The following is a 43,334-nucleotide window of genomic DNA, read 5'->3' on the forward strand; positions in this document are numbered from 1 at the left end:
CTGACAACCAATTACGGCCTTTCAACGTTCAGGAGGTTCATCGATGAGTTTGACAACTTGTAACGTACATTTCTCACAGCAATCGAATAAAATTGTCTATTTATCCAGCCCACTGCTCAAACATCTCAAGCTCTCAGGCAAAAAATCGGTTCACCTCAAGCTGGGCAAAGAGGTAATCGTAGCTGAAATCAAGCCATTGAAGCGGCCGGGCAATCATCTGTATTTATCAACTGCCATCCGTCAATCGATTAAAGTGCCGAAGTCAGGCAACGTTTACGTGCTTAATTCAGGCGATAATGAGGTTCAGCTCGGACCGCTGGTCGGCATACTGAGCGACAATTCGACACGCTCTGAGAGCAATCCTTTTGGTCCGCGTACCGGATTTATCAAGCAAGTCATTAAAACAGGTGAACATAAAGCTTACCTTTTCGGCTTTACACCAAGCGACATCAACTGGCAGCAAGAAACGGTCAATGGCTATTTCCTTAACCCGCAGGGCGGCTGGTATCGCAAAATCGTTCCGCTCCCGGACGTCGTGTACAATCGTCTTCCGAGCCGCAAAGCGGAGACATCCGCATCCATTAATTCACTGCGCGAACGCTTCGTGCGCCGCAAAATCCCATTTTTTAATTGGAGCTTCTTCAACAAGGCCGATGTCTACAAGCTGCTTGATAATGATCCTGAAGCGCTGACTCATTTGCCTGAATCGGTCTCTGGTCCATCTTCCGAAAAAATTAAGGAAATGCTGGAGAAACATCAATTTCTATATTACAAACCTACGGCAGGCAGCCTTGGAGTAGGAATCTACCGATTGACCTATCACCCGAAGCGCGGGTATTTCGCCCGCTATCGCAAGGGCAGCCAAAATGTGCTGCTTCGATTCACGCAATTCAGCAGCTTAATGCGGATGCTTCAGGCGAAGCATGGCAGCAGCTTGAATCATTATGTCGTTCAGCAGGGCATTCGCTTAGTTGAGATCGACAGCTGCCCGCTCGATTTCCGCTTTCACATGCATAAGAACGGCAGCAACGAGTGGGTTCCTGCTGGAATCGGAGCCAAAAAAGCAGGCCGAGGAAGCGTAACGACACATGTGAAAAATGGCGGCTCGCTCATGACGCCTGAGCAAGCGCTTGGCAAAACATTCGGCACGCAAGCAGATGCCGTTCTTGAGAAGGCAAAGCTGGCTGCGATTAAACTATCAGAAGCGATCGAACGCAACTACCCTCATAGACTTGGTGAGCTGGGACTGGATCTCGGCATCGATAAGGATGGAGAAGTATGGATGTTCGAAGCGAACGCCAAGCCTGGACGATCCATCTTCAAGCATCCGGCGCTTCGCTCTGAGGGCCGCGCTTCGCTCACTTATATCTTAGAGCATTGCTTGTATCTCAGCCGCTTCAAAGAAGAGGGAGGTAACAGCTGATGGATAGCTTACTTCCCGATGAAGCAGACGTTAGAGAGCAGCGTGCCGGCCGAACCGTATTGGCGATTTTGACGATCGATGATGATATCCAGCTCTTTCGCGGCAATCGAAGCAATTTTGTCGATTTGATTAGAACGGGTCAATCGATGGGTTTCATCGTTTATGTCCTCACCGTAAAAAACCTGCTTCTGACCAGAAGCAGCTTAAAGGGATATGTCTTCAACGAAGCTGAGGACAGCTGGCAGCAAAGATTGCTGCCCTTTCCCGACGTGATTTACAACCGAATTCCGCTGCGCGAAGATGAGATCCAACCGGCTGTAAGGCAAAAGATCAACGCCTGCCGCAAGCATCCGCGAGTCACGCTGTTTAATCCGGCTTTTTTCAACAAATGGGATTTATTTGAATGGCTTCGTTTGTCCAAACTGACCAAACCTTATATCCCTTTAACACGAAAACTCGTTTCGGTTACGAGCCTGGAACGGATGATGCGAAAACATTCCTATCTTTATTTAAAGCCGGAAAGCGGAAAAGCAGGAAAAGGCATAATGACGATCAAGGTTCATGCTGAGAAGCAGCTTCCTTATCGATTAAGAATACAAGAAAACAAAAAGAGTACGACTTACAACTGCTCCACCCTTCATAAACTTTGGAGTCGTATTCAGAAACAAAGCGGCAATGAGGCTTATATCGCTCAACAAGGCATCAAGCTCGCCTCCTTCCAGGACCGAAGATTTGACCTGCGCGCGCTTGTTCAAAAAAACCAACGAGGGCAATGGGATATTACTGGAATAGGTGCCCGAATTGCAGGCGCATCCAGCATTACGACCCATGTTCCTCGCGGCGGTATGATTGAAGACCCTGAGAAGCTGCTCATAAATTCATTTAATGAAGAGCAGGCACGTAAACTGCTTATAAAAGCAAAAAATGCGGCCGTTCTTATCGCTAAGCAGATTGAACGCGCCTCAGGCCAGCAGCTCGGCGAAATGTCGTTGGATTTAGGCGTGGACAGCGTAGGGAATATGTGGTTTTTCGAAGCTAATTCTAAGCCTATGAAATTCGACGAGCCTCATATTCGTCAAAAATCGTTAGAGCGCGTATTTCATTATGGAGCTTATTTAGCTAGAACAAAATTAGAAAAAGCAGGAGGCGCATAACGTGGATCTAGAGCTGCTTACACCCGAAGCATGGTTAGCGGAACAAAAAAGACTCATTGGCTTTGCCATTCGCTTCGGAGATAAGCGGCTTGCAGTTTCGACTATTCATGCGCTCCGAAAGCTTGATCCTTCATTGCTAGAAGATGGAGTGAGCCGTCCATGCGGCGCGGTTGCTGCTGTCGCTAAGCAGGGCAACCGCGTCGTCGGCTTCGGTTTTGCAGAGGACGGCGGCGAGGCTGCGTGCATGGTCGTCGTCCATCCCGAAGCTCGAAGCCTCGGGATTGGCAGCTCACTCGTTCAAGCCATGATTCAACGTTTAGGGAAACTCACTTGCAATGTGGCAACGGACAATACGGCAAGCATGGCTTTATGTTTTCATTTAGGCATGACAGCCGTTTCCATGCATAGAGGTCCAACAGGCAAACCGACGCTTCGCTTTGAAAGGGGAACCACGAATGAAACAGCCCGTCCTAGGCATCCTGACTTTATATCTCAATGAAGCCGGACATCTGGAGGAACGTTCCATCTATCAGAAAATGACTTCCGCAGGACGAAAGCTGGGACTAAGCGTCTTCGTGTTTACGCCAAAGGACGTCAATTATATTAACAACAAAATTCACGCGCAGTTCTACAATCTTGACACACAAACATGGTCACGAAGGTGGACCTCGTTTCCAAATATGATTTATGATCGATGCCGAATCCAACGTACCTATCGCTTTGACCAGCTCAAAAAGTTTCGTGAACGCTATGGACATCTTACGTTCCTTAATCGCCCGCTTCGCAACAAATGGACCATCCATCGTATCCTCTCGAAAGATTCTCGATATAAAAGCTATCTGCCTGCCACGAAGTATGTCACCGATAATCAAGATATTACCGATATGATCCGAAAACATCAGCTTGTGTATCTCAAACCGATTAATGGAACCGGCGGCAGAGGAATTTTGCGAATCGAGCGGCGCAAGGATGGTCAGCTTCACATCCAAGGCCGGGATCAATCAAGGAAAATTATACGACCGCAATATATTTCCACTGCAGGTTTAAACAGCTATTTGGCTCCTTGGAATTTGAAAGGCAATCGCTACATCGCCCAGCAGGGCATTCAAATAAAGCTTGCTAGCGGACGTGTGCACGATTATCGGATGCTTGTTCAAAAAAACGGAGAAGGCAATTGGGAAGTTACCGGTTGCGCTGGAAGAATCGGGGCATCCGGCAGCATTACCTCTAACTTACACGGCGGCGGCAATGCAGCTACGATGAGCAGCTTGCTCAAGGAATGGCTTCGCGATGATGCGAAGGTCGCGCAGGTTAAGGAAGAGACAGAGAAGCTTGGGGTCGGCATTGCCGCTTACTTAGAGCAAAATTACGGCAGACTTTGTGAGCTTGCTCTTGATTTGGCAATTGATCGAAAAGGCGGGATCTGGCTGCTGGAGGTAAATCYGAAGCCAGCTAGGGAAGTATTTGCACAGGCCGGAGAGAAAGAGGTTTATCGCAATGCGATTATTAGACCTCTGGAATATGCCATCTGGCTTTATAACCAGAAGAAGCGAAGGAAAGGTAAAGAGAAGCAGGCTGCCGTATCAGATACCCGTGTGGATGAGAACTTCATTTCTGATAAGGAGCTGTGATGCGGCTGAGCATTTGAAATCCATAGCAGAAAAAACACCTGTTAGGGCGGCGCCATCTCCCGGCCTCCCTAACAGGTGTTTTTTTTGCAACGCACTATATTCAAGCTGCTTATTATTGTTCCAATAAAGGCAGGAGCTCGCGGAAATCGTTAATCAGCACATCCGCTCCCTCAATTTCTGAAGCTCGACCATATGTAGCATACGCACAGCCGATCGTTTGAAGACCGTTGCCTTTGCCCGCTTCCACATCCGAAGAGCGGTCTCCTACCATCCAAGCCGATTGGATATTGTGATCCTTAAGCAGGCGAGCAACTAAGTCGACTTTGGTTGAAGTCTCATATTCTCCCGCACTGTATAAGCCGTCAAATAGAGGCGCAATGCCTTTGAATTCAGCAACGCCCTTCACATATTCCTCAAGCCCATTGCTGGCTACAAACAGCTTAATCCCACGTGAATGCAGCTCACGCAGCGTTTTCTCGACAAATGGGTACAGCTCGCCTTCGCCTCTTTCCAAGCCTTCGCGCTCGTACTGAAGCAGCAAGACATCAGCCCGCTTCCGAGCAGCCTCTGTACTATCTGGCATAACCTTCCGCCAAATATCCTCCAGCAGCATGCCTAAGCAGCTTAGCAGCCGTTCTACAGGCGGCGTTTCATGCTCGTAAAGCCCTTCTTCCCTTAGCGTCTCAAAAACGCGGTGGTGAACAGGCACCAGCAATTTATCCGTTTCAAACAACGTTCCATCCATATCAAATATGACAGCCTCAGGCTTTCGCAGCTTATGTACGCTCATAGTTGAAACCTCCTTCAAAGTCTGCTCTTATCATAACGGAATATAGGAAATGATCGCAAGGCTTGATCAAGGTTAACCGTTCATCACTTGCTTCATCAACTACAGAGATTCTATTGTCAATTTCGCCTATGCATAGCGGAAGACTGCAGCGCTATTCTTGCCAGCGCATAAGGGCCAAGATAAGCGCCGCTTATTAAAAAAACGAAATTTTCGAGTACACGATGCACTTCCGTCATAAACACCGTATCATCCATGAGAGTCTGTGTTATGGCATCCGCTGCGGTTACAAAAAATAAAAAGATGGCCGTAACTGCAAGCCCATCCAAAACGCGACTGACTGTGGCACTCATTCGACTCAACCAGCCCATGAGAACGGCGCCAACAGCTAATGCCGCACCAATTAATATCATCATTTGCCATCACCTCTTGTGATAGGTTCGGTCATTTGCTGCACACTTAAACCTTACATTTTTGGATGGAATGTGAATATTGCGAATAAAAGCGACCAAGCTTGTTTACATATGATAAAGAAGTCCAATAAAAGCAACATTTTGGAGGAATGCTGTATGAAAAATCTTATTCCCTGGTTAAATGCTGCCGGTCTCGCCGCCGTGCTTGCAGTTAATGGACTTGCGCAGTGGCTTCCTATCAATGGGAAAACGACTGGAGAAATATCCGCCAAGTACCCTGTGCTTATCACTCCTGCGCCATATGCCTTCTCCATTTGGTCTATTATTTATTTGCTGCTGATTGGTTTCGTCATTTATCAGTTCAAGCCACGTGCTGTCAAAAGCAAAAATGTGCAGAACATCGGCCCATGGTTCATCATAAGCTGCCTGTTCAACGTCGCTTGGATTCTCCTGTGGCACTATGAGAAACTAACCAGCAGCGTATTCATTATGTTCGCTCTGCTGGTCTCGCTAATCGTTATTTATAGCGCAATTCGAAAGKATAAGCAGCCTCCTGCTCCTATGGAACAATGGCTTGTACGGCTGCCTTTCAGCATTTACTTAGGTTGGATCTGCGTAGCTTCTATTGTAAATGCAGCTGTCGTTTTGTACGCTGCCGAGTGGAATGGCTTTGGTTTATCTGATGCTGCTTGGACCATTATTTTATTGATTGCAGCCAGTTTGCTTGCTGTTGTCATCGGTTTTAGGTTTGTGGACTCTACCTTTGTTCTTGTGTTTGTTTGGTCGTTTATTGCTATTGCCGTAAAGCAGGATCAGCAGCCCGAGGTTAGTCTATCAGCCAGCATCGCTGCTGGTATCTTAATGATTACTGCCATTGTTATTTGGTTTCAGGCAAGGAAAGGAAAGCAGTTGCATATTGAAAAATAGAACCGGATATGTCACACTGTTTGATGTGTGTGAGGACGAAAGCCTCCTTGCAGGAAAGGACGTGACGGTTCACGTATGATAAAATGGCTGCTTCGTTCCATGACAGAATTAAGCTCGCGCAAATGGATATCTCGCATAACCGGAAAATTCGCTCAATCGGCTGCCAGCCGTCGATTTATTTCCCGTTTTGCTGCGACATATGGCATTAAAACTGAGGAAGCTGAGAAACCTCTAGCCCAATATAAAACGTTAAACGAGTTTTTTACACGGCGATTAAAACCCGGTCTGCGTGATGTGCATGCAGATGAGGACTCGCTTGTCAGTCCTGTTGATGCTCTCATAACCGGAGCTGGGCCAATAAGCAGCGGCACGATTGTTAACGTAAAGGGGCAGGACTATACGATTGAGGAGCTTCTTAATCGGTCTCCGCGAACTTCCAATTATATGAACGGCTATTATTTCGTTCTTTATTTGAGCCCAACCGATTACCATCGTATACATACGCCAGTCAGCGGTCGTGTTGTAGAGCGTGAGCATATTGAAGGAAAAGTTTATCCGGTTAATGACTTTGGTCTTCGCCATATGCGCAGAGTGCTTAGCCGCAACGAGCGGCTGATTACCTATATGCAGCATCATGCAGGGGAAACGGCCGTTGTCAAAGTTGGCGCAATGAACGTAAGCAGCATTCAGTACGTACAGCCCCTTAAGGAAGAAATGTTCAAGGGTGAAGAACTCGCCTACTTTGAATTCGGTTCTACTGTAGTGCTGCTGCTTGAAGATAGAACCTTTACTCCGCGTGACAACGACATGCTTGGATCTAAGGTGCGTATGGGTGAGAAGCTCGGATCGCTCCACGAAAACTAACTGAAGCAGACTTAGCTCAAAACGAAAAACCCCGAATTTCTCAGCGATGAGTGAATTCGGGGCTTTTCGTTTATTAGCCTATCTGATCTCCGAGGGGCTTCGCCCCGTATATTGCTTAAACTGCCTGCTGAAAAAAAAGATATCCCGATAGCCCAGTGCATCTGCTACCTCGGTCACATTCATCCCGGCGTGCATGAGCAAATGCTGCGCCCGTTCAATTCTCGTGCGAATCATGTAGGTTTGCACCGACATGCCGATCAGCTCTTTGAATTTCATTGAAAAATATCGGGGCGACAGCTGCGCCCGCATCGCTAGATCCTCTACACGGTGCGCAATGCTTGGATTTTGCCGAACAAAGTTTGCCACCTCATGAATGGCCTCCGTCAATTGATTGCTTGCCTTCTTCTCAACTGGCAGCTGCTTGTCCTCTCTAAGCAAATGAATCATCAGCTGCTTAAGAACAAGCTGCGCCTCCTCTTCCGCTGCATACGTTTTTACAAGAAAAAGCCTTACATAGCGTGAGAGCATATATTCAAAGTCGACCGTGTCATTCAATTGCCTATACCGACTCGGCACAGCATCTATCGTTTCATTAATGGCAAAGTGAATATAGGATAATACGAGCGGACGCTGCGGGTTATGAGTGGAGCTTGTGTAGTCGCCCGGACGAAACAAGAAGCAGCTTCCCGGACCAACCTCATAGTGAGTACCGTTGACTTCAACTTCCCCTTCTCCGCTCCAAACATAAAATAAATCAAAATTGGCCATCGGCTTCTCGCGTCTAGCCCATCTCCAACCCGGCTCACATACGATTTTGGCAAACGCAGGTAACAGGATGAACGAATTAGGCGAAATGTGCAGCATAAGGAAACCTCCTGTACAAATCTATGCCGTCATCATACAACAGGGAGAAACTATTGCGCAAGCCACATGAGTTACGAAAAAATTTGCTTTGTGAATGGTTTCCATCTCAAAAAAAATGTTATAATAGCACCCGACAAGAATAAACGGCTAACGCCTAATTATACTAAATTCAAATGAATGATTTCGGAAGGATGGAATAAAGTCCATGAACCCACTTGCTCAGCAATTAAACGAGACGTTACAAGCAGAAAGCCCTAACGTTTATGCGATGTTGTCAGACTTAGGCAAAGCGATTTATTTCCCGAAGGAGGGCATTCTCAGTCAGTCCGCCGAAGCGAAAACGAAAGCAACTAAATTTAATGCTACTATTGGAATTGCAACAGAAGGCGGACAACCGATGCACCTAAAGGTCATCCAAGATACCCTCTCTGCTTACAATCCGAAAGATATATATGAATATGCGCCTCCTGCAGGAAAGCCTGAGCTTCGTGCTGCTTGGCGTACAAAAATGATCAAAGACAACCCTTCCCTTGAAACAAAGGGCTTTGGTACGCCAGTCGTTACAAATGCATTGACCCACGGTCTTAGCATCGTAGCTGACCTATTCGCTAATGCGGGTGACGCTGTAATCATCCCTAATAAAAACTGGGAAAACTACGAATTGACATTCGGAATCCGCCGCGGTGCTGAAATTGTAGAATACCCGCTGTATAACGACCAAACTCGCTTCAACAGCGCTGGCCTTCGCGAAGCCTTGCTGGCTCAGAAGGACAAAGGGAAAGCCATCGTTGTGCTGAACTTTCCAAACAACCCTACTGGCTACACGCCTGGTCCACAGGAAGGCGATGAAATCATTGCTGCCATTCACGACGCAGCGGAAGCTGGCATCAATGTAGTTGTTGTAACAGACGATGCTTATTTTGGTTTATTTTTCGAAGATTCCATGCAAGAATCACTGTTCTCCAAGCTTGCTGATCTGCATCCGCGCGTGCTTGCCGTTAAAGTTGACGGTGCGACCAAAGAAGAGTACGTATGGGGCTTCCGCGTAGGCTTCATTACGTATGGTTCAACTTCTGCGGCTACTTTGAATGCGTTGGAGCAAAAAACAATTGGTATCATTCGTGCCACGATTTCCAGCGGCCCGCATCCATCACAAACATTCGTATTGCGCGCTTTGACTTCACCTGAATTCGAAGCTCAAAAAGCGGAGAAATACGATATTATGAAACGCCGCGCCAATCGCGTAAAATCGTTGCTCGACAGCGGCCGTTATGGCGATGTATGGGGCTATTACCCATTCAACTCCGGCTACTTTATGTGTCTAACACTAAGCGGCGTTACAGCTGAGTCCGTACGTGCACATCTGTTGAACCAATACGGAATCGGTACGATTGCTCTAGGTGAAACAGATCTTCGCGTTGCTTTCTCTTGCATCGAGGAAGAAAATCTTGAAGAGCTGTTCGATACGATTTTCAAAGCGGTTAACGATTTGATTGCTCAAAAAGTATAATAAACACTCGCACTTCATTCGCGAATAATTGCAAAGAACCCCTGAGTCAGCATTTCTTTATGAATACTTCTCTCAGGGGTTCTTTTTTGTATTCCGTCTGCCCTGCTTAGTCTTCATCCTCATCTTTCGCAAGCTTCTTGCGCAAACGCGCTGGACGAATGGCGATATACATGGCGGCAAGTACAATAGCTATGAGCGAAGGGACGTAAACGCCGCCCGCCAAAGCCAGCGGCAAAGCAACAAACAGCCACAGCAGCAGCGTGCACAGCACCATCGCCAAACGATCGATTTTCAAATATTGCTCTATTCGCTGTTTTTCCGGCAATGGGTACACATGCTTCCAAACCGAATAACGATGGATATGACGCAAGCCGCCTAATTGAACTGCAATGAGTCCCATAAAAATAAAAAATACGAGAACACTGCCATAACCAGATAGCGATACGGCCTCAGCAAACCAATAGGTGATGAGGCAGCCGAGAATAAGCAGCCTTAGTATAATTCCGCCCATCTCGGTTCTAAGCATGGATGCCGTATAGAGATAAACGAATGTATTGCGATTCGAATACGGTATCGTGCGCAGAATCCAGCTTAAATACGATCTTCTTGCGATACTTGATGGGAGTGTAGGCACATCGATAAACAATCCAAAAAAAACATAATACCGTTTGCGTGTCCTTGCTTCCTCTTCAATCAGCCTCTCCCAAGGAAAAGGATGTTTTATTGGAAGACGATAAAGCAGCATAGACAGTATAGCGATGAGCAGCGTAAACCCCGCAGCCTGCCAAGCGGTACAAGTAAGCCAAGCAGCCAGCGTCAATGCTGTCATTGCCCAGCGCAGCACACGCATGAGACGTCGCATGCCAGCCCAAGTCATTCGGCGCTCTTTCCATGCTCCCCATACATTGCCCGCCTTCAGAGCGGCAGCCACGAGTGCAAGCAGCAATGCGCCGTTAATGGCTGGGCCTTGGTTATAGATCGGCAAATAGAGAAGAAACACAATGGCAGCTAGTATCGAACAAGCAATTGAAGTATGACGGAACGATAAGCGTAAATAACCGGCCATCTCTGCCTCACGCGGCATCATAAAGACGACGTCTCCGGCCGCAAGCCACGTACGAAGCGGACTCCAACACAACACTAACGTTAATGCAATCACACCAACAGTCGCAAAGGGAAAGCTGGCTGGCATATGTCGAATTAAATTTATGTATCCAATCGTGGAGGAGATCAAGATTAAAGACATAAAAGCTGGGAAGCCGCTTTGCCCCATATACCGAAAATAAGGCAGCGTTTCCCCGCGGAATGCCTTTGCTCTTTGCTGCCACATCAGCTCCAGCTTGCTAATATTGCTCATCAAACATTGCCCCCAGTAACGAGCTTATAGAAGGCATCCTCCAGAGAACCGCTGCGCATGTCCATGCCTGCTGCTTGTCTAATATCATCGAGCTTGCCGATCGCAACGATTTTGCCGTGGTGCATGACGATAAAACGATCGCAATATGCTTCCACAGTTGAGAGGATATGCGAGCTCATAAGGATGGCTGCTCCCTTTTGTTTTACTTCAACCAGCCGCTCCAGCAAGGAACGAATGCCAAGCGGGTCAAGCCCTAGAAAAGGCTCATCGATGATGTACAGCGGCGGCTCAGCGAGCAGCGCGTTCATAATCATGACCTTTTGTTTCATGCCTTTGGATAAGTGGGCTGCAAAGGCTTTACGCTTTGGCGTCATCTGGAACTGYTTCAGCAGCTCGTCCTCACGATCACCATACTGCTTGTCCTTTACGCTATAGGCCATCCCCGTTAAGCGCAAGTGCTCTTCAACGGTCAGCTCATCAAATAGAACCGGCGTCTCCGGCACATAAGCAAATGCGCTTCTGTAACGCTCCGTTTCTTCCTCCAGCGTAACGCCATCAACCTTTACTTCCCCCGCCTGCGGCTTCATTAAACCTAAAATATGCTTAATGGTTGTGCTTTTTCCAGCGCCATTCAGACCGATTAATCCTACCATCTCGCCCGCTTTTACCTCAAAGGAGATATCATGCAGTACTGGTCTTCGTGGGCTGTAACCGCCGATTAAACCATTCACCTGTAAAATAGAATCCATCCTATCACCTTCAACTATGTAAATTAGTTTATCTAGTAAACAGCATACCGAATTATCGGACTAATATCARAGAAAGCAATGATTTGTGTACAAAAGCAAGGAGCATGCACGAAAACGAAAAAAAATGGGCAGCCATTGGCCGCCCATTCTTTAAACACTATGATTTGCCTTCATATCGTATTACTTTGAAAGCAGATTATAAAGCACTTGTGCCACTTGAGCTCTCGTAGAAACATCTTTAGGGCTCAGCTTTGAATTGTTCCCCGTAATGATGCCGCCCTCAACTAGCACCTTGAAAGCGTCGCTTGCATAGCTCGCAATTTGAGCGGAATCACTGAAGCTGGACACCGCAACATTTGTCTCTGCTTTAGGCAATTCACCAAACACTTCAAGTGCACGATACAAAAGCGTAAATAGATCTTGACGTGTAATTTTGCTATTAGGGTCAAACGTATTGCCTTCTACACCTTTCGTAATACCCAGGCGCTTAGCAGCTCCCAAGTAATTCGTATAGTAGGTATTCCCTGCATCATCAAAATTAGCTGTCTCTTTCTCATTAGGCTCGATGCCGTATGCTTTCAATAACAAGACGATGAATTGACCTCTCGTCACTGTCGCATTCGGGCTGTAATGGTCCTCGTCTGTACCTGTTGTAATGCTTCTTGCCGCAAGGAATAAAACGGCATCCTTATACCAAGCTGCATCCGATACATCTTTAAAGCTTACTTTATTGTATCCTACAATGTACTGGGAGAAATGTGCCGTAACAAAGTTTACCGTTCCTGTACCCGCGTTGTATTTCCCGCGGATCGTTTCCAAGCTGCCGGCATCCGTTACATAGTAGACCACTACAGCATTTGGATCTTCTCCGGCTTTTAAAGAATAAGGCACACTAACTTGCACATTGCTGCCGCCAAAGCTTGTAAGCTGGGTAGTTCCTGCGAATACGGAGAAATCATATACCGGTCTGTCACCCAAAGCCTCCTTGCCTTCGTCAGTTAGCTCTACTTTCGTAATAATAATGCTGATGTCACCCGCTTCAGCCGAATTGCTGATGCTTTCAATTGCTTTTGCGTTAAAAACGACAGTGCCAACGCCAAGATTGGCCTTCACACCCGCATTTGTGCTTGAAGCTACTTCATTAAACGATTTTCTAGGAATGCTCAGCTCTACAGATTTAGTTTGAGCTGTTGCTTCAACCTTAAGCTCGACGACAGAGGTTTTGCCTGCTGCTTCCGCTTTCTTAGCAAGCTCAACTAAGCTTGTAATAGAAGCTGCGGTTGCTTTCGCTACGGTTGCTCCTGTCGCAGCATCGGTTGTTGCTGTTATCGTTACTGTTGGTGCTGTACCATCATCGTCTCCACCTGCTGGAGGTGTAGGTGTAGGCGTTGGATTTGGGCCATTGTTTCCACCACTTGGAGGGGATACATAATTAGGTACAATGACATCTAGCACTGCGCCGGCATTATAGCCTTCCTTAGCCGCAAACCTCACGTTGTAAGTTCCAGATGATAAGCCAGTAATAGATGGCGCTGTTGCCGCTTGATAGGACTCAGCTCCTGACAGCTTGTATTCAAGTGCTGTCGTTGTTCCTGTAATTTGTCCATCATTATTAGCTGAAGAGGTAGGAGCTACACCCGTCAAGCCTGATGGTTCCGACTGCTCTTGTAGAGCAAACGCTTTGATAACGATATCAATTGCTGGGCTTGCACTGAATCCAGGTTTAGCTGCAAATCTGATATTATAAGTGCCTGCTGCGAGACCAGTGATCGCTGGTTCTGTTGCTGCTTGATAAACATCCGTTCCATCTAATCTGTATTCTAGAGCTGCAGTCGTTCCTGTAATTTGTCCATCGTTATTAGCAATCGTTGTCGGTGATACGCCTGTTAAGCCAGTCGGCGCTTCTTGCGCTTCCTCGCCGTAAGCCGGAATAACAACCTCTACTTTAGGGCTTGGGCGATATCCTTCTTTTGCCGCGTAACGAACATCATAAGTACCGTAAACAAGATCTGTAACAGACGGTTCTGTTGCACGAATATAATCGGATAACGAATTAGACAGCTTGTATTCAAGCGCTGTCGTCGTTCCAGTAATTTTACCGTCATTGTTAGCTGATGTCGTTGGTGCAACACCTGCCAGCCCTGTTGGTGCAGCTTGGTCTTGAATAAAGGATGGCACCACTACGTTTACAGCTTCGCCCGCTTTGTACGAAACAGCTGCGGGAATTCCTGCTGTATGAGGACCATTGTATCCAAGCTTGGATGCATATCTAACATTGTAAGTACCTGGCACTAAGTTAGTTATTGCATCACCAGTTACAGCCTTGTAATCCGTTTCATTTTCAAGCTTGTATTCAAGCGCTTTGCCTTTCGTTCCTGTAATTTGACCATCATTTTCATCGGATGAGGTTGGTTTAACCGCTGTCAGCCCTGTAGGTTTGGCCTCAACTCTTGCAAATAGGCTGTTCAAAGCATTTGTATAATTTTTGTAATTCACACCAAGTCCGCCGCTGCTTACATAATCAGGTTGAATATTGGTCCAAGAATACATCAATTCAATATGCCCAAGAATTGGAGCTCTGTTGCCATCAACATCCTTGTTGTCTTTGTTATATTGAAAGAGGTATGGAACTTGCGCTTTGCTTGCGATTACTTCAACGCCGTTCTCATTCGTATACTTTACATTGTCTTTTGTTTTTACGTATTGTGTTTTAATATCAGGCAAATATTTGTTAATCAAATCTACATACAGATTGGCGTAAGGATGATTCGTATCTCTTGTTTGAAAGAATGTTCCGTTATGGGGGTCAGCGTTCGGGTCTTTATAAAGATCCAGGATCGAAATTCCCGAATCCAGCTTGGTGTCCCAAAAATAAACTTTATCAATGTTATTTTTTTTCGCATATTCGTTAACAAACTTAATGGCTGCTTGTGTATTCGGGCACCAAGAGCCGCCGAACAAGATCGTATAATTCCCTTCGCTCTCGAGAATCTTCGTCAATTGGTGATAGGTTACATGTTCAAATACGAGCTCTCCGTCCGATTCGTCAAAAATAACCGTTTCTTTTTTGTTAATGATTGATCCGTTTCTATTGAAAGCTGCTTTGATAGAATTCGAACGGTTAATCGTATCAAATGAAGTGATTCCTTCAAATACTTGACTCACTTTTGCTTTGTAAGCATCTACTTTGCTCGCGTCCAAAACGCCATTAGTTAAGTAATCGCTCCACACATTTGTTGAAGCCAAAGAGGAAACAATTTTCTTTTTGTTATACACAAACAGGAATGGTGCTTCAATTTTTTTCGCTGAGCCTTCTGAAATTACTGCGCCCTTGCTGTCTTTTTTCGTATAACTAACGATATCTCCTGCTGGAAGTACTTCATCGAGGTTCGTTAAATATTTTTTGACCAGCTCGACATACGCTTCTGCAAAATCAAAAGTGTTGTTGCCAACTTTGATTTCTTTCGTTTGCGTTTCAGCAATCTCTAGTGATTTGCCATCTAACCTTGTATCAAAGTTATAGATGGTTTTTACACCATATTGCTTTGCCACCTGATTAATAAAGCCAATATTCGCTTGTGTTTTATCGCTCCAAGCTCCGCCAAACAACACAACATATGTGCCTTCGCTGTCAAAGAGATTAATAATATCTTCATACGTTACCGTTTGAAGAATATGGTTCTCATCATCCAAATGATCATACACATTATTAAAATAGTTATAATGGCTGGCGCCGCTATTTACTAGAGTTTCCGAAGCTGGATTGGCATTAACGATATTGGCAGCTGGCAAAATTAATAATGCAGCCAATATAAGAGCTAACCATCTTTTGGATGTATTAAATTGTAATTTCATGTTCATTCCTCGTTTTCATCAAATTTTGTCGATGTGCCAAGTGTGAAATATGTATTCTCCACTAGTCGCTTCAAGATTTCGTGCAGGGAGCCGGTCATAAGAGGCTGATCTGCCTCTTATGGCCACCCCATTTCATAACTCATGAATACGTATTTCTTGTTTCTAGCAGATTTCTTCTTCCGTCGTCGATGGTGCTGGCTGTTGACCTTCGGAAGACGAAGATGATGATGAAGAGGAGGAAGAAGGAGCCTCTGAGGATGATGGTGCTTTCGGCTGTACCGTATCTTTTTTCACAAATGAGACCGATTTAGATGGCTTCTTTTCTTCTTTTGCAGCTGGCTCTGCTGGTTTCGATTGTGTTTCTTCTTTCGCAGCAGGTGCTGCTGCTTTTGGCTCTTCTTTTACAACGGCTGCAGCTTTAGGCTGGCTTTCTTCTTTCACCGTCGTTGCTGCTTTAGGCTGGGCAGTCTCTTTCGGCTGAGTCGCTGTTTTTTCAACCGATGTATTTGCTTTAGCCGCAGGCTCCTCCTTTGCTGCTGCCGCTTTAGCTGCAGGCGCCTCTTCCTTCTTATCTACAGCAAGAGTAACTTTGGATTTATCTTCTTGTTTCGCATCTGCTTTTTCTGCTTCAGGTTTATTAGCCTCTATCGTGTCCGCCGTTTTTGCTTGCGGTTGTTTTTCGCCTTCTGCTGCAGCTGTGTTTACTTCTGATTTTTTCTCTGTGTCAGAAACGGTAATGATTTTGGATTGATTCTCTTCCTTTGCTTCGGTAACAATTGCAGCGTTGTCCTTCACTGCAGGCGCACCTTGTGCCTGTTTGGCAGATACGACAACATAGGTTAGGGCTGAGAAGGCTACTGTTGCAGAAATTAATGTTAGTGTTAGTTTTTTCATGATTGTAAACATCCCTTTCGCTTCGCTCTTTGAGCTTTTTTGTTTTTTTGGATAAAAAAAGGAGACCCAACAAGGCGCAGAACTGCGCTCCTATTGAATCTCTGGTGGTCCAGTAGATTATCTTCTTTTGTCATCCTACAAAATGGTTTTTTAACTCACTTTGAATATATTCCTATATTATTCCTCAAAAACGACCCTGTCAACGATTATTTAAATTTTTCCCATCGTTTTTGTCGGAATTAATTATAGAGACACTAAAACGTCTGATTTTTATTTATTATTTTAAATTCCACCTTACGATCATCGGTATGAATAAACTTCACAAGCAATGAAATTTTATGATCTGCGTTTATGCTGCTCCAGTAAAATTGAGCCGTTTCATCCATTGAATCAAATAAAGGAACCTCCAGCGGTTCACCTTCAAAAGATCTCAAAATACCATTTTCTTCACCTTTATAAGTGTGAATGCAATGACCTATCCCTTTTGTAAAAGAGTCGTAATGAAAGAAATGACGGATGCAAAATGACGGATCGTTTTGCCTTGTTTTCAAAATGGACAAGCTGTACAAAGCTGATTCAGTATCAATAATACCGGAAATACGCGGTGTATAATGGGGAGCATCCGGTTCAAACTTTCTGCTTTTTAATGCATCTTCAAACGTTGCACTTTTGCCATAAGCTTCATAGATGGTTTCAGTCTGATCTCCATTGGAAATGATATGCATCCCATTCATACTCTTTATCGGATCATAAATAATCAATGAAGGGTCTTCCATTTTTGCCGCATCATATGCTATGTTTCTTACAAACTGCTCATTGCGCTCAAAGATTCGGTTGCGACTGTTCGCGCTTCTGCCCATTATCCAATACRCTTGAACAAAATGTTTTCCTGACGGGCTCATCCCCACGATTATTGTTCTACCAGGATACGGATTATTAAATAACTGATCTTCATAGGACTGCAACATACTCACCTCAACCTTTTTATTTTATCTGAAAATAAAAAAAGCATTTGATCATCGATCAAATACTTTGCCCAGGCGCACGACATATGAAATAGGTGCTCCCTCGTGGTCATCCACGTTTACGCCAGTTGCACCTACCTGAAATTTACATTTATTATAGTTCGATATCGCAATTGAAATCAAGCTCTATTTCTAACGAACTGTTTCGTGCTTATTATGCAGAAAACTAAGCGCTGCTGGATTCGCAAGCTATTATTTTGATTGCTGAACAATGGAAAAAGGGCTGTTCCAAAAGTAGAAAAACCTACTTTCAGGACAGCCCTTCTCTTATTTAAACCTTATTTCACTTCAATTGATTTAACTGTGCCATTGTCGCCTTTTACTTGTACATATTGACCAGCCTTCAGCTGCGAGGAGTCACCTGTAATGACTACGCTTGGATCAATGCTGAATGTAGTGACAACTGCCTGTGAGTTTTCATATCGAGTAATGAGAGAAACCGTCGTCAATTTCGCCTGATTGTTGAACGTTAATGTATTAATAATTCCGTTCTCCGAGAAAGCTGTACTAACAGGAGCCGACTTCGTTACTTCAATAAATACGATACGATTGAGATACGTACGAACGAGTACCTCATCACCTGCTCGGAGTGAGCTCACTGGCGATTTTTTATCATCTCTGAAAATAAACACATTCGAATCTAATGCTAGTGAAACCTCCGTGTTATCTCCTTTAACAACCGTCAGCTTGCCATCAGCAGGAGCTGCTTTTAGCTTGCCTATAATGGCTTGTGCATCATGATTAGGCATTTCCGTATCTGTACGATCGAGAAGCGCTGCCAGCTCTGCACGGGTTACTGGTTGATTAGGACGGAACGTTTTTCCATTCTTATCATTGTAGCCGGTAATAATGCCTTTCTTCAAAGCAAGAGCTACATAACCTACTGATCCAGCAGGGATCTCTTTTGCATCCTTAAAGTCAAGCTTTGTATTATTGAGCGCCTTCGCTTCGTCTTCCAGTTTAAGCGCTTTTACGAGAAGAATCGTAGACCATAGCCTTGTCGCGTTTGCTTCCGGTTTCACTTCCGATTCAGTCTCAGAGAATAGATCGTTCTCCAGCGCTACTGCAACGTAACCAACAGCCCAAGGGTATTTTTTTGCGATTTTATCCCCGTCATTAAATTGCAAATCCGTTTTCATTTTATCTGCTGATTCCGCTTGTGAGCGAAGACCCATCAATCTGACAGCAGCAGTCAACGTTTCAATACGGTTGATTTTCTGATTAGGCTTAAATGTACCATCCTCGTAGCCAGTAAATACGCCCTTTGACGCTAACCGCATAATGTATTCCATAGCCCACTTCAGATCGTCCTCATCTTGGAATTGCCATGTTACTTTATGTTTATCGTCCTTGTCATACTTGTCATCCTTGTCCTCATGACGGCCTTTATCATCATTACGATCGCCATCATGCCCTTTGCCTTTACCGCCATCTGCAAAAGCTGACGTTGCACCGCCTGCAAGCATCAGCAGCGCAAGCGAAGAAATTGCTGTCTTTTTCCACATTGTTTGTTTTATCAAGAAAGCCACACTCCTTTTTCGATTGCGGGTTTTGCCGCATTTTTTACCTTCGCCCATACGTTTCGGGAGAGGCAGATCGATTTAAGAGGGTGGCTTTCAAAATAAATTTTTATGATTGTTCCTTATCGGCCTCGCGTTTAGCTTTCAGCCACTTAGGAGCACCTTTGTTTTTACCTTCGCGCTTTCGCTCCACTTTCTTAGGAGCAGGCTTCGCTGCTGGCTTTGGTTTCGGCGGAGCAGTTACTGCTTTCGTCTCTACAAGCTTCGTTTGTTTCGGAGCAGCAGCTGCACTTTTATTCTCTGCAGCTCGCTTCGTTTGCAACGCTTCTGAGCGATCTGCAAGCTTTGCTTCATGACGAGCCGCAAACGGTTTTGTTGCTTCTCGCAGCTCTTCCTCGCTAAGAAGCTTTCCTCTGAACATTGTCCGTTCTGTCAATTCGATGCCCAGCTGCTTGCGGAATTTCTCCATAATAAACAGCTCCTGCGGCGTAACAATGGAAACGACTGTACCAGGACGTCCCATACGGCCCGTGCGTCCTGCACGATGCACATAGTGATCCGCATCCGATGCAGGATCAAGCTGAATGACGAGCGGCAGACCTTCAATATCAAGGCCTCTAGCCGCAACATCCGTCGCTAGCAGCAGCTGGCAGCGACCCTCGCGAAAACGTGTCAATGTTGCTGCACGGCGCTGTTTATCCGCATCCCCATACAAAGCCTCAACAGTAAAGCCTTCATAGCTTAGTTTCGATTCCCAGTTGGAAATGTTGTCGGTATCATTTAGGAAAAGCAGCGCAGAGGCCGGGTTCAGCAAGCGAACAAGTCTTCTTGCCGTATCGGTTTTATCACGCTTATCGCTAACGATAAAGTAATTATCGATCGTTTGTGATACGGTATGCTCCGGCGTAACCTGAATGCGTTCCGGGTTTTTCATCCAGCGTCCTTCAAAACGAGCCATTTGATCTGGATATGTCGCGGAGAAAAAAGCAATTTGGTGTTCTTTACCGACACTATGCAAAATGATCTCGACCTCTTTTGTCGAGCCGAGCTGAAATACTTGATCCGCTTCATCAACTACAACATTTTTCACATCATTCAGCTTGAGCTTGCGCAGCTTAAGCAATTCGTGAATTCGCCCTGGTGTACCAATAACCAGCTGCGGGCGCAGCTTCAATTTCTCTACCTGCCGCTTTAATGCAGCTCCGCCAATCAATTGCTGAACGCGAATGTTCAGCGGCTCCGCGTACACTTCTRCTACACGAACAATTTGCATCGCAAGCTCCTGTGTTGGAGCCAAAATAATCGCTTGAATCGCGCTTGAATGCGAATTAAGCTTCTGAAGAAGCGGCAACAAATACGCAAGCGTTTTACCTGTGCCCGTCTGCGACCTCGCTGAAACGTCGCTTCCTCCAAGCAGTATTGGAATCGTATTTGCCTGTACATCGGTTGGTTCAATAATTCCATTTGCTGTGAGCTTATCCGACAGCAGTTCATTAATTCCTATTTCATACCATGTGTGCTTACTCATTTTTAATCCTCTCTCATTTAAACCTTTATTTTCGATTTAACATACCGCCGAATAGCCGATCAATGGTTCGCGGCAGCATTTGATATAGTTTAATACCAAAAGCTGCGGTTTTCGGCAGGTCAAGCTCGGCTTTTCTCCGCTCGATTAAACGAATGATTTTTTTGACTACATATTCTGGCTTCATCATAAACCAATTGACATTTTTAACGTAAGAGCCGGAAGGATCAGCCAGCGAGAAAAAAGGCGTATCTATTGGACCTGGATTAACCGCAGATACCTGAATTCCCTGCTCCCGAAGCTCCATGCGAAGCGCATTAGTAAAGCCAAGCACAGCATGCTTTGTGGCTGTATAGCTGGTTGATTTGGCAGTGCCTATTTTGCCTGCTAAAGATGCTATGTTTACAATATGTCCGCTTCCTTGCTTTACCATATGAGGAACAACTGCCTTCGTGCAGCGTACGATGCCTAGGTAGTTCGTGTCCATCATTTGCTCAAAGCTTTCCACATTCATGCTCATAAAATTCTCGAATTTGCCGTAGCCAGCGTTGTTCAGCAATACATCTATTTTACCATATTCCGCAATGACAGCTTCTACTGTTCGCTTCACCTGTTCATTATCGGTCACGTCCATCTGATAGAACGAGCTTTTCCCCTTTATTGCAGCGGAAATCTCCTTTAGCTTCGAGATGTTGCGTCCAGTCAAAACTGGGATCGCCCCCCGCTCAGCCAGCATTCTAGCCATTAACGCTCCGATTCCGCTTGATGCACCGGAGATGAAAATCACTTTGCCTCTTAACATCCATCATCACCCATTTACAATTTTACTTGATTGGTATTGCAGACGCAAAAAAAGCTCCCTAAGGAGCCATTTCTATGCTAAGATGCGATTAAAACTTGGATGTCGAGTTCTCCAATGCCTTCCATTATCAGTGGAATCGTCAACGCTTTTTGTGCGGTGAAGCCAGCTGATTGAGCAGACTGGATAACCTTCGGCGGTGTAATATCTACTCTCACCCCTTGATTAAACAGCATCGTACTCGCATTTCCGCTAATCATATTGCCAAGCTCAGAAATAGCACTCTTCACGATTTCGTCGATTTCAGAAATTACGTATCCGCCCATCATCGCAGAAACCATTTTCATAGCTACCTCTTCGCTAAGCCCGAATACAATGTCACCGTTCATCTGTCCGTTGAGCCCAATTTGAATCCAAATATAGTTCTCTACAAACTTGATATCCTTGAGACCTAGTTCTCCAGTCGCTGGACGTATTTGAACGACTTGCTCAATCACGATTTTTGCAGATTCAAGAAACGGGTTAATGTACTCTGCCTTCATAATGAAGATACGCTCCTTTTCGACAAAATTCGCGCTTTGTCTTGTTTAATTTATATTATACTTAATTCACTAGGACAAGTATACTATAAATAAAATATATGTATCTTTAGAACTATATTTTAAAACGAAATCTGTAGAATATTGATAGGAATGGAGGTCCTCTTCTATGCCTAACGTATGGGCTCACTTCATTTTTGGACAACTTGTATTCGAGCGGCTTAGCGAATGCGCACTAATTGAATCAGATGAGAAAAAAAATATATTTAACATGGGATGCCAAGGACCTGACTTTTTGTTCTATCATCGTTTTTTCCCTTGGCAGCGCAGCATAGCCTTAAATCGTTTAGGAACGGAAATGCATAACCGCAATTGCGGACCGGTACTTGTCGAAATGCTGGATAGTGTCGTCGGCAGACCCGCCTGCCCTAAACGTCCTGATTCTTCTATCCTATACACGCTAGGATTCGTATTGCATCACATTCTTGATCGTAATCTTCATCCTTATGTATTTAGCAAATCAGGCTTTCGCAAATGGGATCATCAACGTTTTGAAATTATGATGGATACGATAATAGCGCGTGAGCTTTGGGGAATTGAAACGTGGAAAACTCCAGTCTGGAAGCATATCGATACGAAGGGAGCATTTCCAACAACCGTAGTGGACGCTTTCGAGTCGATAGCTGCCCTTTATTATGAAGAGCTGGCCCCGCTCATTAAACGTGAGGATTGGAACCAAGCGAATCGTGATTTCACTGCCGCGCAGCGTTTATTTCATGATCCGACAGGCATGCGAAAAATACTAACATTTGGGCAAATCGAGCCTTTTACTTATAAAAGAGGGGTTATGCCCTTTGACGTATTAAATGTAGAGGAGCAGCCTTGGCTTGATCCTGTGGACGGCGCCACCTATCACAATGAGAGCGTTTGGCAGCTATGGAATCAAGCGTTAGATGATGCGGCCGAGGTTGTAAGCGCTATCCTCATTTGGCTAAGAGCCTATGAGCAGCCGCAGTTTACAAAAGAGGAGCGTTATCATGTACGTCTCCTGCGAGAAGATGCCATCGCCCTTATAGACAATCGTTCCTATGAAACTGGACTTCATTGCGACTTTAATACTACAATCCGTTTTGCAGACACGGTTTGGACTGACCAAATCGGAATTATGAAGGCTCCTTGAGTAATGAAGGAGCCTTCTCCTATCTTTCTTTTTCTAAAAAAACTATACAGCCTTACTTGTCAGGCTTCTTCTAAAACGCAGCCTTATGAGCCTCAAGCGCTCATAAAGGACATCAACAGGCTTATTCAATTGCGAAGCTTCCAAAGTGCCATATACTTGCTGCAATACCGGCTTCAAATATTTATCGCCGACCAGCGAGAGAGCATCCCATACCAGCTGCTGCTCATCATCTGGCATCTCAACGAGCTCCCGCGTAATCAGTGATTCCATATCGTAACCCTCTTGTTCTAATTGCTCGATTCGATCCATTAATTCGCGCCTTGACAGCTCTAGCTCCACACCAAGCTGTTCAAGCGATCCACCCTGCTGTACCGCCGTCAAAATATGTTTTTTTGCCTGCTGGCGATCCATCTGAGATTTATATTTTGTTTCCTTTTGTTTATAAAGCCACTGCGTATAGGCGATTGAATCTAATTTGTCACTTACCCATTGCAGCGGAAACTCCGTTTCACGGTCAGCCTCACTTGTAATCTCCAGCACTTCTAATCCATAGGATGCATGCTTGGCGCTTCCCCAACCGGGAATTTGTGCTAATTCATCTGCCGTCTTCGGAACAAAGGCGCTGATCATCCACAACATGCGATTAGTAGCGACAAGATAAGCCGAACGCTTCTCAGCAATTGCTTTCGTACGCCGCCATTCACGAAGCTTCTGAAAAAGTTCTTGATTGGCATGAAGCTCGCCATAGCATTGAAGCATAGTTACGAAGCTGCCAGTTGTAGAACGGCGATCGTCCAGCATGCCATCGATAATAGGCGCGTACCCTTCCCCCATGACCCTTGCAATGCCATGACGGAATGCCACAATCATTTCCTCCCATGACGTTCCTTCAAACCAAGTGATCGGATCTTCGCTCTCCTCATTCAGCTCCACCCACAGCACTGCCCAAATGCCTTGTTTCTCACAGATAGATAGCTGCGCGCTATCAATGCGCTGGCCTTCTCCAAGCTTCTCGAACGTGTTCAAAAATACGATTTGCATGTTTCTCATTCCTCCAATAAATAGATGTGGTCGCGAATCGGTTGAAGGCAAGGAAAGCGTCCGAACAATTAGGGAGAATGTCGGAAAACAACAAAAAGCACCTCCTCTGCCTGCGGCAAAGGAGGTGCTTCCTCACGTTTAATGATTCGATTGCTTTCATGCTATCATATTGATTTCTTTATTACAAGCATTTTGTTGCTGCAAAATCATGCTCTCAAACTTCCTTCATAAGACCAAACCTTTAATAATTACAGTACTCTATAAACTTTATAGGGTAGGAACTCTGAACGATACAAGGTAAAGTTTTGGTGAAGTCAATTTCTCAGACATTTCCATGCAGTGAAAATTTAATATAAGGGGAGTAATACAGGCGACCGACGCTATTACGACAACTGCCTCTATCTGTTTGCCATGCTTGCGCTTAGCGGCAGCTTTAAAATTTATATGCCAGCTGTATAGCGTTTTTTCTCATCGTAATTGAAAAAGAACGGCCACCACTCCTTAATGGAGGGTAGCCGTTCTTTTTTCTCCTTACGGATTCTCAGCTTTAAACGCTGCTCGCTTCTCTTCCATTACTTCCTTGCCGCCAATTTTCATATAATCCGCTACTTCCTTATCGTAAACCTTGTCAAAATCCGCTGGTTTCGCGGTTAACACTTTAACAAATATTTCGTCGTCCTTTTCCTTCAGCGTTGTAGCGTACTTGATCTCCGCTTGAATCGGCGTCACCACACGAGGTTTAATGATTCCATCCTTCGATCCAGTCGCGATGCTTTCCACCGTAAAATCCTTGAAATTCGGATCGGACGCATTTGCCGTAATGTTCAGCAGCTCATCAGTTGTACTGACATATTTTCCGTTAAGAATGATACAGTAATCAAAATAGTTATATAAAGTCTGCTTCGCCTGATCGTTATCAAGCGTGATTGGCACGCCATCCTTCATCTCATAAGTTACGCCTTCCGTACCGTTCTGAAGGGCAATTATATTGTCCGTTTCAGCCATCCAATTCAAATATTTAATGGCCGCTTCAGCATTTTTACTTGCTTTTGGTACCATGATGTATATGCCATTAGGCGAATAAATAGGCTTTGGTGTCTTGCCGTCCGCGCTTGTGAACGGGTCGATTAACGCCAGCTTTGCATTCGGATCATTCTTTTGCAGCTCGGCATAATAGCCCATATAAACCGGCTCGTTGGTATTTGTTGTTGCTGAACCAATATACCCGTTCAGCAGGTTCTTCTGAAACTGCTGCGTATCCTTGCCCATATGGAGCGGAAAATCCGGATCCATAAGTCCCTCGTTGTACATCTTATTCAAGAAGCGGTACGCTTCCTTATTGCCCGGAATGAGCCACTCCGCTGATGCATAGAGATCCTCATCTGTGATTTTGTCCCATTCCCAGAACGAATATTGAATCGGATGCATATGGAAATAGTCGATCTGACCATACGGAATCGCTTTATCACCGGATTTGCCAGGCTTTTTCTCTTTAAAAGCCTTCATCGTCTCATAGAACTGCTCCGTTGTTTTCGGCAGCGGCAACCCGAGCTCATCCAACCAATCCTGCCGGATAAAAGTCGAGCTCTGAGGCTGAAGAACGCGCTTAGCAGGAATCGTATACTGCTTGCCATCGAATACACCGTAGCTGAGCAGCTCCTCACCCAATACTTCCTTCAACTTTTGTCCATGCGCATCCAGCAGCGGACCAAGATCTGTCAGACCGCCGTTTTTTACGTATTGCTGTACCGTCGGCTGATCATAAGTAAATACGATGTCAGGAGCCTGATTCGCAGCCATAAGCACGTTCAGCTTGTCTACCTCCTCTGAGCGAGGAACCGTAACGAATTCGACAGTAATATTATTCGGTTCACCAAAATTTTTCTGAATGTATTTTGTCATATCGTTGTCGGTAATTTTCGGAGCGCCTGCCGGTGTATTGTTTCGGTCAAACAGCTCGATTCGAAGCTTAATTGGATCTCCCTTCGGCTTCTCGGTTGCTTCAGAGCCTGAATTGCTCGGTTTATTGCTTGCAGCTTCCTTTTCTTTGACAGGCTCCTTATTTCCGTTTCCGCTGCTGCACGCAGACAGCATGGATGTGATCAACAGCACTGCCATAAAGATTATCGTGAATTTACGCCTTGCTCTCCTCAACGCATTCAACTCCCTTTAATCATTTTTTAAATCTATAGCAACTCCATGAAACGGGAGCTTTCGGCTCCAGCCTGTCCGGGAGTGACTATCAGCCTTTGACGGCACCGATCATCATACCCGAAATAAAGTAACGCTGAAGCGCCGGGTATACKAGCAAAATGGGAATGGTTGCGAACATGATCGAGGCAGCTTTAAGGCTTTCCGGTATCGGTACCGAGGCATTAAGTCCCTCTGCTATCGCCATATCGTTAACCTGGCTGTTGATGACCATTTCGTACAGCTTCAATTGAAGTGGATAAAGCTCCGATTTGGTAATGTACAATAAGGCATCCATAAATCCGTTCCACCTTCCCACTGCGTAAAACAAGCTAAGCGTGGCCATGACCGGAAGCGACAGCGGCAGGACGACATGCCACAATATTTTAAAATGGTTGGCTCCGTCCATCCGCGCCGACTCTTCCAGCTCTACTGGAATGGAGGAGAAAAAGGTCTTTATGATGAGCAAATAAAAGGCATTAACCATCCCCGGCAAAATGAGCGCCCAGATCGAATCAAGCAAATGCAAATTTTTTACGAGCAAATATTCCGGTATCATGCCTCCGCTGAAAAACATCGTCAGGACGATAAGGAGAAGAAAAAAGTTTCTTCCCTTTAGGTTAGGCTTCGTCAAGGGATAGGCTGCCATAATGGTCATCAGCATCGCTATAGCCGTGAACAAAACAACTAGTCCAATTGTAAAAAGCAAGGAATGGATCATCGCTGCATTGCCGAAAACAGCCTTGTAAGCAGAAAAATCGATTTCTACGGGGAGTATCGTAACTTTTCCTGATAAAATCGGCCCGTTGGCGCTTAAAGATAAGGCAAAAATATGAAGCAGCGGCAGCAGGCAGAAGAGCCCCGCCGTTATGATTACGACCATGATCATTGCATCTACGATTTTGTCATTTCCATACGCTCTCATATCTGCCCTCCTACCAAATGCCTTGATCGTTAACTTTTCTGGAAATATAATCGGCCGACAGCAGGAAAATAAGACCTACAACCGCTTGGAACAGACCGATAGCCGTTGCTATTGTATACCGTGCGGACTGAATTCCGATTTTGTATACATACGTGCTTATAACCTCAGACACATCGGTGACGAGAGGATTGCTAAGTACAAACGGTCTATCAAATCCAATGCTGGCCATATGTCCAATATTAATAATGAGTAGAATGATAATTGTCGGCTTGATGCCCGGCAGCGTGATGTGCCAGATTTTACGCATTCGGCTTGCACCATCTACATCTGCAGCTTCGTAAAGATCCTTGTTAATTCCCGTTAAAGCAGCGAGATAAATGATCGTTCCCCACCCGGCACTCTGCCAAATACCTATGCCTAAATATGTAAGCACCCAGTAAACAGGCTCCGTAAGGAAAGGAATGACCTTCATTCCTAACGACTTCAGCAGATTGTTGACAATACCGTTATTGGTCGCCAGCAGCTGAATGGCCATCCCGCCGATGATGACCCATGATATAAAATGAGGCAAATAAAGAATCGTCTGTACGCCTTTTTTGAACCATTTTATACGAAGCTCATTTAACAGTATCGCTAGTGCGATTGGAATCGGAAAACTTACGACAAGATCCAAGAAATTGAGTAGAAAGGTGTTGCGGAGCGCATTGTAAAAACCATCCATCTGAAATACTTCCCGGAACGTTTCGAAACCGACCCAGGGGCTTGCTAAAATGCCTTGAAACATGTTGTAGTCCTTAAATGCAATGACGACGCCCAGCATTGGTGTGTACTTAAAAATAATAAAATACGCCAAGGGCAGAATCAGCAGCAGGTATAACTGCCAATCCCTGTACAGCGCTTTCATACGAACGCGCGGCACGGTTTTGACCTTCCTCTGACGTTCCGTTGCAATCTGCATGGATGACCTCCTGACTCTTATTGGAAGCAAATATTTCGGCTTGGTTCCAAATGTAACACGCGATTAAGAAATCGGATATTAACAAGAATCAGAGGCTTAGCATAATCGGAAATCCCGCTATTCACGCGGACTTTACCATTTTCCGACGATTAACCTTTACGGAAGTAAAAAGAAAATCTGCCGATTAATTCGGCAGATTTGTTGCCATTCATTCGTTTAACCGATAAATGGTTCGATATTCACCTGGCGGTAGATTAAACAATTTTTTGAAAGCGCGGTGGAAGGAAATGACGTGTGTATAGCCCACCTGTTCTGCAATCCATTGGATAGGCTCATCTGTTTCAAGCAGCATGTTTTTCGCATGTGCGAATCTTACCTTAAGCAAATAATCGATAAAATTTTCACCATGCTCCTCTTTAAACAAATGACTAACGCTTCTCGCGCTTAAACCAAGCTTCTCGCTGACTTGAACGAGAGACAAGCTCGGATCAGTGTAATGCTGGTCGATGTATTCCTTCGTTTGGAGGGCGATCGTATGATTTTTGCCATTCAGCCTTTTCTTATCCCTATCGCCCGCAAGTTCAGTCAAAACAGCCGCAAGCTGAATCTCAAGCTCGTCGATCGTTTCAGCATGCTCGGCGATTTGCCTGAACCTGCTTCGGTATTCGCTGCTCCATATCGTCTCGATATCACTTGGCAATGCTTCCATATCTTTCTCTAGCTGGCGGATTAGATTATGAATGAACGCTTCAATATCCGCGCGAGAGATTAACATTCCTTTCAACTTAAGAAAAATTCGGCCCAGCTTAATCTCCCACTGCCCGTCGTCCATCCGGCAAGAGCGTGACAGCTCCAATATGGATTGAAAGCAAAGGAGTGTCTCACCTGTTTGTTTTGTACATCTTAACCGGTTGTCAATTACGCTGTTTGTCCCAAAAACAGCTTTGTAGGATACATTCTCAGCAGCGCTGCGGTAAGCGGCAGCAATATCATGAATCGAATGGACGAAGTCCCCAATTCCGCAAGATACGGTTAACTCCAAATGCTCGTTCATCCACTTGCGGAAATCCTCGCATACCTGTACCAGCCTATCTTGAATAGACTCTGAGCTTTGCTGTAGAAGGACAACAAAAGCCATTCGCTGAGGCTCTGTCCATACGTGTTGGATCTGCAATTCCTTCTGCTGCATAAGCTCTCGAAAAGCGGACTCAATAAGGAATTTCAGCAGGCTTTGATCACTGGCTTTATATTTATGGGTAAATGCGGCAAAATGGTCAATTTCTATAGCAATGACGCCAAGCCATTCATAGGAATGCGGCAAGCCTAGTGCCGATGCCTGCTTTTTCCATTCCTGATCGGTCAGCATGGATCGTCCAACAAGCAGCTCCTGAAGGAGGTTCCGTTGACGGAGCAGCAAATCCTCTTTATGCAGATGCTCATAATCAATTGATTTTTTTAATAAATGATCAATGGCGGTTTCGATGAATTTGAACTCGTTTCGGGGCATCTTAATGCCAAGCTCTTGGCTTTTGCGAGCCGCATATCCGTCGATTTTACCCATGATGGTCTGGATCGGCTTGTAAGAGACATGCGTAATAAAGGTAAACCATACTAAGGCAAGTATGATGATGATAAATACGATAATAAACCAAATGTTGGAAAACAAAGAGAGGGCGGAAAATTCGTTGGCATGCACGCTGCCTGCATAGAATTGCCAACCGGTGTATGGGGAGCTGGCATAAATACCGCCTTCCTTGGCAGAAGGCAGAGTGGACTCAAACGGCTTCTTCTCCCAATCTAGAAGTTGAATCGTGCCGCCGTATCCATTGAATTGATTCATAAAATCGATGATGGAGCTTACATTAAGATTGACGACCACCGCTCCCTGCTTATCAGACGCGAATGGGTAAGCCTTTACCAGTGAAACAACCTTGCGAGTGGAATCGTCAAGGATAGATTCACTATACTCTCTTGGGCTCGTCCAGCCCATTGCAGCCGATCTTGATTGATGCGAATCGAAAAAAGGTTTGTCCTTAAACGCCTCGAGCTTGACCATCCCTGCTTCGGATAATACTTTTCCAGTATGATCACTGTAAATATAAATGGAATTAACGAACGGCAAAGATGAGGATATTTCAACTAACTTTTTTTGAATTACGAAGTAATCATACAATGACTTGGGCTTTTCATTAAAAAAAGCTTGCAGCGTTTTGTCCGTCTGCATTTCCCTAACAACATTGCGCTCAATCAGTTGCAAGCTCGCGTCCACATTTTGCATCGTCTGCTCCACGATCGCTTGATTCGTTTCCAAATACTTTTTCTCAGACGAATTATTTAACGTTGAAAAAAACAAAAAGATAACTGATGAAATAACAAAGAAAAATATCGGTGTATACGACAGCATCATCCGGTAATACCAGTTCATCTTCAAATGAACCAACCTCCCGTCCATTTATGAAGCGCTTACAATTAGAAAGATGTTTCTAGTTTCTGCTTCTAGCCAACCTCTTCCTGCAAAGGAAAGAAACCGCGAATACGCGGCCTCCTCCGTGCAGTTGTTGATTATGCCTTCGTCCATGAAGTGCGTATAGGTTACAATTTCCAGACCATTCCAAAAGCCGCTTAAACGTCGTTTCTTCCATTTCTACTCGAACAACGGCTGGGAGCGGAGTACCTGCATGAATGGAAAGCTGCAGCGATTCGTCGAACGTCATATCGGATCCCCTCCTATTTGCTTTCTCCGCTTACCGTAATTTGATTGCTGCTGAACGCTGCAACGGAGTTTTTCTTCTCATAGAAGTGGGTCGCTGATGCCATAATCCCTTCCCGTGTATAAAAAGGGCTGTCTGGTCGAATAGGCAGCTCAACAGTTGTCCCTGTGCTGGAAGCTTGATAAATAGCAGTAATAAGCTCAAGCGTTTTTCTTCCTTCCACTCCCGTTACGAGTACTTCACTGCTGCCGTTTTCAATCGCGGTTATAACATTATCCAGCTGACCTTTGTGCCCTACATAGGTTAAGGAAGCTGTACCATCTGCAACAGCTGCAATTTGCCGCTCCAATTCCGGGTTTTCTATAGGAAAACCGTTCTCCTGTGCAGATGAAGCGGTTACCTGCCATGGCATCGATACTCGCGCTTTCTCACCTTGGAAAATAAGCTTTTGCTCTTGTCCGTGATGAACGACGGAGCTTGTGATTTGAGCAATCGCACGCGGATAGGACAAAATCGCTACCGACAAATCCTCAACTTCTGCATTATCATGGGAAGTATTAGCCATAATGGCCGTCACTTTATCCGGCATACCCATCATCCATTGGAACATATCGATATGATGAACAGCATGATTTAGCGTGCAGCCTCCGCCTTCCTTCTCCCAAGTTCCGCGCCACCACAAATCGTAATATGTATACCCTCGCCACCAAAAGGAATCAACCTGCGCATGCACGATTCGTCCTGCAAGCCCAGAATCAAGCACGCTCTTAAGTTTCATGACCGCATCGCCAAATCGATTCTGGCTTATGACAGAAAGAATTTTTCCTGATGCTACCGCGGCTTCGTTCATTCTATCGCATTCAGCCAACGAAGATGCCATTGGCTTCTCGACAATGACATGTTTTCCTGCTTGCAGGAAGTCTACGGAAAAATCAGCGTGTGTATAGGGCGGTGTGCAAATCGAAACCAAATCGATATCATCACGCGACAGCAAATTATTGTAATCGTTTACAATTTCACAATTCAATTGATACTTCTTTTTTTTGTCCTGCGCGCTTGCATCATGAATATCGTATAAAGCAACAATACTGCAGCGGTTCCCAAGTGCCAGATAAGCTTCGATATGAGCAGACGATATAGAGCCGGTTCCAATAATCGCAACACGAATCATATAATTCCATCTCCTTAGTCATTTTTCTTAACTGATAATACTAGTATACAATTAATTCAGACAAGTGCATATGCTTTTTTATATGAATATATACAGCAAAATCAAAAAAACAGCCGACACCTCCTATGAGGCTGCCTGCCGTTTCGTTGTACATGATTACTTAAAATACGCGGGATGTTTCTCTTTCAGCTCATCCTTCTCCAGTTGAAATCGATTCAAATGCTCATGCATCACTTTTTCCGCTGCATCTGTGTCCTTGTCCTTAATTGCCGCTACGATTGCACGGTGCTGGCTCAAAATGATATGCCAATCATCGTTTGCAGCAAGGCGCAGCATCCTCACCCTCTGGTAATGGGCGCTAAGCTCCTGAAGCAGCTTCCATGTGCGGAGCTTCCCACATCCAATAATAATCGTTTTGTGAAACTCGTCGTCGAGCTCAAACAATCGCTTATAGTTTTTTTCTTCGATACAGAGCTCTTGCAGGGCAATCAAATTTAGCAGCTGCAGCACTTGTTCAGCTTTAAGCTGCTCGCATGCCAGCCTGACGATCGTACTTTCCAGCGTTTCCCGCACGAAGCGTGACTCTTCCACCATATCCAGATCAATGAGAGAAATAAATGAACCTCGCTGGGGTATCGTTTCAATAAGCCCCTCTTGCGAAAGCTTAACGAATGCCTCTCTAATGGGTGTTCTGCTAACCTTCAGCATTTCAATTATATCTTTTTCTGAAATAAAACGGCCCGGCTCCAGTTTCAAATCCAATATATCTGATTTCAGCTTATCATATACATAGTCACGAATAGATCCTTTTGCATCACGCGTCGATTCGGAATTGTAGTTCATATCATTGTATCCCTCCTGATGGCACTGCTATTACTAATGTACCATAGCTTGTATAAACTGCAATAAGCCAAAGCAGAACATAATATTGTATAATGATTGTATTAATGAATTGGAGGCTATACTTTATGCTGTTGCCTGATTTTGATTTTATGTCCGATTCCACGGAAGAAACGTCAACAAGATACGTCACTTTTATTGGACCTAGCTTGAAGCGATTCGACCTTGCTATTACTTCCACTAGCCGTTTTTACGGCAAAAAACTAATTACTGACCTTCAATTTGGCAAAACAGCGATTATCGGTCCTGATGACCTTGAAGAGGAAGGTTATCTTGAACATACGTTTAAGCTGACAGAAGAAGAAGCGGCTGAGCTCGCTCAATTCTTATACTTTGTTGTTGGAACGGTGCATTTTACCGATTAATCAGGGTACACTGAAATGGTAAACTAATACCATTTGAGAGGAGTCTGCTGATGGATCGATTTGTTCCTGAAAATCGCCAGCCCTATACAGATGTATCAACAGTAGAATCGCAGCGCAACGATCTCATTCCGGAGGAGTTTCCGGATGGACCGTATGGCTCTGATCTGCTGATGGAATCGCTAGGAAAAAGTACGCCTTGGAGAGTGGATCAGCGACCATCCAATCGCTTCGCTTATGAGAATCGAGCGCTTCATGCAGGATTGCCTCGTGACTATCCGGGTGAAGATGAATACGACCATGATTTTCCTGAAGTACATGATGAACCTTAAACCAAGCAAAAACGCCTTAGGCGTCCTTAGACGCTGAAGTAGTTTTGACGGTGAAATATAAGATAAGTATGAGAAAATTATATACTTTCTTATATTTAAACAAAGCCCTTGGATAACACGTCATATCACGTGTTTCCAAGGGCTTTTTTCCAAGCTTATTTATAGGTTGATTTATGCAGGATTAAGCTCTAGGTCATCTTCGTCACCGCGGTTGAATGCTTCACGATCGAATTCGCCTTCGGAATCTGCTACAAGCAATGCAGTAACCGTAGTACCCGTAGCATTAACAGCCGTACGACCCATATCAATTAAAGATTCAACAGCAACAACGAGTGCAATACCTTCTAGCGGTAGTCCAACTGCTGTCAATACAACTGTTGTCGAAATGGAAGCTGGACCTGGTACGCCCGCTACACCGATTGATGAGATTACGCTAACAAGTACGATAAGCACATAATCTGTTGCAGTAAGCGATACACCGTAAACTTGTGAGATGAATACCGCTACAACAGCCGGCCAAACCCCGCCGCAGCCGTTAAAGTTCATTGTAGCGCCAAGCGGTGCTACAAAGCTCGCGATTTTTGGTGAAATGCGAAGGCGCTTCGTAATAACTTCAAGATTGACCGGAAGCGTTGCAAAGCTGCTGCGTGTTGTGAACGCTACGGCTACCGTAGGATATGCTTTTTTGAAAAACTTCAAAGGATTAACCTTAGCGACAAAAGATACAAGGCCGCCAAAGACAAATACAAAATGCAAGAGCAATGCGATATAAGTTACAAGAATTAACATAGCAAGCGGTTCGAGTGTTTCCCAACCATATCTAGCAGCCATAACTGCAATCAAGGCATACACACCATACGGTGTAAAGCGAAGAACGAACTTAACAACCTGGTGCATAATTACGGTTGCCGATTGAATGAACGCTTTGAACGGTTGAACAGAATCTGGATTTTTTGCTCCTACCTTAACGATTGCGATAGCAATGAATAGTGCGAAAATAAGAATAGGCACTACTTTACCCTCTGCAGCATCGTTAATCGGATTCGACGGCACTTGATCCAATATCACTTTGAAAAAGCTTGGAACTTCACGCGCTTCAAAATTTTCAGGTGTTTTAAGCTCAAAGCCTGCACCCGGATTAATAGCAGATGCTACTAGAAGTCCGATAATTGCGGCTACACCTGTCGTTGCAAGAAACCAACTGATTGTCTTAACGCTAAGCTTGCGTAGAAACTCAAGATTCGTAATCGAGATAATACTGTTAATAACGAGAACAAATACGAGCGGAATAACGATCATCTTAATTAAATTAATGTAGATGGAGCCAATCGTACCTACGCCCTCAGTATCTAGTTTAAAGTTGTTAAAAATGATTCCTGCCACAAGGCCAAGGCCAAGTGCGACCAATACCCTCGTTCCGAAGCTTACACGTTTTTTGGCCATAAAATAAAGACCGCCAAGTATTATTGCTGATACAACTAAACTGATCCAGTTTGTTTCAATCGCTGTCAATAAATTATTTTCCATAATACAACAATCATCCTTTCTGTCCACACATTATGATTAATAGCAAAAATTAACTCTTAAAATCATATTCATTTTAATTCCGATAAGAATACTCTACTTTGCAGAAACAAATATATCATCGTTCTCAAACTTATGTCAATATGATTTTCCCACAGTTTCCAGAGAAATATTCGTTTAGTTTTTTTGAGTTTCGATACTATAAATATATAGGGCTCTTTCAAGTATTGCTTCGCACAAAAAAGAGACGTACAACAACCTTTTGAATCTGGTTGTATACGTCTCTTTGTGGCGTAACTTCAGTATAATAAGTTACTCCGTAATTTCAAATTTTGGTTTAACATTGTTGAAATCAAGATTTTCTCCGCTAACCATAAGGCCCATGCCCCAATCAAAATGAGTATTTACAGAAGGCTTGTCGGCTGCATCACGATATTGGAACAAAACGTTTCTTCTCGTTCTGTCACTGCGGTTAACATCCGATCCATGAATCGTCAAATAGTTGAAGAACAGCACATCCCCTGCTTTCGCCGGGCAAAGCGTACCAGATGAAATTGGATATTCCTTATGGTTGAGATAATGTCTTCCCACATGATTCAGCGGTCCTTCCAAATGAGAACCAGGGATAACCGCTAAGCAGCCATTTTCTGAATCGGCATCATCAAGATGAACGCTTGCAGCAAGCATCGAATGGTCGTTATGAGGGAAATACGGATAATCCTGATGCATAGGAAATGCTGCTCCATTCGCAGGCGGCTTCACAAGCATTTTGGAGTGATGAAGCTGTACATTGGGACCGATGATTCCATTCAGTACGGATACCATATTCGGATGAATGACTGCCTTAGTAAAGGAGGCATCATGATAATGCACATCATGGAAGCCTTTTAGAACGAGCTTCTTAAGCTGCTCTGGCGGGAGAAAATCTCCTTGCCATGCGTGGTTATGATCTGCCTGAGCAAGCGCCGCTCGTTGAATAACCCGCTCAACAGCCGCTCTCATCTCTACTACTTCCTCATTGTTAAACACGCCTCTAACAAGCAAGTAACCATTTTCTTTATAAAATTGCACATCTTCATTAGTAATCATGTTCATTCCCCTTATCGTATAATTAATGTGAATATGGTTTAATTATAGATAGGATATAGTGCAATCGTATTTACCTGTTAACGACATAATTTTGCATTATTACGCCATAGGAGCTGATCGTTCATATGTACGTTTGGTCAAAAAGCGAAGAACGCTTAAATCGATATGCAAGATTGCTGCAAGGTGAGAGCTTGACCATCCATGTTTATTATTGGGGAGCGGTACCAAAGCTAGTTGCAAATGCTGTTCATAAGCATTCTTTTTTTGAGGTTTGTTACGTGGCTGGAGGTACGGGAATTTATGAGGAGGGCGGAACGGCTTATCCTCTGCATGAAGGCGTGCTTTTTTGCTCGCGGCCAAATATCCGTCATCAAATTAGAGATGTAGATCAATTGGATTTATTATATGTTGCCTACGAGCTCGATGAGAAGCTTTCTAAGCCGGATGAATTCGAATATTACAATCAGTCTTTAAACAGCGGCCCGATTTGGATGGAAAACCAGCAGCATTCTCCAACAGCTCAAATTTGGAAATCGCTGCTCATTCCAAGCGAAGAAATGTTCGCTGTGCCAATCGCCTTGCTGAATCAGCTGGCACATGCCTTGATCCTAACGTTTCCTACAATTGTAGGCGGGAGGAACAAAAGTACAGAAATCATTTTGCCCGCTTCCAATGCAGCTATCCTCATTAGCCGCGCAAAGCTGTACATACGCGATAATTTAGGCGCTAATTTGAGCTTATCGGAGGTTGCCCGCTACATTAATGTGTCGGAGCGCCATCTATCTAGACTTTTTTCGCAAAGCGTTCATGAATCGTTCTCCATGCTTGTTAGACATGAGCGAGTCCGCGTGGCGGAGCAGCTGCTATCACAAACAGCAACGCCGATTAAAACCATCGCTGAGCGCTGCGGCTTCTCATCCGTACATTATTTCTCCCGAACGTTTGCCGAAGCCAAAGGCATTCCTCCAGCTGCCTTTCGCGAGGCCAGCCGCAGAAATACCGATGATGACTAGATGCATCTCTGGTTCATTGATTATAGGTCATGAATCGTAATCTCGCTTCTGACCATAAACCTTGCGTTAACGCCTGCTTGACCGATGCCTTTGGAAATGTAAAAGGAGCCATCTTTATTATGATGAAGGCCTTTGTAGATTCCTTTCACGGACAACGGGCCCTTTGGCTTTAATGCAAAAAAGAACGGCACGTTCAGCTGCTTCCCATGCAGATGACCGGCCATTAAATATTGAAAAGGGCGATTAATTTTTAGAACGACATTAGGATCATGCGTCATAATGACGACAGGCTTGCTATCATCAATACCTCTAAATGAAGGTAAGATTCGGCTATGATGAGAGCAGTCATCGTCAATTCCGACAAGCTGAAAATCATCGAGCATAACATTCTCGTTACGCAGCACCTGAATGCCATAAACGCCAAATAGATCGAGCAATTTCTTTAAACGAGGAAGCTCATAATCATGGTTTCCGAGCACTGCATAGACAGGTATTCCGCTGTCTGCAATAGCTTTAAGGTAATAGCCTACCCGCGTCAAATAGTGTTCTTTATACGTATAATCGCCGGTCAGAAAAATGTAGTCAGGCTGCACGGAGGCAATGACATGCTGAATTCGCTTTGCGCTTATGCGCAGCCTGTCTACATGCAAATCGCTAATTTGCAATATGCGTTTGTTAATGCCAATGGGATGTGTAATTTTTTCGATTTTCAACCACTGGGTTGGGAAGATAAAGAGCAGGTACAAGAGAAGCACGGTTATTCCGAGCGTTAGTATAATAGCCAAATGTGTCCTCCTAATCATTGAAACCAATTCTGAGTTAATCTATCCCAAGGAGTAAATGCCTGTCCCTGTCATGAACTTTACTACTCTAATTAGTATAGTAAAGTTACGACTATAAAGCTACTTGCAGCTGGTTGCCTAACAAACGGCTGAACAGTCCTTTTTTATCCTCAGCGAGCATGATGAAATGGCCGGTTTGCACGATTTTCCCATTTTCCAACACAATAACCTGATCTGCATTCCGAATGGTCGATAGGCGATGAGCAACGACGATAACGGTCATTTTTCCCTTAAGCCGCTCTATAGCTTCTTGAATTTTTGTCTCGTTCAAGCTGTCTAGTGCACTTGTAGCCTCATCCAAAATAAGGATAGATGGCTTTCTTAATATGGCTCTAGCCAAAACGAGTCTCTGACGCTCCCCGCCTGATAAACGTATTCCACGATCACCAATAATCGTATCGATGCCATCCGGAAGCTTGCGAACAAATTCAGCTGCAGAAGAGAACTCCATCGCTTCCCATATTTGATCTTCCGTCGCATTCGGATCGATTAATATCAAGTTATCTCTAATCGTCCCATGGAACAGAAACGGCTCCTGCGGGACATAACTGATTGATCTTCTTAACGACAACAGATCCTCATCTGTAAGCGTCTTGCCGTCAATAAGCACATGACCAAGTTCTGGCTTCATGAGTCCCATCATTAGATCGATTAAAGTGCTTTTCCCTGCACCTGACTGTCCAACAATGGCGGTCATGCCATTAGCAGGGATGCTCAAATTAATAGCTTCCAGCGTGTAATCCAGCTGCTCCTCGTCATACCGAAAATAGACATGGCGGCATTCGAGCTGGTGTTTGAGTCTAACGCTCTCATCCTTATCTTTTTCGTATAACATGACATCTGCTACTTCCTGCGCTTTCAAACATTCTTCCTGTAGATCCATTAACGTTTTGAAAGCAGGCATGGATGAAGCAATTAATTCTACATTAGATTGAATGCCAGTGAATCTCGGCCACAGTCGCGCAAACATGGCGATAATTAGCAATAAATAAGCGCCTTCTTGCTGGAACATCGTTACCGAGAACAAAATAAATACAGCAATCATAAGTGAAGAGGTCAGTTTATAAACAAGCTGAGAATTATTTCTTATTTTACTGCTGCTAATTCGCTCATCCGCTTGTTTTCGAGTCCAGTCCTGCATCCAGCGATAACGCGAAATCTCCAGTGAATTGCTTTTAATATCTTTCATCCCATTGAAGTGATCCGTGATACCGGCCATATAACCTTGATAAAGATCGATCGCCGTACTTCCAAGCTGCTGTGACTGTTTAATGAATCGACGAGATAGAAAAATGACAATGAGCCCAAAGCCAAGGACAAATAAGGTCATCTTAACTGAAATTACAAACGCAATTCCAATCTGAATCATCGTAAAAATTAATGATGCCATAAATTGAAGAACAAGGTAAGCGCCATTAGTCACACGCCCTAATTGATCCGTTAAAGCGGCGATTAGATCCGTTTTTCGTTTTCGTATAAAGAAGGTCCAATGTGTCTGCAGTAATGTTCGATATATTTCTAACCTTACACTGTTAATATAACCAGTCAAAATTCGTGTTTCACGAATGCTAAGCATACGGCTGACAACACTTTGACCGATAACTAACGTTAAATATACTGAAAGGATGATCATTAAGGCTTGCAGCTTTGGCATATTTTGCAAAAATTCGAAAAATCCCAATCCAGGTATGGAGTGAATTTGGAAATCAATAATTCCGATAACGGATAATAACGGGACTAATAACAGCATTCCGGCGCCATCTAACAAACCAATGATCATCATTCCAAATAAGTTGAAATAAAGCATCTTTCCCGCATAGCTATGTAGTTTTTTTGTGAAATATATGATGTGATTCATTGCCTCATCACTTTCCATTCCTATTCATTGAATGAACTTAGCGAACTTACCCGTTACGGTAAATCGGCTCATCTCTTCTTCACCTGTAACGTACAAGGAACCGCTCCGCAGCCAAGCATGGGCAATCAGCTTTCCAGACTCGTCCTTCGCTGTTCCTAAATACAAGGTGCTCTCAATTTGGCGTCTTTCCAGCATTTTCATAGCGGTAATCGCTCGAACCAAACACTTTGTCTCCCAAAACGTATTTCTGCCCATGACTTCAATCGCGTTGTTTACTCTCGAAAGTATGGCATGATTATTTAATATGTAGGTAGAGTCCGTTTCTTTCATAGAGCTTCCTAATGTTGGTGCTAGTTTTGAAAAAGGAAAATACAACAGCTGAAATCTAATCAAACCCATATAAAAAGCAGCTTCTATAAAAAAGAATAACGTCTTCCGATCCAGGGATAGGAACGTTTTGCATTTACTTATCATTCCCATAGGTGCACCTTGACCTTATACTCGGATGTGAATTAATTTTTCTTCTGACAAATGCAGCAAAAATGGAAGCACTTGCTCTTCACAAACGTTATGCTCAACGTCATACTGCTCAGTTAATTGTTCAATTAGCTGTTCAACAAGAATAGGCTCTTGAATAAACTCCCATATTTGACTGCCCATAATGCCGAGATTGTAATACTTACCATTCTTTACGCTTAAAATCACTTTTTCCTCGCCCATATCGCTAACGATATTATCATTATCTCGAACGATATTTGCTCCTAATAATGCTAATCGACTCGGTTGTTCCGATGAATGGCTTTTCGTATCTGCTTTCATCATTTATTCCTCCATAACTATGGTTTTTAATATTAGATCAACAAGTTGTGGTGCCGAGAACTCATTAGACGAGCGCTTAAGTCTATAAATTGGCAGCCGCTCTCCGAGCTTCGAGGAAAAACTGAAATGCCAATTCGTCTTTGATAGTTTTGGAATCAAAAATTGTCTGTACGTGTGCTGAAAAAGCAATTGCAAACTGGCAAGCTTACTTGCCTTTTGAATACTTATTCCATCTTCCTCAGTCTTCTCTAGTTCAAATATGCCTGCAAGCCGCATCGGAACGGAACAATATTTATCCTCCATACCTACGCAATACTYCGTCTCCCGGCCATATATAGAACGTAAATCCGTATGATTGATTCCCAAAGCATCCAGGCTCTGCTGCCACAACTTTTGCTGCGGATAAGAAGGCGTTACAAGCGGATAATGTTCCGACTCTGTGAAAGAAAGGGCTACAATATCATCAGTGAGCAGTGTATGACCACGCTCGGCGAAAGCAGAAGCAAGAGTGGATTTACCAGCTCCAGATTCACCAACAAAGGCATATGCTTTCCCATTAACGACTACGGCGCTGCCATGCAGCGGATATAACGACCTTTGCATCAGCACAATCCCCATACACGTACCAAGAATGTACAATCGAATGATATCTTCGTATGCACTCGCATAAGGTGAGACAATGATTTGGTTTCCGTTGCTTACTCGAAATACTCCTGCATCGGGCATCTGGAACGTTACAGTTCCATGATCAACGATAAATTCTACAGAGCCAGTGCTGAAACCATGCTTTAAGTAGGGATCAACTACAATTTCAAGTTCAGGTTCTATTGAATCAAGACCCTCATTAATAGACATGAGCTCATGGAATGGAATTTCACTGGATATAGCTAATCCAAAAGCAGTATAGATTGTTTTGCTTTTTACACCTGTGTTCAGCACCCTATCCACTCCAATATTGTTTCAATTAAAAATGAAAGCCCTTATACCACTTCCGTATAGGGGCTTTCATATGTTGCTATTATTACTAGATTAGCTTTTCCAAAAAATATCTGGTTTAGGAGTATTCGCAGGATATGTAGCATCCGTATAATACCCGTCACGCAAATGCAATTCTGTCATGCTTACTTCAAGAACTTCCAATTCAGGCTTAACCCATTGTTTTAAAGTCATTCATTTCACCTCCTCTCAAAAATTTTGTTTTAGAAACCGATAAACGATTACGCTCCACATCAAGTCACGCAGTCCAGCTTCCCCAGCCAGCTCTGGCTGGATCACATCCTTGAACCTGGCTAGCGCCGTCTTAATAACACCGACATCAATAAATTCTGAAATCTTTGAATCATTGCTCATCTCTTCTGCTTCCCTCATAAATGACTGCCATTCAGGTCGCATTCGATGAATCCAATCCGCTCCTTGCACGCCGCGTATATGCTGATTAAGCCTTACTTTATCAGGCAGGATATTAGCTGTTGCTCGGCGTATAAGCGCCCGGTCATAGCCTTTATAAACAAACTGTTCCTCCGGCACTGATAAGCAGAAACGGATGACTCTAATGTCATTTGTGGGATCGCGGCTCAACAAGCCGTACGGTAACGAAAATTTCGAACTTACTGTGTTCGATGAGACCCAGTGCATCGGATCTTCAAAATGCTGTTTTCTTAATTTGTAAATGTTTCCGCTAGAAAACCAGCCCGATTCATCCATACCATGTTCTCTGAGCTCTTCAAATACTTTTGTCCTATTAGCAAACGCTGGATTAATGATAGGTTTATAAGGATTTTCGACTTGAGCCTTATTTCTATTAAGCATAGGCATAGCCTGTTTGGTCATTAGCGACAACAGGTGAGCACGTCCAGTCCCCATATTGTAACTGTAGGCTTTCAACTCATTTTGCAGCCGAATCCATCTTAATTGTTTAAAGAGCAGCAAATAGTTTGTTAATGCATCTCCCCAAGAGATCGTCAGATTGCCGCGAGCACCCGTTAGCAGTACGCCTACATCCTGCTTGGCAGCCTTCTCAAATATGCCTCTAATCCAGAAGGAATTCGCAAAATATTTATAAGGCATCTCAAGTACATCTAGACAAGAATCAATTTCTGAATAAGAGCTTCTATCTGCAAAATCAAGGTAATTCGGTGAAATCCCCCCGACATATTGAACCGTTGAGTTTATATACGGCGTTTCATTAGCAATTAAATTACGTGCCGTATAATCGTCAAACTCATTTGGAGGTATATAGCTATAGGTATGTATCTGCTTGTTTAAGGGTCGAAGAGTTTTTGCGGCAAAGCCGACTACCGCCCCTGAATCCAAACCTCCGCTTAGCTGCGACCCCACCTGTCGATGCGTTCGAAGTCTAGCATTTACAGCCTCTTGAAATACGTTTTGGAAGGCTTCAACATATTGCTCATCCTTTTTGAATCGAAGCTTCTTGCCTACTGTAAGTGAAAAATACTTCGTTACCTTCAATCGACCGTTTTCAACGATTATGTAATGTGAAGGCGGCAGCTGCCAGATATCCTTATACACGCTTTGGGTAATATCAACAGCATCAACGACTGTACTAATGGCCAAGTACTGTGC

40 protein-coding genes and 1 riboswitch are annotated in these 43,334 nt (G+C 44.3%); of the genes, 11 read left to right on the forward strand and 29 right to left on the reverse strand.

Annotation, left to right across the window (positions count from 1 at the left end; genetic code table 11):
- Window positions 1–43: 43 nt before the first annotated feature.
- Genes AB4Z17_RS10665 through AB4Z17_RS10680 form a run of 4 tightly spaced genes read left to right on the forward strand, consistent with a single transcriptional unit; the run spans window position 44 to window position 4,208 of the window.
- Window positions 44–1,423, forward strand: coding sequence for a YheC/YheD family endospore coat-associated protein (locus AB4Z17_RS10665; protein ID WP_441959709.1), 1,380 nt, complete (start codon window positions 44–46; stop codon window positions 1,421–1,423).
- A complete protein-coding gene (locus AB4Z17_RS10670) occupies window positions 1,423–2,577 on the forward strand; it encodes a YheC/YheD family endospore coat-associated protein (protein WP_441959711.1) in 1,155 nt (384 codons plus the stop codon). Before AB4Z17_RS10665 ends, AB4Z17_RS10670 begins: the two co-directional genes overlap by 1 nt.
- Before the next feature lies 1 nt (window position 2,578).
- A complete protein-coding gene (locus AB4Z17_RS10675; protein ID WP_441959713.1) occupies window positions 2,579–3,076 on the forward strand; it encodes a GNAT family N-acetyltransferase in 498 nt (165 codons plus the stop codon).
- Window positions 3,033–4,208, forward strand: coding sequence for a YheC/YheD family endospore coat-associated protein (locus AB4Z17_RS10680; RefSeq protein WP_441959715.1), 1,176 nt, complete (start codon window positions 3,033–3,035; stop codon window positions 4,206–4,208). The genes AB4Z17_RS10675 and AB4Z17_RS10680 overlap by 44 nt, the downstream gene beginning before the upstream one ends.
- A 112-nt stretch (window positions 4,209–4,320) precedes the next feature.
- On the opposite strand, the gene AB4Z17_RS10685 is transcribed toward AB4Z17_RS10680, so the two are convergent.
- On the reverse strand, window positions 4,321–4,998 hold the full coding sequence (locus AB4Z17_RS10685) for an HAD family hydrolase (protein WP_441909036.1): 678 nt from the start codon (window positions 4,996–4,998) through the stop codon (window positions 4,321–4,323).
- A gap of 116 nt (window positions 4,999–5,114) precedes the next feature.
- Window positions 5,115–5,411, reverse strand: coding sequence for a transposase (locus AB4Z17_RS10690; protein WP_441909034.1), 297 nt, complete (start codon window positions 5,409–5,411; stop codon window positions 5,115–5,117).
- 153 nt (window positions 5,412–5,564) lie between these two features.
- Here AB4Z17_RS10690 and AB4Z17_RS10695 point away from each other — a divergent pair, with 153 nt between their 5' ends.
- Both AB4Z17_RS10695 and asd read left to right on the forward strand, forming a co-directional pair.
- Window positions 5,565–6,335, forward strand: coding sequence for a tryptophan-rich sensory protein (locus tag AB4Z17_RS10695; RefSeq protein ID WP_441959716.1), 771 nt, complete (start codon window positions 5,565–5,567; stop codon window positions 6,333–6,335).
- A 75-nt stretch (window positions 6,336–6,410) separates the two neighbouring features.
- On the forward strand, window positions 6,411–7,199 hold the full coding sequence (gene asd, locus AB4Z17_RS10700; protein ID WP_441959718.1) for an archaetidylserine decarboxylase: 789 nt from the start codon (window positions 6,411–6,413) through the stop codon (window positions 7,197–7,199).
- Between the two features lie 78 nt (window positions 7,200–7,277).
- On the opposite strand, the gene AB4Z17_RS10705 is transcribed toward asd, so the two are convergent.
- On the reverse strand, window positions 7,278–8,063 hold the full coding sequence (locus tag AB4Z17_RS10705; protein WP_076267819.1) for a helix-turn-helix domain-containing protein: 786 nt from the start codon (window positions 8,061–8,063) through the stop codon (window positions 7,278–7,280).
- 205 nt (window positions 8,064–8,268) lie between these two features.
- On the opposite strand from AB4Z17_RS10705, the gene AB4Z17_RS10710 reads away from it, so the two are divergent.
- Window positions 8,269–9,573 (forward strand): aminotransferase class I/II-fold pyridoxal phosphate-dependent enzyme, encoded by a 1,305-nt coding sequence (locus AB4Z17_RS10710; RefSeq protein ID WP_441909032.1) that lies wholly within the window; start codon window positions 8,269–8,271, stop codon window positions 9,571–9,573.
- Between the two features lie 106 nt (window positions 9,574–9,679).
- Here the strand turns inward: AB4Z17_RS10710 and AB4Z17_RS10715 are convergent, their stop codons facing one another.
- The 9 genes from AB4Z17_RS10715 to AB4Z17_RS10755 form a co-directional block, all read right to left on the reverse strand.
- On the reverse strand, window positions 9,680–10,930 hold the full coding sequence (locus tag AB4Z17_RS10715) for an ABC transporter permease (protein WP_441959720.1): 1,251 nt from the start codon (window positions 10,928–10,930) through the stop codon (window positions 9,680–9,682).
- Window positions 10,930–11,679, reverse strand: a complete 750-nt coding sequence (locus tag AB4Z17_RS10720) for an ABC transporter ATP-binding protein (RefSeq protein WP_441909028.1) — start codon at window positions 11,677–11,679, stop codon at window positions 10,930–10,932. The genes AB4Z17_RS10715 and AB4Z17_RS10720 overlap by 1 nt, the downstream gene beginning before the upstream one ends.
- A gap of 180 nt (window positions 11,680–11,859) precedes the next feature.
- Window positions 11,860–15,534 carry an S-layer homology domain-containing protein gene (locus tag AB4Z17_RS10725; RefSeq protein WP_441959722.1) on the reverse strand — a complete coding sequence of 1,225 codons (3,675 nt, stop codon included), beginning with the start codon at window positions 15,532–15,534 and terminating at the stop codon, window positions 11,860–11,862.
- 162 nt (window positions 15,535–15,696) lie between these two features.
- Entirely contained in the window at window positions 15,697–16,428 is a 732-nt protein-coding gene (locus tag AB4Z17_RS10730; RefSeq protein WP_441959724.1) for a hypothetical protein, read from the reverse strand.
- Window positions 16,429–16,682: 254 nt separating this feature from the next.
- The gene (locus AB4Z17_RS10735) at window positions 16,683–17,396 is read right to left on the reverse strand and encodes an IMP cyclohydrolase (protein WP_441959725.1); all 714 of its coding nucleotides are present in this window, start codon (window positions 17,394–17,396) and stop codon (window positions 16,683–16,685) included.
- A gap of 59 nt (window positions 17,397–17,455) precedes the next feature.
- A riboswitch (ZMP/ZTP riboswitch) is annotated at window positions 17,456–17,535 on the reverse strand.
- 196 nt (window positions 17,536–17,731) lie between these two features.
- Window positions 17,732–18,973 carry an S-layer homology domain-containing protein gene (locus AB4Z17_RS10740; protein WP_441959726.1) on the reverse strand — a complete coding sequence of 414 codons (1,242 nt, stop codon included), beginning with the start codon at window positions 18,971–18,973 and terminating at the stop codon, window positions 17,732–17,734.
- A gap of 109 nt (window positions 18,974–19,082) precedes the next feature.
- Window positions 19,083–20,501, reverse strand: coding sequence for a DEAD/DEAH box helicase (locus AB4Z17_RS10745; protein WP_441959727.1), 1,419 nt, complete (start codon window positions 20,499–20,501; stop codon window positions 19,083–19,085).
- A 25-nt stretch (window positions 20,502–20,526) separates the two neighbouring features.
- On the reverse strand, window positions 20,527–21,300 hold the full coding sequence (locus AB4Z17_RS10750) for an SDR family NAD(P)-dependent oxidoreductase (RefSeq protein ID WP_441959728.1): 774 nt from the start codon (window positions 21,298–21,300) through the stop codon (window positions 20,527–20,529).
- 77 nt (window positions 21,301–21,377) lie between these two features.
- Window positions 21,378–21,839, reverse strand: a complete 462-nt coding sequence (locus AB4Z17_RS10755; protein WP_054028542.1) for a chemotaxis protein CheX — start codon at window positions 21,837–21,839, stop codon at window positions 21,378–21,380.
- 166 nt (window positions 21,840–22,005) lie between these two features.
- Between AB4Z17_RS10755 and AB4Z17_RS10760 the strand changes: the two genes are divergently transcribed.
- Window positions 22,006–23,016, forward strand: coding sequence for a zinc dependent phospholipase C family protein (locus AB4Z17_RS10760; RefSeq protein WP_441959729.1), 1,011 nt, complete (start codon window positions 22,006–22,008; stop codon window positions 23,014–23,016).
- A gap of 42 nt (window positions 23,017–23,058) precedes the next feature.
- Here the strand turns inward: AB4Z17_RS10760 and AB4Z17_RS10765 are convergent, their stop codons facing one another.
- The 8 genes from AB4Z17_RS10765 to AB4Z17_RS10800 all read right to left on the reverse strand — a co-directional run bounded on the left by AB4Z17_RS10765 (window position 23,059) and on the right by AB4Z17_RS10800 (window position 32,855).
- Window positions 23,059–24,057 (reverse strand): HRDC domain-containing protein, encoded by a 999-nt coding sequence (locus AB4Z17_RS10765; RefSeq protein WP_441959730.1) that lies wholly within the window; start codon window positions 24,055–24,057, stop codon window positions 23,059–23,061.
- 531 nt (window positions 24,058–24,588) lie between these two features.
- Window positions 24,589–26,175, reverse strand: a complete 1,587-nt coding sequence (locus AB4Z17_RS10770; RefSeq protein ID WP_441909100.1) for an extracellular solute-binding protein — start codon at window positions 26,173–26,175, stop codon at window positions 24,589–24,591.
- Between the two features lie 124 nt (window positions 26,176–26,299).
- Window positions 26,300–27,172: a carbohydrate ABC transporter permease gene (locus AB4Z17_RS10775; protein ID WP_441959731.1), complete on the reverse strand. Its 873-nt coding sequence runs from the start codon at window positions 27,170–27,172 to the stop codon at window positions 26,300–26,302.
- A gap of 10 nt (window positions 27,173–27,182) precedes the next feature.
- On the reverse strand, window positions 27,183–28,130 hold the full coding sequence (locus tag AB4Z17_RS10780) for an ABC transporter permease (protein ID WP_441959733.1): 948 nt from the start codon (window positions 28,128–28,130) through the stop codon (window positions 27,183–27,185).
- A 208-nt stretch (window positions 28,131–28,338) separates the two neighbouring features.
- Entirely contained in the window at window positions 28,339–30,555 is a 2,217-nt protein-coding gene (locus tag AB4Z17_RS10785; RefSeq protein WP_441959747.1) for a helix-turn-helix domain-containing protein, read from the reverse strand.
- 58 nt (window positions 30,556–30,613) lie between these two features.
- Window positions 30,614–30,844 carry a hypothetical protein gene (locus tag AB4Z17_RS10790; protein ID WP_441959734.1) on the reverse strand — a complete coding sequence of 77 codons (231 nt, stop codon included), beginning with the start codon at window positions 30,842–30,844 and terminating at the stop codon, window positions 30,614–30,616.
- Window positions 30,845–30,857: 13 nt separating this feature from the next.
- On the reverse strand, window positions 30,858–32,012 hold the full coding sequence (locus tag AB4Z17_RS10795) for a Gfo/Idh/MocA family protein (protein WP_441959736.1): 1,155 nt from the start codon (window positions 32,010–32,012) through the stop codon (window positions 30,858–30,860).
- Between the two features lie 156 nt (window positions 32,013–32,168).
- The gene (locus AB4Z17_RS10800) at window positions 32,169–32,855 is read right to left on the reverse strand and encodes a GntR family transcriptional regulator (RefSeq protein WP_441959738.1); all 687 of its coding nucleotides are present in this window, start codon (window positions 32,853–32,855) and stop codon (window positions 32,169–32,171) included.
- Between the two features lie 125 nt (window positions 32,856–32,980).
- Between AB4Z17_RS10800 and AB4Z17_RS10805 the strand changes: the two genes are divergently transcribed.
- A complete protein-coding gene (locus tag AB4Z17_RS10805) occupies window positions 32,981–33,277 on the forward strand; it encodes a DUF3055 domain-containing protein (protein ID WP_179089790.1) in 297 nt (98 codons plus the stop codon).
- Between the two features lie 50 nt (window positions 33,278–33,327).
- Window positions 33,328–33,606 carry a hypothetical protein gene (locus tag AB4Z17_RS10810; protein ID WP_076267837.1) on the forward strand — a complete coding sequence of 93 codons (279 nt, stop codon included), beginning with the start codon at window positions 33,328–33,330 and terminating at the stop codon, window positions 33,604–33,606.
- A gap of 171 nt (window positions 33,607–33,777) precedes the next feature.
- Here AB4Z17_RS10810 and AB4Z17_RS10815 read toward each other — a convergent pair whose 3' ends face one another.
- Together AB4Z17_RS10815 and AB4Z17_RS10820 are read right to left on the reverse strand one after the other, a co-directional pair.
- Complete coding sequence (locus AB4Z17_RS10815; protein WP_076267838.1) at window positions 33,778–35,133, reverse strand: dicarboxylate/amino acid:cation symporter; 1,356 nt, start codon at window positions 35,131–35,133, stop codon at window positions 33,778–33,780.
- 309 nt (window positions 35,134–35,442) lie between these two features.
- On the reverse strand, window positions 35,443–36,219 hold the full coding sequence (locus AB4Z17_RS10820; RefSeq protein ID WP_441878929.1) for a phytanoyl-CoA dioxygenase family protein: 777 nt from the start codon (window positions 36,217–36,219) through the stop codon (window positions 35,443–35,445).
- A 125-nt stretch (window positions 36,220–36,344) separates the two neighbouring features.
- Between AB4Z17_RS10820 and AB4Z17_RS10825 the strand changes: the two genes are divergently transcribed.
- Window positions 36,345–37,232: a helix-turn-helix domain-containing protein gene (locus AB4Z17_RS10825; protein ID WP_441909011.1), complete on the forward strand. Its 888-nt coding sequence runs from the start codon at window positions 36,345–36,347 to the stop codon at window positions 37,230–37,232.
- Between the two features lie 20 nt (window positions 37,233–37,252).
- Here the strand turns inward: AB4Z17_RS10825 and AB4Z17_RS10830 are convergent, their stop codons facing one another.
- From AB4Z17_RS10830 to AB4Z17_RS10860, 7 genes are all read right to left on the reverse strand, one after another.
- A complete protein-coding gene (locus AB4Z17_RS10830) occupies window positions 37,253–38,017 on the reverse strand; it encodes a metallophosphoesterase (protein WP_441959740.1) in 765 nt (254 codons plus the stop codon).
- A gap of 109 nt (window positions 38,018–38,126) precedes the next feature.
- The gene (locus AB4Z17_RS10835; protein ID WP_441959742.1) at window positions 38,127–39,932 is read right to left on the reverse strand and encodes an ABC transporter ATP-binding protein; all 1,806 of its coding nucleotides are present in this window, start codon (window positions 39,930–39,932) and stop codon (window positions 38,127–38,129) included.
- A 24-nt stretch (window positions 39,933–39,956) separates the two neighbouring features.
- A complete protein-coding gene (locus AB4Z17_RS10840; protein ID WP_441909008.1) occupies window positions 39,957–40,412 on the reverse strand; it encodes a lasso peptide biosynthesis B2 protein in 456 nt (151 codons plus the stop codon).
- 15 nt (window positions 40,413–40,427) lie between these two features.
- Entirely contained in the window at window positions 40,428–40,754 is a 327-nt protein-coding gene (locus AB4Z17_RS10845) for a lasso peptide biosynthesis PqqD family chaperone (protein ID WP_441959743.1), read from the reverse strand.
- On the reverse strand, window positions 40,755–41,690 hold the full coding sequence (locus AB4Z17_RS10850) for an aldolase (RefSeq protein WP_441959744.1): 936 nt from the start codon (window positions 41,688–41,690) through the stop codon (window positions 40,755–40,757).
- A gap of 90 nt (window positions 41,691–41,780) precedes the next feature.
- The gene (locus tag AB4Z17_RS10855) at window positions 41,781–41,921 is read right to left on the reverse strand and encodes a paeninodin family lasso peptide (protein ID WP_441909005.1); all 141 of its coding nucleotides are present in this window, start codon (window positions 41,919–41,921) and stop codon (window positions 41,781–41,783) included.
- Window positions 41,922–41,936: 15 nt separating this feature from the next.
- Window positions 41,937–43,334 (reverse strand): asparagine synthase-related protein (locus tag AB4Z17_RS10860; RefSeq protein WP_441959746.1); only part of this gene is annotated, 1,398 nt, incomplete at its 5' end.

It is taken from the genome of Paenibacillus sp. TAF43_2, assembly GCF_052113545.1.
Lineage (GTDB): Bacteria > Bacillota > Bacilli > Paenibacillales > Paenibacillaceae > Pristimantibacillus.

What these genes read in the sequence shown, in the direction of transcription:
- AB4Z17_RS10665 (WP_441959709.1), top strand. Translation starts at nt 44, where the DNA reads ATGAGTTTGACAACTTGTAACGTACATTTCTCACAGCAATCGAATAAA.
- AB4Z17_RS10670 (WP_441959711.1), top strand. Translation starts at nt 1,423, where the DNA reads ATGGATAGCTTACTTCCCGATGAAGCAGACGTTAGAGAGCAGCGTGCC.
- AB4Z17_RS10685 (WP_441909036.1), bottom strand. Translation starts at nt 4,998, where the DNA reads ATGAGCGTACATAAGCTGCGAAAGCCTGAGGCTGTCATATTTGATATG.
- AB4Z17_RS10690 (WP_441909034.1), bottom strand. Translation starts at nt 5,411, where the DNA reads ATGATGATATTAATTGGTGCGGCATTAGCTGTTGGCGCCGTTCTCATG.
- asd (WP_441959718.1), top strand. Translation starts at nt 6,411, where the DNA reads ATGATAAAATGGCTGCTTCGTTCCATGACAGAATTAAGCTCGCGCAAA.
- AB4Z17_RS10705 (WP_076267819.1), bottom strand. Translation starts at nt 8,063, where the DNA reads ATGCTGCACATTTCGCCTAATTCGTTCATCCTGTTACCTGCGTTTGCC.
- AB4Z17_RS10710 (WP_441909032.1), top strand. Translation starts at nt 8,269, where the DNA reads ATGAACCCACTTGCTCAGCAATTAAACGAGACGTTACAAGCAGAAAGC.
- AB4Z17_RS10715 (WP_441959720.1), bottom strand. Translation starts at nt 10,930, where the DNA reads ATGAGCAATATTAGCAAGCTGGAGCTGATGTGGCAGCAAAGAGCAAAG.
- AB4Z17_RS10725 (WP_441959722.1), bottom strand. Translation starts at nt 15,534, where the DNA reads ATGAAATTACAATTTAATACATCCAAAAGATGGTTAGCTCTTATATTG.
- AB4Z17_RS10730 (WP_441959724.1), bottom strand. Translation starts at nt 16,428, where the DNA reads ATGAAAAAACTAACACTAACATTAATTTCTGCAACAGTAGCCTTCTCA.
- AB4Z17_RS10750 (WP_441959728.1), bottom strand. Translation starts at nt 21,300, where the DNA reads ATGTTAAGAGGCAAAGTGATTTTCATCTCCGGTGCATCAAGCGGAATC.
- AB4Z17_RS10755 (WP_054028542.1), bottom strand. Translation starts at nt 21,839, where the DNA reads ATGAAGGCAGAGTACATTAACCCGTTTCTTGAATCTGCAAAAATCGTG.
- AB4Z17_RS10760 (WP_441959729.1), top strand. Translation starts at nt 22,006, where the DNA reads ATGCCTAACGTATGGGCTCACTTCATTTTTGGACAACTTGTATTCGAG.
- AB4Z17_RS10765 (WP_441959730.1), bottom strand. Translation starts at nt 24,057, where the DNA reads ATGCAAATCGTATTTTTGAACACGTTCGAGAAGCTTGGAGAAGGCCAG.
- AB4Z17_RS10770 (WP_441909100.1), bottom strand. Translation starts at nt 26,175, where the DNA reads ATGGCAGTGCTGTTGATCACATCCATGCTGTCTGCGTGCAGCAGCGGA.
- AB4Z17_RS10780 (WP_441959733.1), bottom strand. Translation starts at nt 28,130, where the DNA reads ATGCAGATTGCAACGGAACGTCAGAGGAAGGTCAAAACCGTGCCGCGC.
- AB4Z17_RS10785 (WP_441959747.1), bottom strand. Translation starts at nt 30,555, where the DNA reads ATGAACTGGTATTACCGGATGATGCTGTCGTATACACCGATATTTTTC.
- AB4Z17_RS10790 (WP_441959734.1), bottom strand. Translation starts at nt 30,844, where the DNA reads ATGACGTTCGACGAATCGCTGCAGCTTTCCATTCATGCAGGTACTCCG.
- AB4Z17_RS10795 (WP_441959736.1), bottom strand. Translation starts at nt 32,012, where the DNA reads ATGATTCGTGTTGCGATTATTGGAACCGGCTCTATATCGTCTGCTCAT.
- AB4Z17_RS10800 (WP_441959738.1), bottom strand. Translation starts at nt 32,855, where the DNA reads ATGAACTACAATTCCGAATCGACGCGTGATGCAAAAGGATCTATTCGT.
- AB4Z17_RS10805 (WP_179089790.1), top strand. Translation starts at nt 32,981, where the DNA reads ATGCTGTTGCCTGATTTTGATTTTATGTCCGATTCCACGGAAGAAACG.
- AB4Z17_RS10810 (WP_076267837.1), top strand. Translation starts at nt 33,328, where the DNA reads ATGGATCGATTTGTTCCTGAAAATCGCCAGCCCTATACAGATGTATCA.
- AB4Z17_RS10815 (WP_076267838.1), bottom strand. Translation starts at nt 35,133, where the DNA reads ATGGAAAATAATTTATTGACAGCGATTGAAACAAACTGGATCAGTTTA.
- AB4Z17_RS10820 (WP_441878929.1), bottom strand. Translation starts at nt 36,219, where the DNA reads ATGATTACTAATGAAGATGTGCAATTTTATAAAGAAAATGGTTACTTG.
- AB4Z17_RS10825 (WP_441909011.1), top strand. Translation starts at nt 36,345, where the DNA reads ATGTACGTTTGGTCAAAAAGCGAAGAACGCTTAAATCGATATGCAAGA.
- AB4Z17_RS10835 (WP_441959742.1), bottom strand. Translation starts at nt 39,932, where the DNA reads ATGAATCACATCATATATTTCACAAAAAAACTACATAGCTATGCGGGA.
- AB4Z17_RS10840 (WP_441909008.1), bottom strand. Translation starts at nt 40,412, where the DNA reads ATGGGAATGATAAGTAAATGCAAAACGTTCCTATCCCTGGATCGGAAG.
- AB4Z17_RS10845 (WP_441959743.1), bottom strand. Translation starts at nt 40,754, where the DNA reads ATGATGAAAGCAGATACGAAAAGCCATTCATCGGAACAACCGAGTCGA.
- AB4Z17_RS10855 (WP_441909005.1), bottom strand. Translation starts at nt 41,921, where the DNA reads ATGACTTTAAAACAATGGGTTAAGCCTGAATTGGAAGTTCTTGAAGTA.